Genomic DNA, 57,082 nt, shown 5'->3' on the forward strand with positions numbered 1-57,082 from the left:
CACGGATATTGAGCTTCGGCCGAACTTGCCCGCCGGGAAGAGCGTTACGCGCGACGCGCTGGGGAACTACATTGTCGATCTATCGGAGGTGCCTGCGCTGCCGGCAGAGCCGTGGGCTCCCCCCGCGAACACGTCGAGCTACGGCGTGGACTTCTTCTACACCTATACGCCCGATGTGAAGGATTACTGGCAGAAGCAGATGTCGTATTGGAATAGAGCGCTGAACAGCTACGTCGAGCCAACGCCGGCATTGAAGAATGCCGTGAAGGAAGCGGTGAGCGGTTCGGATTCGGCGGCGGATAAGGCGAAGAAGCTATATGCGCTGGTGCAGAAGATTGACAACCTGGATGGGAGTCCTGACGGGGCGCCGCTCTCCGGGAGCGAGTTCATCCCACGCGGGAAAGTAGAGACGATTCTTTTGAACAAGAAGGGCTCCAGCAATGAGATTACGTACCTCTATCTCGCGCTGGTGCGCGCGGCGGGAATTCAGGCGCATCCTGTGCGGATCGCAAGCCGCAGCGTGCGGGCGTTCTCCGCGCAGTACATGGACAACATTCAGCTCGATACGGCGTTGGTAGCGCTGAATATCGACGGCAAGGAGATTCTTGTCGATCCGGGAACCAAGATGGCTCCGTTTGGAATGCTGCACTGGGCACATGCGGGAGCCGGCGGGGTCAGACTCGACGCGGGTAATAAGGTCGAGACGTTTATCACGCCGTTGCAGAGGAATACAGACAACAGCACTCTTCATGTGGGGTCGCTGAACCTGTCGCCGCAGGGGGGAGTGTCGGGAACCTTGAAGATTGCTTTTATTGGTCAGCACGCGATTGAGCTGCGGCAGCTCGGCATGAAGTCAGGACCTGAGGCAGTGAAGCAGGAGCTGGACAAGATGATCGCGGCGCAAGTGCCCGCCAGTGTTCAGGCCAAGGTCGATCATGTTGCCTATCTGGACGATCCGGAGAAGCAGTTGCTGGCGATCATCAATGTCTCCGGTTCGCTTGCAAAGAGCGGCGATGGGCATCTCGCCGTGCCGCGGCTGCTGTTTGAGGCGCAGGAGAAGAATCCGTTTCCGCCAGACAAAGTTCGGGAGCTTCCCATCGACATGCGCTATCCCGCGCAGGAGCAGGAGCAGATCACTTACGTGCTGCCGCCCGGGTTCACGCTGAAGCAGAATGCGCAGGACGCAAACCTCCGCTGGGAAGAGAATGCAGCGTATCAACTTCGCACAAAAGTGGCCGGGGATTCGGTAACGCCGGCGCGAGTGCTGGCACGGGGGTTCACGTTGCTGGATGCTAAGGACTACGAGCAGGCGAGAGATTTTTACCAGAAGGTTGTGGCAGCGGATCAGCAGGAATTGGTGCTGACGGGGCCGGGATCGCCGAGCGGGCTCTAGCTCTTCACCATGGAAGAGAGACAACAGCGGGTCTGGCATTTACGTATCCCAAGTCTCCAGAGACAAGAGACCTGCGGCACCAGAAGTCTTTCAAGGCGATATTCCCCTACCATCATGCGAATGAAAGCGGCGCGATCGAGATGATCGCGCCGCCTGTGTTTGCCAGTCCGGATTGAGTTAGGTTTAGAAGAGGTTCCAGAGGGACTGGTTGTAGACCTCGTGGTGGAACTGCACTTCAGGAGCCTTGACGAAGGTACCAAGCTCGCGAGCGCAGCGGTTTGCGGCGGCCTGTTTCAGGTCGGCGAAACGGCCCTGCACATCGGAGCCGAGAATCTCGCCGATCCACTTTGACGACTTGAAGTCGTCGATCGCGGCCTGAATGTGGTCGGGCAGGTAGCGTTCAGCCTGGCGGAGGTTGTCGATCTTCGCCGTGGTGCCGTCAATCCCCGTTTTGAAGATGGAGTAGAGGGCGAGGTAGGGGTTAGCATCCGGGCCGACCGAGCGAACTTCCACACGCATTGATCGCGAGTTGCCGATGGGCACACGGACCATGGAGCCGCGATCGGTAGCCGAGGCCTTGATCTGGTTCGGCGCTTCGAAGTGCGGATCGAGACGGCGGTATGCGTTGACGCTCGAGTTCAAGATGAGGCAGATGTCGAGCGCATGGGTGAGAATGCGATCGATGAATTCCCAGCCGAAGCTCGAGAGCTTTTCCTGTCCCTTTTCATCCCAGAAGAGGTTGGTCTTGTCCTTCGAGATGGAGACGTTGGTGTGCATGCCGCTGCCGTTGACGCCGACAACGGGCTTGGGAAGGAAGCTGGCCGTATAGCCGTGATTATTGGCGATCTGGCGGCAGAGCAGCTTGTAGAGCTGGATCTGGTCAGCGGCCGCAACAACTTCGCCGTAGCCGTAGTTGATTTCGAACTGGCTGGGCGCTACTTCGGGGTGATCCTTCTCATTCTGGAAGCCCATCGCGCGCTGCACTTCAGCGGCGGTGTCGATGAACTGACGCAGAGGGTCGAGCGGCAGTGAGTGGTAGTAACCGCCGGTGTTGATGAACTCGAACTTGCCCGTCTCGTGGTATTTGCGCTCGGCGTCCTTGCCAGCGAACAGGAAGCCTTCGATTTCGTTGGCGGCGTTGAGCGTGTAGCCCTTTTCCTTGTAGAGCTTGTCAGCATAGGTCTTCAGGACGCCGCGGAGGTCGCCGGAGTAGGGCGTACCGTCCTTATCGATGACGGTGCCGAAGACGAGGCACTTGCCGTTGCCAAAGACGTCGGAAGGCACCCAGTAGAAGGCGCTCCAGTCGATGCCGAGGCGGAGGTCGCTCTCCTTCTGGGCCGTAAAGCCGCGAATGGAGGAGCCGTCGAAGGTTAGATTCTCGTAGGAGCCCAGGAGGAACTTCTTATCGTAATCGAGCAGGTGCAGACGGCCTTCGAGGTCGGTGAAGAGTACCGTGATGGCTTTGATCCGCTTCTCGTCCTTCAAATACTTCAACCGCTTGTCGCGGATTTCATCAATGGCTACACGGTTGAGCCGGTCAGCCTTGGCCTGCAGATTCAGTTCCTCAAGCTCTTCATAGGGGAGCGCGAGAAAATTGCGGTACTCAGTCGACATGGTTCTCCTTCCGGACAGGAAAATGGTTGTGAGGCATTCAGCATCAAGTCTAGGGTTCTCGACATAAGGAACCCGTGAAGATTTGGCCGGCGAGGGGGTCGGTCAACGATGGCGTGAGACCAAGACCATCAGCAACAGGATAACAACAGGAATGAGCGCAAGTGCTGCATAATAAGCCACCTGACGCGATGTGTGTGATTTTCTTTTGTTCCACTCCCGAGTTTCAAGCCGGTCTTCCACACCCACCTCATCAAGATGCTGCAAGTCATGTGCAAATTCGCGCGCGTGTGCGTAGCGATTTTGCGGATCGCGCTCCAGGGCACGGTAGAGAACTTCCTGCATCTGTGGCGAGATCCGGGGCTCTACAAGGGAGGGCGGAACGGGGTAGTTCAGCAGGCGATCGTTCATCACTTCCATGGGCGAGTTGCCGGAGAAGGGAAGGCGTCCAGTAAGCATTTCGTACAGGATGACGCCCATCGCGTAGATGTCGGAGCGTCCGTCGCCTCGCTTGCCTTTCACCTGCTCGGGAGAGATGTAGTCGGCCGTGCCGAGGGTCGCGGTGAAGTTGGCGTAGGTGAGGCGGCGTGCGGCGCCGTCTCCGGCGATGCCGAAGTCGATGAGCTTCACGTTATCGTTCTCGTCGATCATGATGTTTTCAGGCTTCAGATCGCGGTGAACTACGCCCTGCTCGTGAATGTACTCGAGCGCGTCCAGCACCTTGACGGAGATGTGGAGAGCCCGATCGTGGCCGATGCGGCCATGTGAGAGAATCTCGCGGAGCAGGCGGCCTTCGCACCACTCCATCACCATGTAAACGCGCGACCGCTTTTCGCCGCCGAAGACGCGCATGACCATCGGGTGGTTCAGTTTTTCGCCGATTGCGGCTTCGCGCTGAAACCGGTCGAAGAGGATGGGATCGGCTTCCATGTCGGGGTGGGGTATTTTGAGTGCGACGATGCGGTTATCGCGCACGTCGGTGGCGCGGAAGATAGAAGCCATGCCGCTGCGAGCGACTGGTTCCTCGATACGGTAGGAGTCGATTTGCGAGCCGGATTCGATGGTGTCGAGAAAGCCCATTAGGCGGGAAGTACTCCGAACAGTTTTATGCGAGGTTTCTTTTACTCTATCGAGGAATACAGGCGCAACCCTAAGGGATTTGTAAGGCTTTTGTCGGAGATTTCCTGCTAGGAAGGAAGACGGTAAGGGCGGCCGCGGTACATGCCTACCTGCTCGACCGAGCGGACTTTGATTACCATGGCCGTCGTGTTGTCGTTTCCGTCGTTGTCGACAGCGCGCGCGACCAGTTCGCTTGCCACTTCATCGATTGGCTTATTCTGCGAGACGATAGAGGCCATGGTGGACTCAGGCAATTCGTCGTGCACGCCGTCAGAGCAGAGGACGAGCACATCGCCGGGCTGAATGGTTAGCGCGGTCGTATCGGGAGAGACAAACATCTCCGGGCCCAGCGAACGGATGAGTACGTGCCGCGATTCTGACTGAGAGACTTCGGATTCAGTGATGAGTCCCATCTTACGCTGCTCGTTTACCCAGGTGTGGTCGTGGGTGATGAGCTTTGCGCGTCCGTGTCGGACGAGGTAGCATCGCGAGTCTCCGACGTGTGAGACGACTGCCTGATCGTGCCGCAGAGCGCATGCAACGACCGTCGTGGCCATCTTCTTGCCGCGGAATTCCGGAGCTAGAGTGCGATCGTGAACTGCGGAGTTGGCGTGCTGCACTAATCGAGGCAGAAGGCTGATGAGCATCGCGCCACCCTGCGACTTTTCAAACTCTTTGGTGAGCACTGAGACTGCGGTGGATGAAGCGACTTCGCCGAGATCGAGGCCGCCTACACCATCGGCTACAGCGAAGAGGTATCCGTGGGAACGGGCCTGGTGCCGGGAACTGGGGACAAACGAGCCGAGCGAATCTTCATTATTAGATCGGATTTTGCCGGGATCGCTCGCTTGACCAAATACGACGTCCAACATGGACCAGTGGCCTCAGAAGTCGGGGGATCGAATCTACAGATGTTTCTACTACAAAGGCACTGGGTGGTTCCGATTTCGCGGCTGATTCGCCGCGGAGCAGTTCCACCCAGTGTTGTGTTTCGCCCGGCTTAGACGAGTGCTTTCTAAGCCAATGTGCTCTTGCTCTCCAGCAGAACAGCCTTTCCTTTAGACTTTGAGCTCTTGAGGAAGTAGACCGCTCCGTAAAGGCCCCAGACTGCTGAGATTCCCAGCGCAGTCAGCGGTTCCATCTTGGTGCCCAGGTTGAAGAAGGGGCCGATCACGTAGAAGGCCATGCAGATCAGGTTTGCGATGAGCCCGAACCCAGGGATCAGCGTGTGGCGCACGAAGCTGTGATCGGGGCGCTTGTGGAACGCGACCATGCAGAGGAAGCAGCTGAGTGCGTAGAGGATGAAGGTGCCGAAGTTGGAGGTAAGCGTGATGGTGAGCAGGGAGTTCGGCATGGCCGCCAACTTGTCGTGTGTCGTGTAGCCGAAGCTCGAGAAGATGCCATGCGGCAGTGCTGCAATGGTTGCGTCGGTTGGAGCGCTGGCATCTGCGAATACGAAGGAGACCGCTACGCAGCCGAGCACGGCGGAGATGACCGCGAGGCTCCAGATGGCGCGGCGCGGGGTGAGCGACTCAGCGTGGAGCATGCCGAAGTGCTCAGGTGCTTCGTCGTCCTTGCCCATGGCGTATGTCACGCGGGCGCCGGTATTCATGCAGCTCAGCGTGGTTCCGATGAGCGCGAGGAACACCGTGAAGGCTTCGGCGAGCATGAAGTACTTGCCGTGGCCCTGGCCGAGCAGCGCATCGCCGACGATGATCATCATGTCGCCGACGGGAGCGGCGGAACCGGCGGCACTTGCCATGGTGTAACCGGAGTTGAGGAAGTAGTTTGCCGCAAAATACTCGATCAGATAACAGACCAGGCCCTGGATGAGCAGCGAGGCGATTACAGCGATAGGGATGTGTTTGGTTGGATTCTTTGCTTCGCCACCCATGGCCGTGACAGATTCGAATCCGACCAAGATCAGAATTGCGACGGTGGCCTGGATGAATACCCAGCTGAACTTGTGTACGCCTACGACAGACGCCGCGTTGGGGTGCGTGAGGATGGCGCCGTTGCTGTCAGTGGCGGGGTAGTCGATCGTGAAGGGAACTGCTTTGCCCGACTTGTCTACGAGCGGCTGAGGTATGCCGTTCGCGTCGCGAATGATGGAGCCGTCCTTGGGATTGGTCGCGAACTGGTAGGTGTAGGTGGCGAGGGATTGTCCGTCATAGTTGAAGGCCGGCGAACCTGCGGGGTGGTTGGAGCGGTATCCCAGAGCGAGAACGCTGAAGACCAGCAACGCGGAGATCTGCACGATGTTGATGGCCAAGTTGACGGCAGTGGAGGCGCCGGCGCCCTTCTGGGCGATCCAGGCGACGAAGAAGGAGAACACAATGGCAACAAGGCCCATGAAGACAGGGCCAGGATTGGAACCGCTGATGAAAGTCGGATAGAAGAACCCGACGACATAGCCGACAAAGATGCCGGTGGTTGCGACCATCACCCCCGGGTAGACCCAGTAGTAGAGGTGCGAGCCCCAGCCGACGATGAACTTCGCGACGCGGGCATACTTGAACGCCTTGTCTTTGGAAAGCAATGCCTGCTCTGCGTAGTAGTAGCTGGAGCCGGTACCCGGGTAAAGTTTCGAAATTTCAGCGTAGGATACTGCGGTGGCGAGGCAGAGCAGGAGGGCAGCGAAGATGCCCATCCACATGGCGGGTGCGGTTGAGGGCTGGCCTGCAACACCGGCCGTTGCCTGGATGAAGAAGGTGAGCCATAGGAAGGCGCCCGGAGCAATCAGCGCCATTGCGTTGCTGGTCAACCCGGTGAGTCCGAGTGTGGCCTGCATCTGAGGTGCTTTCTGTTCTGCCATTGTGATTCTCCTGGAATTTGAAATGCTTATGTCTGCACCCGCGGCTTGCATTGCGGGATATACGCGGCTCGCCCCATTCCTGTCCGGGGGGGTCTGTTCTGGTTTAGAGGAATGCTATGAAGCTGCCTATGAAGATGGAATGAAGAAACCAGGGAGGCGATGAAGATGGAATGAAGATCGCCTCGTTGATCGTGACCGCTCGAGGCGAACCTCAGCGCATTCCTGCGACAGCTCAACGGCTGCCGCAGGAAACGCATTGAAGTACCTACCTTGGTAGGGAGGAGGAACTACTTCTCGATGTTGTTGCCGAAGATGAAGCCGATTTCAGCAACGGCGCGGGCCTGGTTTGCGTTGGTTCCGTTCTTGCCGAAGGCATCCCCTGGGACATAGCTGCCCGTATGGGTCCAAGACAGGTCGCCGCGCACATACATGCCGCCCTTCTGGAAGGTCGGCGTAAGCGTTACGCTGGTGGCGTTGCTGCCTGGTCCGTAGAGGAGGTTGATGGCGCCCTCATCAGAGGAGCGGCCTGAGCTGGTGATGTACTCAACACGACCGGGGAGCGAGAGACCGTGCTTGAAGGCGTGGCTGACGAGCAAAGCTCCGCCATTCGTATTGGCACCCGTAAAGACGCCGACAGAAGGATTGGTCGGAACGTTGCTGTACTGATAGTAGGGCTGGATGATCCAGGCGCCCTTGCTGTAGGTGTAGATCAGGTTGTAGATCGAGCTGTTGTTCTGTACCGGAGTGGCGAAGGTCTGGTACGCCGTCTTGCCAGCATTGCCGCCGGCGACGAAGGCGAGGGTGTGCGGTCCCTTGACGTAGGTCAGCGATCCGCTCAGCCACGAGTAGCGATTGGAATAGAAGCCGTCGTTCCAGCTGAATGAAGCAGTGAGGTACTTGCCCAAGGTCTGATTGACTTGGATGCCGCGATTGATGGCGTTCTCCTGGTTCCAAAGCAGTCCGCGCTCAACGTTCATATTTTCGAAGGTGAAGGTGTACTCAGCTCCGATCAGCGTGGGCAGAGAACCGATCAGGAATTGCGTGGTCTTTCCAACAGGCAGCTTGAGGAATGCGACCGGAACCGGGCCGTAAGTGGCGCTCACGGTCTTATCGGCGGGGAGGAAGGGCGCGCCTAGAGAGGGAAGAGTGTAGGCGCCAACTTCGATAAAGTACTGGACCTTGCCGTCGGCCTTTTGGAGGAAAATCTGGCCGTTGCTCAAAGAGGCCTGTCCTGTGTCATCCCCGGGGATGTGATTGTCCTGATATCTGCCGACGCCGGTGACAATACCGTTGGCGGAGATCTTGCCGAACGGGCCGGCGTCGAAGTTCGCGGGGGGAAGCCAGGCGAGAGGGCCGGTGACTGCGGGAGTAGTGAGCGGAGCAGGTGCTGCTGCGGGAGCGGCGGCCTGATCAGCGGGGGCGGTCGTTGCCGGGGCTTGCGCAATGGCTGCAGTAGCGAGAGATAGAACTGCTGCGGCGAGGAGGGATACTTTCATAAGACTCGACCTCTTAGTTATCGACACGTTGCCTCCTGAAGGTGAGTTGCAGTGGTGACATAGATGAAGTGATCGGCAAGAAGTAGCGCCCGTGGTTAAGTCCTCGATGGTTGTCGATTTCCTGCGGCGGAATTGGCACAAATGCAAAAAGGCAATTCCCAGCCCTGAAGTCATGCGCCTCAGCGCTGCTTCTTTGTGATTGGCTCTTTCGCGGCTGCGGCTGACGTAAGTAACGCAAACGATGCATAAAGACCAGATGAGGATTGGAAAAAGATTTCCTAATGCTCGCGGAGCCCTGTGTTTTCAGGCTCTTTGCTGTGTCGGAGCCTTGCGCATGCGCGGGCGGTTTATAAGGACAAAATAAGGAACTGTTAAAATCTAGGTGTCTCCCGCGCACGAAACTCAACAGCAACTGCACGCGGGGTCTTTTCCAGGCTCCGCCGGGGTGCCGATAGCCGGGGAAAGAAGACACTCAGAGCAATCCGCTCAGCTCCACTTCAACTTTTTTGAGATGCTGCAACTCTGGACGTGTATCGGAAAGCCAGGATGAGCCAACGCATCGCAAGCGCCGGAAAGGAAACGAGAGAAATGTCGGGGAACGTCCTCCCACTCGGAACTGCCTTTGCTGAAAGGCGTCTGCGCGCCTCGGCGAGGCAGGCACTTCTGTTTGCGACAGAGTGTGCTCTGGGCGTTGTCTCGGTGGTGCTGGTCGGATTTCTGGCGCACTGGCTGCAGTGGCTCTTGCCTGTTGTTGTTCTTCTCTACTTGCTGATCGTCGTGCCCGTCGCGCTGTGGTGCGGGTTCTGGCAGGCTGCGGTTGTATCGCTATCGGCTGTCGCAGTGCAGAGCTACTTCACTGCGCGCATGGCGAGGACGAATCCGGCGGTAGACCCGGCTAATCCCATCGAACTGTTTGTGTTCATCTTGACCGCACTGGTGATCAGCAGGTTGTCGGCGCGGGTGACGGAACACGCGCGCTCGTCGGACTCATGGGGCGGGCAGATGCAGGATCTCTACGAGTTCACGCGGCGCACTCTCCAGATGAATCTTCACGTCGAGCCGGGGTTGCAACTCGCAGAACTGGTGCATGAAATTTTCGCTCTCGAGGCTGTCGTTATCTTCGATGCCGATCTGCACGAGACCTATCAAGCAGGCTACTGGAACGTCGATCCGCAGGAGCTTGCGCAGAGCGTCTATTACTTCGAAAGCTCCGATGATGATGCGGAGACGGGAATTGCCCGGCGCGTGCTGCGCCTTGGGAATGTTCCCATTGGATCGATTGTCTTGCGCGGAGAAACGAGCCCGCTGACAAACAACGCGATCGCATCACTGATCGCGGTGACGTTCGATCGCTATAGGGCCTTCGCGAACGAAAGCCGCATCGAGACGGAGCGGCAAACCGAGCAACTCCGATCTACGGTACTGGACGCGTTGGCACACGAGTACAAGACGCCGTTGACGGCGATACGGGCGGCATCTACGGGGCTTTCGGAGATGGGCAAGCTCTCGGCGGGGCAAGCGGATCTCGTTTCACTGATCAGCGAGCAGACCGACCTGCTGAGCGATCTCACAACGAAACTGCTGACGACTGCGCGGCTCGATGCCGATGAGGTGACGGTACATGCCGTGCCGATCGGAGTGGCTTCGCTGATCGATGAAGTCGTAGCCGGTATGAGCGAGCGCCTGGCGACGATGAAATTGACCATCGATGTGCCCGATGAAGGGCTAGTTCTGTGCTGCGATCGCCGACTGATGACGATGCTGCTGACGCAGTACATCGATAATGCGTGCAAGTACGCGATCTTCGGCACAACGATCACGATTCGCGCGGTGCAATCGAAGAACGAAGTGATCTTCTCGGTCCACAGCTTTGGGCCGGAGATCCCAATGGCCGATCGCGAGCGGATCTTCGACCGCTACTATCGATCAGCGAACACGTCAAATCGTGCTGCGGGCACGGGGATCGGACTTTCTGTTGCCAAGCGCGCGGCCACGATTCACAACGGATACGTCTGGGTGACAAGCGACCAGGACGAAGGAAACACATTTTTTGCGGCCATCCCGGCCCAGACACGAAAGAGGGAGTCGTAAATGAGTCAGTCCGCCATTCGCATTCTTGCAGTTGACGATGAGCCAGCGATCCGCCGCGCTCTGCGTGCCCCGCTTTTGGAATTGGGTTTTCAGTTCACGGAGGCTTCGCGCGGAGAAGAGGCGCTGCAGCTCCTGCACTCAGGGGCGTATGACGTGGTTCTGCTCGACATCAATATGCCCGGTATCGGCGGCATCGAGACGCTGCGGCGTATCCGCGCGTTTGCTCCGCGTCTTCCGGTGCTGATGCTCACCGTGCGCGACGGGGAGGAGGAGAAGGTCGAGGCTCTCGAGCTTGGTGCAGATGATTATGTGACCAAGCCTTTCAGCACGCGCGAGCTGATTGCTCGCATTCGGACGGCAGTGCGGCGTGTGCATGCGCCGGCGCGGGCCGAGGATGCTCCGATTGAGATTGGCGAGATCAAGCTGATTCCTTCGAAGCGAAGCGTGACCAAGCGTGGCCAGGCAGTTCATCTGACGCGGAAGGAATTCGACATCCTCTACTGCCTGATGAGCCGAGCGGGCAGGGTGATCTCGTATGCCAAGCTGCTGACGGCGGTGTGGGGAGCGGACTGCCGCGAAGAGGTCGAATATCTTCGGACGTTCGTCCGTCAGCTGCGGAAGAAAATCGAAGACGATCCCTCGAAGCCTGTGTACCTGTTGACGGATGTCTATGTGGGGTACCGCTTTGCCGACGCGCAGATGCTGCAGGAAAGCGGAGAAGCGGCTGCTGAGGTAAGTGAGGGCAGCGAAACGGCCGAAAACGTGGGGTAGGCTGGGCCTCTGTTTACGGCGACAGGCTGCGGGCGAGGCCGTATGATCCCTCGCCCCGGTTCGTCTCGCCGCAGCTCTTTTGGTATGTCATCTCCGCGGGTTTCGGTATTCGGGAAGTTCGCCTTTCGCCGGGCCAGCCGGGGGCTACTTGGGTGATTCCAGTCACTTTGCATGTTGTGCGGAGCCAATAGGATTGGCTTAGGCGCATTTGTGCGTGTGCGGGAGGAATTGGAATGAATCTGGGGTTCATCGAGAGCAAGACGTTCGAAGAGATCGCGATTGGCGATGCGGCGTCGACTGAGCATGTGTTGACGACTGATGATGCGATGGCTTTTGCTTCCATCTCCGGGTTCCATGCAGTGCTTAATTCAGACGAACAGACCCAGCGCGGGGGCGGGTTGCCTCCAACGGGTCCGAATATGTGGTGCGCGTCGCTGATCTCAGGCTTGTTCAGCATGAATACGCCGGGACCGGGCTGCACGCTGACCAATGTGTCGCTGTCGTTCAAGAACCGGATTCGCGTGGGCGATCGCATTCTGGTGAATGTGAAGGTGGTGGCGAAGGACGAGGCGACCAAAAAGATCATCTTCGATTGCGACGCGAAGAACGGCGCAGGAACGCCGATCTTTACCGGGACTGCCGATCTGCTGGCTCCTACCGAGAAGACGCGTTGGACAACGTTGCCTGTCCCCGAACTCATTGTGAACAACCAATACCGGCACTATCTCGGGTTGATCGAGCGGGCGAATCAGAAGCCGCCGGTAAGAACGGCGATTGTGTGGCCGTGCGATGAGGTTTCGCTGGGCGGCGCCTACCAGGCGTTCAAAGACAACCTCATTGCGCCGGTGCTTGTGGGACCCGAAAAGACGATTCGGCCCCTTGCGCAAAAGATGGAAATAGATCTGGGCAGCATCTGCGTTGAGAACATTGAGTCGAGCCGTATGGCTGCCTTACGTGGAGTGGAGCTTGCACGCAAGAACGAAGTGCAGATGCTGATGAAAGGCTCGCTGCACACCGACGAACTGATGGGCGCTGTGGTTTCACGCGATGGCGGAATGCGTATTGGCCGGCGCATCAGCCACGTGTTCGCGCTCGACGTGCCGTCGTATCACAAGACGCTGTTTGTCACGGACGCGGCCGTGAACATCCAACCGGACTTCGAGACGAAGATCGACATTCTGCAGAATGCGATCGATATGCTGCACGTCATCGACATTCCCGATCCGAAGGTTGCAATCCTTTCGGCCGTGGAGTCGGTGAACCCGGCGATTCCCTCAACGCTAGACGCCGCGGCGCTGTGCAAAATGGTGGACCGCGGGCAGATTACAGGAGCAACGGTGGATGGCCCGCTGGCGTTCGATAATGCGATTTCGAGCGATGCGGCTCGCATCAAGAAGATCAAGTCGGAAGTGGCTGGTGACGCGGATCTGCTCATGGTTCCGAATCTGGAGGCGGGGAACATCCTCTTCAAGGAACTGCAGTACCTGGCAGGCGCACTGGCAGCGGGCGTCGTCGTGGGCGCGAAGGTGCCTGTGGTGCTGACCAGCCGGGCAGATGGAGAACTCGCACGCATGGCGAGCTGCGCGCTGGGCGTGTTGTTGGCCAAGGCCGCGCCCGATCGAGCCTGATTCGAGCACGGGCATAACATTCGTCGCCAGCGGCGTGTTAGAACGGATTGGTGCCGAACCAATCGGATTTCACCCGCCGCTCTTTTTTAGGTAAAGCCGTTGCCGCAGGTGCTGCGAGCGCTGCCGGCGCGCTCCATGCTCAGCCGGCAAACTCTGCTGTCGGCGCTGCACGCGCGAGCGCTCTGATCGATATCCTTCGCATTCCTGATTACGCAACCGCGTATGACGGACCGACCGCGCCCATCAAGCTCTCGAAAGCTTTGGGCCATGGATGGCAAGCAGCAGGCATCGAAGTCGGCCTTGAGATCACGCGCGGGCAGATGGCGGTACTTGTCTCCAGTCCTGGCCATCAGCTGACCCACGTCCACCTTCGCTGGAAAGCAGATGTCCCTCAAGGAATCCGCTGTCTCGGAGACGCCTGGGAGCGGAGCTACGGAGATCTGGAATGGCGTGGCATTGTGCCGGAGCGCGTGATGCCCTGGTACTTCCTGACGTGGGATGGCTTGGCGTGCCATGGATACGGCCTAAGGACGGGAGCTGCGGCGCTTTGCTTCTGGCAGGTGGATGGGGAAGGCGTTTCGCTGTGGCTAAATGTGGCGAACGGCGGCGAGGGAGTGCAGTTGGGCAATCGGTTGTTACACGCAGCCGATATCGTGACGCGCGCCGGGCTGAGCGGTGAGAGTTCGCTCGATTCGGCCCGTGCTTTCTGCCGAATGATGTGCGACAAGCCGCGACTACCCTCGACGCCCATCTTCGGATCGAATGACTGGTACTACGCCTACGGAAAGAACTCCGCGACGGAGTCTTTGCGCGATGCGGAGCTGATGGCGGAGCTTTCGTCGGGACTGAGCGTACGCCCCTTCACAGTTATCGACGACGGCTGGCGAAATGCGTCGCGTTTCCCGGATATGCGAGCAGTGGCGGCCGGCATTCGGGAGCGAAAGGTTCGGCCGGGCATCTGGATTCGGCCGCTGATCGCGCCTGCGGAAACGCGGGCTGATCTGCTGTTGCCCGATCTGCGGTTTGAGTCGCGTAAGGAACGAGCTTCGGAACTGGCCTACGATCCCACGGTGCCGGAGGCGTTAGATCTGATTACGGCGAAGGCGAAGGAAGTTGTCGGTTTCGGCTTTGAACTGGTTAAGCATGACTACTCGACCTACGACCTGCTGGGAAGGTGGGGATCGGAGATGGGGGCGAGCCCGACGACTCCGGGGTGGCATCTGCACGATCGGACCCGAACGAATGCTGAGGTGATTCGCGATCTGTACCTGGCGCTGCGGAATGCGGTCGGCGAAAAGGTGCTGCTGCTGGGGTGCAACACCGTGGGACACCTGGGGGCCGGGATCTTCGAGTCGCAGCGCACGGGGGACGACACGAGCGGGCAGCACTGGGAGCGAACGCGGAAGATGGGAGTGAATACGCTTGCGCTCCGACTGCCGCAAGACCGCACGTTCTTTGCTCTCGATCCGGATTGCGTTGGGATTACGCCTGCGATCCCGTGGGAGCAGAACCGCCAATGGCTTGATGTGATTGAGCGCAGCGGTGCGGCGCTGTTCGTTTCGCCCGATCCGGCGGCGACGGGTCCTGAGCAGAAGAAGGCGATCGCAGAGGCTTTCCGAATCGCGGCTGGAGGGGCAGCCGGGCTGCATCCTGCTGACTGGTTTGACAGTGCCTGTCCCGAGCACTGGGCGAGTTCTGAGGGCGAGGTGCACTACCGGTGGAGCGGGGATCAAGGTGCGGATCCGTTTAGCAGCTAGTTTTATGCAGCCAACCAAACAGTGTGTACTACTACTGTTCTAATACAATGTAAGGCCAAGGAGGCAGCGATGAAGATCCTTCGTTCGGTCAGCCGCAGGGGATTCAGCGTAGGAACTGCAGGATGGTTCACGGTACTGCGGCCCAACACCTGGTTCCCTGCATCGCGGCTTCCGAAGAACTTTGCTGGTTCGGGAATGCGTCCGGAGCAGACGAAGTCCGGTGGTCGGCCGGCACCGTGGATGCCGACGAAGCAGCGTCCCGAGAGCCGCAACGGGATGCGGACGGTGTCGGCTGTATTCGGTGCAGTGGCGATCACATCGGTGATGCTGTGGTGGATCATGCATCCGTGAATTCGCTCGTCTTGAACTTATTCGAACTGCCGGCGATGGAGGCGAGACCCGCTCACCAATCCACTTAAGTAAGAGGTATGCAGGTTACCGAATGGCGATTGTCTGATTGTTGAGGCCCAGCTATAAGTCAGATAGCGATTTGTACTGCTGACAACCTCCATGACGAATCCCCCGAAGTTCTCTCATCGCCTCAATTCTGACGGTACGGTCGATTCCATCTGCCACCAGTGTTTCGCCACGGTTGCGAAAGAAATGCGCGAATCGGATCTCTGCAGCAAAGAGCGCCTTCACGCCTGCAATCCGGCAACGGTGGAGTGGTACCGCGGCATGGCCCAGAAACTCAGATTCGTTTAGACAGCTACATACTCTTCCGCCTGCCGGTACTTTGCCGAAAGTGAGCAGACGTGAACCCCTTCTGCAGGTTCTGAAGCATGGGGTTTCCGGCCCATTTTTGATGCCGAACTGCCGCCATAGAAACTTCAGGGGCAGTGAGGCAGTACCGCATGCGACTAATTTCGAAGCAGCCGGCTTCAGACGAAGCGCTCACCTCGGCTCTCTCAGTTGAGAAGGCTCGCAGCGCAAAATCTGTACTTGAATCAACCTGCGTTGCGGGTGTATACGGGTACTCCTAAATCAACTCTCGCAGTCTATTGCTCGATCGCCTACGGGTAACTTTCCGATTTGAGAGTTTCGCCGTTGTTGGTCCTGTGCTCTCATCTGGGGGCTACTTGGACTGCCCTGGTTCAGTCGATCACATCTCGGAATTATGAATACGAATGCTGGCAAGGAGGCAGGAGATGTCAACGCGACAAGTTTTTGACAAATGTGTACTTAGCAGGTTGATCGCACACAGCGCGGTGGAACTCATTGCGCTGCTTCTAGTTCTGATCGGAACAATCTCAAGGAGCGATGCGCAGGAGCTTACGCCGGAGCAACGGCGCGCTATGGCACACAAGATCGTTGCGGAATCCGCAGTGGTCAAACCGCATGAGCTGGTCGTGATCCAGGGTAACTCCGTCTTCGCGCCTCTCATGGAAGACATTGCGGTAGAAGCATCGAAAGCAGGCGGCTTTGCGGTGCTGATGCCAAACAGCGACTCACTTATCCGGTCGGTCCTGACGGAGGTTCCGGATGAGTATCTGGGCCAGCCGGACCCGACCATCAGCTGGATCAAGAATGTAGACGTGTATATCAATTTGCCTGGCATCTACGATGAGCCGAAGGTGATGGCCGACGTTCCGACCGCGAAGCAAGCAAAGCTCGCGTCAGCGAATCAGAACGAATACATGTCGGCTTTTCACAGTTCGAAGGCACGGTCGTTGTATATTGATGCGCCGGTTCCCAGCGCCGCTAGTTTGTACGGTTTCGATGTGCCGGCGTTCAGCGCGATGCAATGGCAGGCGATCAGCACCGGGGAATCCAACATTCAGCAGTCGGCCAAGAACATCGCAGATGCGCTAAGGTCAGCCAAATCCGTGCACGTGACGACCGCCGATGGAACCGACTTTATTCAAGCCGGGATCCACAAAGCCCTTTGTGACCGGAGGAGTTACTCATGGAGAGGCGGCGAAGTGGGAAGATCGCAGTGCAACGCTCCCGGCCGGCAATTTTGCAAGTGGTGTTGCACCCGGTACTTTTCAAGGTACGATCAACACACCTGAGGACTATTGTCCCGGACTCGTGAGGTTGAAGGCGGTGACCTATCAGTTCACAGCAGGGAAGATGACAGGCTTCAAGGCACGGGAGAACGAGAAATGCCTGCAGGACTTCTTTGCTGCATATTCGGGATCAAAAGACGTGGTGGCGTCCGTCCAGATCGGATTGAATCCTGCGCTGAAGACTCAGAGCAAGATTGCGCCGCCGAACACCGCGGGAATGTTCTGGGTTTCGTTGGGGCGGGACGACAGGTTTGGTGTAACCGGCACCACGATGAACTGGTCGATCCCTGTTTCAAATGCCACCGTCACTGTCGACGGGAAGAACATCGTAGAGAATGGCCGCTTGGTGCAATAGCTGACGTAGGAGCGGGGCCGGGAAGGCAAACAGCCGTGGTCGGTTTGCTTTCCCCCGGCCTAACAGTGATGTAAGTGATCGCGGGATACTACTTCTTCCCTCAATTAGAAGCCGAATGCTTTGCCGCTTCGAGAAATTAGACTGGTTCTACTGCTGATCGAAACCCTTCTCAGAGGTAGCCGCAATGCGTGCGGGAATAATCACTGTTGTTTTGGCACTAGCCATCTCCTCGTCACTGCGGTCTCAGTCTGTGCCTGCTGCGATCTACACAGACCCACCTGCGGATGCGGCGCATCCGGCGCGGATGGAGGTGCTGCACATACCGAGTCATGGCGTGCGTATCAATGGTGTACTGTACGCGCCTTCCGGTGCGCGACCTCATCCGACCATCGTGATTTGCCATGGGCTCCCGGGGAACGAAAAGAATCTCGACCTGGCGCAGGCTGTGCGGCGCGCTGGGTGGAATGCGGTGACATTCAACTATCGCGGATCGTGGGGAAGCCCCGGAGCCTTCCGGTTTGCGCAGAATCTGGAGGATGCTGATTCGGTTCTAGCCTTTTTGCGTGATCCGGCGAATGCGGCAAAGCTGGGCATCGATACGAAGAAGATCGTGCTCGCGGGCCACAGCATGGGCGGATGGGTTACGGTGCTGACCGCGGCACACGACCACGCTCTCTCTGGAGCGATTCTGATCAGCGCGGCGGATATGGGCGGGGCCGGTGAGATGCCGCATGACAAGCTGGTTGCGGAAATGGCCAGCGATATGGAGTCGCTTGCCGGCGTGACGGCCACGTCCATGACCGATGAACTCGTGCGTAATGGGAAGAAGTGGGAGTTCACGAATGCAGTGGATGGGCTGAAGAAACTGCCGCTGCTCGTGCTCTCGGCAAACGATGGTCTTGCGCCGCAGACGGATGCACTGGTTGCTGCGATTCGGGCTGCGGGCGGGCACAATGTCGAAGCTGTGCATCAGGCGACGGATCATTCGTGGTCTGACCACCGCATCTATTTGGAGGCTGCGGTAATCGATTGGCTGGGAAAGCTGAAGTAGTACGGATGGACGACAAGAACCTCGGTCCTGCTTCTAGGCTGTTCCAGGCGGAAGCACCCAGTACGGATCGCCAGCGGAGATGAACTCAATGGGAACCTCAGGAACGAGCGTTCTCAACCAGGCGGGCGCGTCCTGCTCGCCCCACTCCTCAAATCGTTCGTGGCTTATTGCGATGAGCCCTTTCGGGTGTGGCAGACCCAGACTGATACCGTCGCGGAGGTAAGGGAAGGCATCGCAATCCTGAGGTTCACTCATAAGGACGACGTCGCAAGTTTGCAGCGGCTTGAGGATTTCAACCAGCTTGTGCGCTCCCAGACCAACTCGCTTTACCGGCAGTTTAGGGTCTCCAATTACTCGCACTGCAGGTGAGCGAAGCGACTGCGCGATGTGACGCGCTACATCTTTGAGTGGAGTTTCCGGAATTGCATAAGCGATGGGGATCATCTGCCCCTGCACTGGAACGGTGTAGTTCTGCCACCCGAGCCGCGCGGTCAGGCCTGTCATGATCGGTTCAGGCCGAAGCATGTGCTGGTGATCGTGGAATCGCCAGACGACCAGCCGGTTCTGCTCGCAGAACCGGCGCTTGGCTACGAAAATTGGATCAGTTTCGAGCGAACCGGCAACCTCGAACGGCTTGTCATGCTTCATCGTTCCAACGTCGTCGAGGTGATCCCAGAACATCCGCTCGTGCGAGATGATGAGGTTCCGCTTTGCCGCGGCAGCTTTCTTCAGGACGTCGAATGTGGCCTGAAAGGTGAACACGATACCGCTGACCGGCGTGGCTGGATCTCCATACTTGAAACCGTCTGTCGGCTTCCAGGGGAAGTTCACGATCAGGTTATCCGCAGTCATCTTGTTCAGGATGCGTCGCACGACTTCTTCTGCGGTGACTTGGGCCGATGCCGATGCGAATACGCGAGGAAGCGCTCCGCTCAGGAATGTAGAGGCGCCGAGCCCCTTGCCAAACGTCCGGCGGGAGATCGTCATTTCGAACCCTCCGTTGAGGGAATCCAGCACAGTTCCGCGGGACGTGGCTGCACATCGATTGGCATGCCGGGCAACACGCCCCGGAGCCATTCCGCGACTTCTTCAACGCCGGGATAATCCGATACCTCATAGCCGATCTGCACGAGACTGATGCGGCGACCGGCGGTGATCGCATCGCGGATGTAGGTAGTGCAATGGTCGACCTCCGGTGTTCCTCCGGTAATGATGCAATCGACCGCAGGATCCTGGAGCGCGCGGCTCAAGACGAGCGTGGGATACGCGAAGCCATGAATCACCGCAACGCGAGACACAGGCTGGTTCGGATCACCGACAATTCGCAGGGCCTTTGCCTGCAGTCGCGCGGAAACCGACCGTGCGAGCTCGGAGAGAGTCGTGGCGGCAACGTTGCAATATGCCGAGGTCCACTGATCGCCGGCCTGCTGTGGTTCCGGCTGCCAACCGAGTTGTCGCGCCAGCGCGCTCGAAAACCACTTCGGTCTGGCGGTGTCCCAAAGGGATGCGAGGCGGATGATGAGCAGGTGATGATCTTCTATAAGCTGACGCTTGGCTTTCACTACAGGATCATCCGCCAGTGCATCCGCTAAGCCCACAGCCAAATATTCGCCGAAGAGGTAGAAGGGGTGATCGTTGCAGAGGATGCAGTTCTTTCCGGTGGCGATGGCATGGTGAATGGCGTATACCGAAGGCTCGCCGGTGACAAGAATGCCTGAGACGGTGTCGTCATCTCTGCCAGTGATGATGCCTTCGTACATGGCATCTCGATGCCGCTCGCCAAGGACAGCGTGGATCCTGTTCATCAGTTCCCAGCAGGTCATCGCGGGCAGCATCAGCTGATCTCCACTTGGTCTTAATTCGCCTCTACTCGTCGTAGTGCAGAAGGCTGAAGACGTCGTACTCATTGAAGCGTTCGCGGCCTTTGAGGAAGTCGAGCTCCACGGCGAAGGCGAGACCGGCGATCTCACCGCCGAGCTGCTTGACGAGCTTTACGGTCGCTTCCATGGTGCCGCCGGTGGCGAGCAGGTCATCGACGAGTACGACGCGCTGGCCAGGCTCGATCGCGTCCATGTGGATTTCGAGCGTGTCGGAGCCGTATTCGAGGTCGTAGGTCACGCGCGCAACCGGCGCGGGCAGCTTGCGAGGCTTGCGGACGGGTACGAATCCGGCGTTGAGGCGGTAGGCGAGCGCCGGGCCGAAGATGAATCCGCGGGCCTCGATGCCAAGTACGAGATCGATCTTCTTCTCGATGTAGTACGCGGCCAGTGCGTCGATCATTTTGGCAAAGCCGGTCTTGTCCTTGAGCAGAGTGGTGATGTCGTAGAAAAGGATACCGGGCTTAGGGAAATCGGGTACGGTGCGGACGAGGGCCTTCAACTCTTCGACATTGATCTGCTTTGCTTTAGGCATGAGTTGATTATAGTTGTCAGTGACCAGTGGTCAGTGATCAGAACTACCAGGCGCCTTCGATCTGGAATGAGCCTAGGTTCTTGCCTTCTTTTTCGTCGAGGTGGTGCTCGATGAGGCGGTCGACCCGGCTGCCGCGGGGGCCGCGACGAAGGCTCTGGCGAAGCTCGTCGAGATCATCCGCACTGCCGGCGGCGACTACTTCAACATCACCATCTTCGGTGTTGCGAACCCAGCCGCGCAGTTCTAGCTCGCTGGCTTCACGATGAACAAACCAGCGGAAGCCGACACCCTGTACGCGTCCTTGAACGAGGAAATGGAGCACCATAGAGACGACCTCAGTCTCTCAAGGGGCGGGTTGGGCATGCAACTGCCCCCGCGCTACACTGTAGCTACCAATGGTCTTTGTTCTCGATAACTACGACTCTTTCACGTACAACCTTGTTCAATACATCGGGGAATTGGGCGCGGAGGTCGAGGTGCGCCGCAATGACGAGGTGACCGTGGACGAGGTGGAAGCGATGAAGCCGGAGCGCATTCTGCTGTCACCAGGGCCGTGCACGCCGGGCGAGGCGGGCATCCTTGTGCCGCTGATTAAGAGAATGGCGGGGAAGGCTCCGATCCTCGGGGTCTGCCTTGGTCACCAAGCCATTGGGGAGGCGTTTGGGGGCGATGTGGTGCGCGCCCACAGCCTGATGCACGGCAAGACAAGTAAAGTGGACCACGATGGCAAGGGCGTGTTCGCTGGACTCCCCACGCCTCTGACCTGCACGCGCTATCATTCGCTGATTGTGGCGGAAGATTCGCTGCCGAAGGATCTGGAGATTACGGCGCGAACTCCGGAGGCGAACGGGGCGGGGAAGAAGGGCGCGACCGTGATCATGGGTGTACGGCATCGCAAGTTGCCGGTTGAAGGCGTGCAGTTCCATCCCGAGTCGGTGCTGACCGAAGGCGGGCACCAAATGATTCGCAACTTCCTGGAAATGTAGGCTCATGCAAGGTTCTCGGACGATGCTGAAATTCGGGTTTGGTCCGATCCTGGCCTGGACCGCTTTGTGTTTCCTCCTGGAGTGTTCAGCACAGGAACCGGCGCCGCAGGTTCAGCCGGCGCTTCAATCATCCGCTCCGGCCAATGCACCTAGCCCGGCGTCATCGCAGCAGGTTCCTGCGATTCCTCAGCAGAGCCAGGCGGGTCCGACACAGTCCGGTCCGATTGCGATTGTTCCACTCGACAGCAAAGATCCAGGCAGCGCCGCGATTGTCACCGGTGCGCTCCAGGTGGCGAACGGTCGCGCCATGATCGCCACGAACGGGGCCATCACGGCTGGCGCGAGCACAACGGAGGTGACGCTGCCGCATCGCGGAGTGCTGCGTGTTTGTTCGTCAACCACCGTGAAGCTGGCGTCCGATGCGAGCGTGCCGAAGGGCGAAGTGCCCGGGCTGATGATGGTGATGGATCACGGCGCGATGGAGGCAAGCTTCGCAACCGGGCGCAATTCCGATGTGCTGATGACGCCCGATTTTCGCATCCTGATCGGCGGGCCGGGCGCTGCGGACGTGAAAGTGCGGCTCGGGCAGCATGGCGATACATGCGTCGATAACGCGGGCGCGAATGCGCCCTACGTGCTGGTGACGAGCGTCTTTGATGGCGGTATCTATCGCGTGCAGGCTGGACAACGCGTCATGTTCCAGCACGGCAGCGTGTATTCGGTGGTGGATCAGGAGAAGGAATCCTGCGGATGCCCGACGGCTGCGAGGCCGAACAGCAACGATTTTCCTGAGACGCAGAGCGCGGGATTCACGCCACTGGCGCCGGTGGCTCCGGTTGGCGCGATTCCGCAGAATGCACCGACCGAAGCGACCGATACGTTCGTCCATAAGAGCGGCGAGCCGGCGCAGGAAACGGCAACAGTGGTGGCCAAGCACAATGAGCCTCTTCCCCCGAACACTCCCGTCGTGAAGCCACCGAAGCCGCACAAGGTGAAGGTCGACAAGGGGCCAGGCTTTATGAAGCGGATGGGGCACTTCTTCCGAAGGCTTTTTGGGGCCGAGTAGCCTCTTCTACTGATTTTTCTCCGCTGAATCGCTTCCGTAGATGACCTGTCCGTACTCGAGGATTGTGACGAGACAGACACCGCCGAAGATATTGCCGAGAACCGCCGGGCCGAACCAGTGGAAGTAGGCGACCCACGGGGCGTGATGAGTGAGAACGGTGGTAATGATCTCGCAGGAACTGGCGATGCAGTGGGCAAAGTCGCCGAGCCCGACGACGTAGGTCAGCATCCAGATCACCATGACAGATCCAGTGATGGAGTGTGAGGCGGAGACGAGCCAGGCAGCCAGCGCGATCATCCATCCAGCGATCACTCCCGACCAGAAGACGGTGGAAGCTGGGTGGGCGATCGCTTTGCCTCCGAGTTCAGACATGGTGCTTACGAACGTCGGCTCGATGGCCGATGTGTGCGTAGCCAACATGGCGAACGCAAACGCGCCGAGGACATTGGCGGGGAGAACGACAGCCCAGAGCCGCAACGTGTTCAGCAGTTGGCGTTTTTCCTTGAGGACCAATGCGACGGGATACAGAGTGTTCTCAGTAAACAACTGGGAGCGACCGATGATAACGGCGATAAAGCCGAGAGGATAGAACATGCGCGACAGAATTCGAGCATGTGGGGAGTCGTTGACGAGAGCAAAGCCAATCGCAGTGCCAAGGGCTGAAAGGCCCATGAACGCACCGGCTCCGAAGCCGGAAAGAGCGAGGGCGATACTGGGCCTTTGCAACTCCAGGCGGGCGTTCTCGGCAACCTGCTCGTAGATGTCTTCGGCGGAAGGGCGCTGAAGATCTTTCTGTTTCCCTTCACTGGAGGATTTAGGTTCTTCGATTTTGTTTGTATTGGTCTTTGGCATCCAGGATCTCAGGCGCGTACTAGCCGGAGTGCCCGGCAGCAGTTGCGCGTCCCTGGATAGATGCTGTTTCTCGTTCAGATGTGGCGAAGTTTAGGAGGTCTCAGGCAATCACTCGGAGGAACTGCCGGCTGCCTCGGGGACCCAGAGCGCGTGCTGGGAAGTTGCTTTTTCTGTCTTGAAAGCCGGGGTAAGAAGGTAGTGGAAGAACGAAGAGATTGCTACTGTGACTGCGGCGCTCGCAACTGCCAATGTCAACTGCAGGTCCGCGGTATGAGCGAAGTAGATGAAGGGAACCCGCACGATTCCGTTCACAAGGAAAATTCCAAGCGAGTAGGTCCCGATCTTTTCGAGCGTGTGAGATTGCCGGAGTAGCGGGCGGAACTTACTGTAGAGCCATAAGCTTGCGATAACTGCCGCCAGAGAACTGAAGTGCGCAAAGGCGAAATACTTGCCTCCAAGAATCAGGACTGCAAATGCAGGTAAGGCCATGTAGTACCGGATCCGGAAAGGGTAGCGGGCCGCGATGATTCCGAGACACAGCATGCGCATGCGGCCAATCGGAGTCATGGAAAGATTGATGGTCCAGTGGGCGAGGATCGGATTTGCCAGGTGAGTAACGTAGTAGCACGCGAATGACAAGACTACGAGTGAGGGCCAACCGAAACGTTGCGTCAACCTGCGCAAGGCCGGAAACAAGGCATAGGCCTGCATGATGAACGGGATAAACCACCAAGGGCCCACTGGCGGCAGACCAATACGCGGAGCTATAGTCGATACTCCCGCCAGCATGAGAATCAGGTGCGGCGCCGCATCCCTGATCACCCAAAGTGCTCCAACGTGTATTGCGGCTAGCGCGGCCCAAAAGGCAATCACCAGAAGGAACATCGGGTAGAGTTTCTTGACGCGGGACCACATGAAAGAGTGCCAGGATGAGGGGTCATCCCAGTGAGTTTTCGCTAGTCCGTACGCAGACAGGAAGATGAAGATCTGGACCCCGTAGTGTCCGTAAAAGGCAAACAGGGACTGGATTGTGAGGGAGGGGTGTACGACAGTCCGTAGAAATACCCCAAACCGTTCCGGCTTGAAATCAAACTCGTTTTCGCGCACGTTGACGGCAATGTGAAAGAAGTTATGGAAGACAATCGCAACGATGGCGAGGGCCTTCAGGATGGTTGTGTCTTTCTTGTCCAGAGTATCGAGGCGAAGCTGTGACGAAAACACGCCCCGTGCGTAGGACTGAATGCGAAGAAAGATCGACCTCGGATTCTCTTGCACTCACGACCGTCCTAGTTACTGTCTGTTGCACGACCGCGTATGGGGCTGCCGAGGCTCGACTAAGCACTTCGGATCTCGGTGGGGGCCCGCTTACGCGCATACTTGCTCTTCGGCCAAAAGGAGGATTTCGGCAGAAGCAAGTTGGGGTGCAATTTGTTGAAGAGTAGCAGCGATATTACCTAGGGGCAAGTCGCCGAGGTAATCAAGGTAATGTGTCCGGAACACCGCATGTAAAGAAAAGTGCGATCAGAGTTCACGGGCTCGTTCGATCGCTCGGATGACGGCTTGAGCCTTGTTAAGTGATTCCTGATGTTCGAGTTCCGGAACGGAGTCGGCCACAATGCCGGCGCCAGCCTGGACATAGCCCTTTCCGCCTGTCGTCAGTAGGGAGCGGATGGCTATGCAGGAATCGAGATTGCCGGAAAAATCAGCGTAGAGGACAGCACCTCCGTATGTTCCGCGGCGGGAGGGCTCCAGTTCTTCGATAATCTCCATGGCGCGGACCTTGGGCGCGCCGGAGAGCGTTCCGGCAGGGAAACAGGCCCGGAGGGCGTCGACGGCTGTCAGGTCAGGTCGCAGTTTGCCCTCGATGGTGCTGACAATATGCATCACGTGACTGTAGCGCTCGACAAACATGAGGCGGTCGACCTTGACCGAGCCAAACTCGCTTACGCGTCCTACGTCGTTGCGGCCGAGATCAACCAGCATTACGTGCTCGGCGCGCTCCTTCTCGTCATGCATCATCTCGTCTTCTAGGCGCTGGTCTTCCTCTTCGGTGTCTCCCCGCGGGCGGGTGCCGGCAATGGGACGGTACTCCACCTTGCGATCGTGGACGCGGACGAGCAGTTCAGGAGATGATCCCGCAAGTTCAATCGTCTGCGGCTCCTTCGCAGGTTTTCTGGCTGAACCAAGCGGCCCGTCAGGCGTGAACCGGAGGAAGTACATGTATGGGCTCGGATTTACCGTGCGCAGAGACCGGTAGATCTGGAACGGGTCCATGCCGGTGGAGAGATCGAGACGCTGAGACAAGACGGCCTGAAAGATGTCGCCCGCCGCAATGTACTGCTTCGCGCGCTCCACGGCTTTGCAGTAGTCCTTTTTGCTCGTACGGCGCTTCACCTCGACGGGCTTGCTGGGCCCGGCCAGAGGTATCTTTGGAAGCGGTCGGCTGAGGCGCTTCTCGAGAGCAGCCAGACGCTTCACTGCCTTGTTGTAAGCGGCATCGGCGGAGGACAGGGTGACATCGGCGGTTGCGACCATCCATATCTGCTTCCGCACATGGTCGAAGGCAAGAACCTCGTCGAAGAAGAGCAGGCAAGCATCGGGAACGCCGAGTTCATCTTTGGCGTGATAGGGAAGGTGCTCGATCTGGCGAACTGCGTCATAGGCGAAGAAGCCTACAGCGCCGGCCGTGAACGGGGGAAGACCCGCGATACGCGCCGGCTTGTGCCCGCTGAGCGCGTCCCGGAGAATGTGGAAGATGTCGCCGTCGATCAGAGTTGTGCCGCCAGCTTCAGTGATTTGGATCTGGCGACCACGAGCTACGATGCGCTTATATGGATTGAGTCCGATGAAGGTGTAGCGGCCCACCTGTTCGCCATTCTCCACGGATTCCAGCAGGAAGCATTCGCGCTCTTGCCAGGCCGCACGAAGGAAGGCCGATACGGGGGTTTCTAGATCGGCGGTAACGGTGTGGCAGACGGGAACCAGGGTGTGCTTCTTCGCGAGCGCGATGAAGTCCTTACGGCTGGGCTGAATTGCACTGGATGAGGGCTTCACAAATCCAGTTTAGCTGGTGTCTGGCGGCAGCTTAACTGACGGGAAGAGGTGGGAGCAGCTAGGAACGCAGGAGGACCGCTTTGAGAACGGTCCTCCGCGGTCCATCGGTGTGGTTTAGAAGTTTTTTCCGATAATGAGGTGAAGTACAGGTGCAGGTTGCGAGTAGAGGCTTGTCTTGACTTCGAAGAACGTGCCGCGGCGGTTTTCGAATCCCATCAGAATGTTGAAGCCCGTTTGGTAGTCGAAGTTGCCGAACGAGATGTTGCGCTCGCGGCTGCCTGAGGTGCTGAAGCCCTGGTGGATGAAGTTCAGTGCCGGACCAGCGCCTATGTAGGGGGACCATGCTCCTCTACGCGCATGCTGGAACCGGTACACGCCTTCCAGGTTCAACGCGACCATGTCGGTGATCTCGCCCCATTCGAAGTCCGCATTTGGACGGAAGTAGAAGTTCCGCGACATTACGGGGCCGATCTGCGAGTGCACACCGAACATGACGAGTTCGGGGTTCAGGCCCACTCCGGCGCGCGCACCCAGTCGCCACCGACGAGCTTCGCGGCGGATATCGTTCTCGACGTTCCGGACCTGCGGCGGCACTGGAGCGGCATTTCGATTGGGAGACGTGGATGTCGCGCTGCCGCTCGTTGAGCTCGAGGATCCGGAATTCTGCGCCTGATCGGTAACAGTGACGTTCGTTGCATGACGGGAGCCGGTATCGTCGCCCTGATCGGAGTCGACCCGCACCTGCGACCCGACCGTGAGAGCCCGCGGTTTGTTGGTGTCGCGGTCAAACGTGAATACATGAAATTGATTGTGGTCAGAGCGGACGACGAAACTGGTGCGGCTCGATGCAACGACCGTGCCCTCGACAGTTCCATTGTCCTGGGATTGTGAAGAAGCATTGGATTGCGATGACGAATTATCTTGCTGGGCTATGGCTGGCGTTGACAGCAGTGTTCCGATGAGGAGCGATGAGGAAAGTAGAAGAAGACTGCGCAGGGACATTCAGGGGAGTCCTTCGTGTGAGTAGTGTGCGGTGAAACCGTGGCTTCGATCCGTGTCAGATATGAAACCGATTGCGATCAGAAGATTGTCTTCGGCCCCAAGCAAGACGATGGCTCTGATGGACCTTGTTGCGGAGGGGTTGGATGAGGTGGAGTAATCGACGATCTACCTCTGAAACGCGTCACGCAGGCAGATTTCAGAAGAGTGAGAGCAGCAGAGTAGCTTTATGCTCCTCAGGTCAGCACCGGCGTTGAGTGCGCATAATCGAGAGTTGCTTGCGTGCTGCTTGTGAGCGACGCGCAGTTCAAACCGGCTTTATGTTGAGCACCTCAAAAATAAGTCGCATCCGAAGACAATCCGTTCGCAGGTCGAATTCGTACCTCCGATGAGCAAACAGCACGTTCCCCACTGTGCGCGCTCGAAAAAAGGAGGCCTTACACGTGAAAAAGCTCCCTAGGCTCTTCACGGAAAATCTCTCGCGGCGCGGGTTCCTCGCGGGAGCAGGTATGACGGCTGCTGCGGCAGCAGCCGTCGGTTGCGGCGGCAGCGCCGACTCGTCCACCGTTACCTCAATTCCAACACCCTCTATTACCGACGCGGACATACTGAATTTCGCGCTAAATCTCGAGTACCTCGAAGCGGAATTCTATTTGCGGGCAGTTACAGGCTCCGGCCTTTCAACTACGGATACCGGGTCCGGCGCAGGCGATGTGACCGGAGGAGCGGCCGTCTCCTTCAAAACACCAGCGATCCAGCAGTACGCACAGGAGATCGCCAATCATGAACAGGAGCACGTTCGTTTCTTGCGCAAGGCGCTTGGATCTGCTGCAGTCAGCCGTCCGTCGATTGACTTGACCAACAGCTTCAACGCAGCTGCGATGGCGGCCGGCATAGGATCGGCATTCAACCCCTTCGCGGACGAGAACAGTTTTCTTGTAGGCGCGTTCGTGTTTGAAGACGTCGGAGTCACTGCATACCACGGCGCGGCGGGGTTGCTGTCAGACAAGAACAATCTTGCAGCCGCAGCCGGCATCCTAGCGACCGAGGCGTACCACGCGGGAACCATTCGCACTCTGATCACTGAACTGGGTGATCCATACCTCACCTTCGCCAACAAGATTTCGGCACTGCGTGCCTCGGCTGGTGGCGGCGCGGAGACGACGCTGGACGGCTCACACATCGTTGCCGCCGATTCAAACTCTATTTCCTACGACCGAACGGCGGACCAGGTTCTCCACATTGTGTATCTGAACCCCGCATCCGGTTTCGTCAGCAAGGGCGGATTCTTCCCCAACGGCCTCAACGGCACCATCAAAGCTTCGGCTTCCTAAAAAGGAGGAAGGTTCATGGAACACTTCGACGAGAAAAAAACTGGAATCGAGGAGTCCGGGGTGAGCCGATCGCGCCGTTCCGCGTTCCTCTTTGGAAGCGCGGCTCTGGCTGGATTTGCTCTGGGGTCTCGGGCTTTGGCGCAATCAGCAGCTCCGACAGATACCGACATTCTCAACTTTGCATTGAACCTGGAGTTCCTTGAAGCCCAGTTCTACACGCTGGCGACCACGGGAATGACCTTGGATCAGGCGGGGATCTCGACCAAGGGTGGCGGGGGTTCGGCGGGCGGGACCGTAACTGCGAAGTCTGGCGCTAAGGTGCCCTTCACGACGCCTTCGCTGCAGCAGTTTGCAGCGGAGATTGCGATGGACGAGCAGAATCACGTGAAGTTTCTGCAGTCGGCGCTCGGCGCAAACGCGATCGCAATGCCGAACATCGATCTGATGAACAGCTTCAACGCGCTCGCAACGGCGGCGGGGTTAGGATCTACGTTTGATCCCTTCGCAAGCGAGACAAACTTCCTGCTGGGCGCTTTCATCTTCGAAGATGTGGGCGTGACAGCGTACCAGGGAGCAGCAGGACTCCTCAGCAGCAAGACGGTGCTCGATAAGGCTGTCGGCATCCATAACGTTGAGGCCTATCACGCCGCGGGCATCCGCACGCGCATCTTCCAGGCAGGTGCGGCGGCACAATCTGCTTCGCAGGCCATCGCGGCGACGCGCGCCAAGCTCGATGGCACGGGAAGTGACGATGTGGGGGTGAGCGTGAGCGGAGGTGCCTCCACTATTGTCGATTGCGACAGCAATGGAATGACCTACGCACGTAATGCGACGCAGGTGCTGAGTATTGTGTACGGTGGGGGATCCGCAGGAAAGGGTGGGGCCTTCTTCCCTTCGGCGTTGAACGGAACGATTAAGTAACAACACTGCGCCCGCTCGAGAAGTTGTGAAGTCTCGAGCGGGTGCTTCTTTTTACTGGTGGCACTCAGCGCAGCAAAAATGATAACGATGCGCCCAGGATCGATGTAAACACCCCTGCGGCAGCCATCGCCCACGAAGAGACGGCTGCTCGAAGCTCTGATTGGCGGATGAGGCTGGCGGTTCCGATGCCGTGCGAAGATGTCCCGATTGCCGCTCCTATCGCGCGATCGTTGCGAATTCGGGCGAGCTTCAAGAAATACGTCCCACAGGTTGCGCCGAGAACCCCGGTAAGGATGACCATGGCGATGGTGATCTGCGGAATGCCTCGCAGCTGGCGTGAAACCTCGATGGCGATCGGCGTAGTGACGGATTTGGGCACCGTCGACATGATGACGGGTAAGGGTGCGTGGAGCAGCCACGCTGTTACTCCAGCGGAGACCATTCCAGTGATAGAGCCCGCAAGCACAACAAGAGAAAGCCGGGGAAGCATTCCGCGAAGCGCCAATCCATTGCGATACATCGGCACTGCAAGAGCAACCGTCGCTGGCCCCAGCCACCACGTGAGAAGAGTTCCGCCACGGTTGTACTCGGCGTAAGGCACGCGCAAAAGCCAGAGCGCTGCCATGATCGGGATACACGCTCCGACAATCGGAGGAAAGGCGCGCCACTTGCGGTGTAGTTGCAGGGCGAGCGCGTAACAGGAAGTCGTCGCCATTACGCTCAGCAACGCAGGAATGAAAGAACGATTCACAATTGCCCTTCTGCGCCGGGCGCATCTTCAGGCGGACCCAGCAAACGCTGTCCGAGCAGTCCAGTTACAAGCAGGACCGCGACGAAGCTGACGACGAGGCTCAGGCAGATGGCGCCAAACTGACGCGAGAGCACTCCGCCCATATCCATCAATCCAACCGTGAGGGGAATGAAGAGCAAGACCATATGGCGCAGGAGAAATCCAGCGGCGCGATCCACCCATTCCAGCCTGATGATTCGGAGTTGCAAAGCTGCATAGAAGAGCAGCAGCCCCAAAACGCCGCCCGGTACCGGCACTCCGATCCGGTGAAGAAAATCGCCGAGCAGAAAGATGACGACGATGATGCCGACGCCGAGAGCGAAATCAAGCGAGGTCTTCAAAACGCATAATCATACTACTTGGATGATCGCGGTTTGAGGGGAACACTTGATGTGTCAGAGAATCATCGGCTGCAATCGCGAAACACACCTCTGGAGCTGAAAGGCGTGCGGGACCAAGAAGGTCTGAGACCTCTGGGCTGAGGGGTTTCCGGGAGGGTCTAGTGCAGCTTCTGCGCGCGGTAGTTCTGCAGCCACTCGACAAGTTCATCAGGGGGCAGCGCTCGGCTGAATAAATACCCCTGTACGCCATCGCATCCGCGCTCGCGGAGCATCCTGAGCTGCTCGTCGGTTTCGACACCTTCCGCGATGACTTCCATCTCGAGCTCGTGGCCCATCTCGATGATCTTTTCCACCATAACGAGATCGGCATGATTCGAATGCATGTGCATCACGAACGTTTTGTCGATTTTGAGCTCGATCGCTGGCACGTTCTGCAGCTGCTTCATCATGGAATAGCCAGTTCCGAAATCATCGATCGAAAGCTGGAAGTTGCGCATGCGCAGACGGGTCAGAACGTCGAGAGCGAGCGAGAACTCCATGAGGCCGGATTCGGTGATCTCCAGCACGATTCGCTCTGCAGGGAAGTCGTACTTGCGCGCTAGGTTCATGAAGATGTCGGGGAACTTGAGATCCCGCAGAGAGCTGACAGAGACGTTGATGGCAAGCCGCGGCAGGTGGCCGTTGATCCGGGAGAATTGCCGCACTTCATCAAGCGCGCGCTCGGCCGTGGCCCAGCAGAAGTTGTCCATGAGGCCGAGATTTTCGATGCGGGAGATGAAATTATCAGGGAAAACGAGGCCCAGCTGTGGATGGTTCCAGCGGGAGAGCGCTTCGACTCCAGTTACAACGCCTGTAGCGATATTGATCTGAGGCTGGTAGTAGAGAACGAACTCTTTGCGTTCGATCGCGCGGTAGAGATCCTCGTCGGGGATCTCGAGTTGCTCTTCTTTTTGGGGGCTGTCAGGTTTCTCGCCGGAAAAGTTCGCCGTGAGCATCTGCTGAAGCTGGGGAATGGGGAACGGCTTTTGGAGGTGACCAACCACCGTTAGCCCGAGAGATTGAGCCAGCTTTTTCGCGGTTTCGATGACCCGGATGTTGATGCCGCTCATCAGGATGATGCGAGCCTTGCACTGGCGCTCGCCCAGCAGGCGAAGGATCTCGATGCCGTCCATCTCCGGCATGACCAAGTCCAGAATGATGACCCCAGTTTCCGGACCGATGTGTCGGAAGAATTCGTCGGGTGTCCGGGTTACGGCGCACTGCAGCCCCATGGAGCCGGCCAGCCCGGAGACGATTTCGCCAACGACGCGGTCGTCGTCGATCAGCACGATCTTGTCAGTCGAGGACATCCGGTCTCCAGGAGAGTCGGGAAGGGCATCTTCCGCAGCGGTGGCGACGGAGCAAACTGGTCTGGAGACGTGCATGGGACTCAGGTTGAGTGTAGCCCAGCCTTTGTGTGAGCACGGTACCTTCCTCCAGCTGCTCGGTTACCAACGTTGTAGGGCAATAACCATCTTACCGTCAGCGGATTACATCGAAATATCTGTATGCGAGACAGATGTTCCGCTCGTACCCAGAGAATCACCCGGACCGGAATGGATGGAGATCTGGTCTGGGTCCTCGTCCCTTCGCAACCCACCTGACAGCCAGAACGGCACCATCGGGGGTTGAGCATTCCGGGCGAGTACCCGGGGTTCCCATCGTGGTTCGCTGCGGCTTGACGACCCTATGCTGTGAGCCTAGACTCACAAAGGTTTGGGCAGAGATCGGCAATTTCCTGCGCCCAGAGATCGCTGACTGAGGCGCCGAAGCCGCCCAAGAAGGTTGCGGTTTGCGTAACCGGGAATGGCCCGATGCGTCTATGAGATTGCAACGGGGAAAGAATTGGAGAGAGTATGGCACCAGCAACACCCACTATGTCGTTAGACCAGGAGATTAATCCCTGGGAGGCGCAAAGCGCGCGGTTTGATTTCGCAGCACGGAAGCTGAATCTGGATGACGGGCTCTGGAAGCTGCTGCGGACACCGACGCGCGAGATCATTGTTCACTTTCCAGTAGCAATGGATGATGGCCGGATCGAGATCTTTACCGGCTTCCGGGTGCAGCACAATATCGCACGCGGTCCCGCCAAGGGTGGCATCCGGTACGCGCCGGATGTGACTCTGGATGAGGTTCGCGCGCTGGCGGCGTGGATGACATGGAAGTGTGCCGTGGTGAACATTCCGTTCGGCGGCGCCAAGGGCGGAGTCATCTGCGACCCCAAAAAGATGAGCCAGGGCGAACTGGAGCGGCTGACCCGCAGGTATACGGCGGAGATCGTCGATTTTATCGGGCCCGAAAAGGATGTGCCTGCTCCCGATGTGAATACGAACGAGCAGACGATGGCGTGGATCATGGACACCTACTCCATGCACATGGGGCGCACCGTCACCAGCGTGGTCACGGGCAAGCCCCTGAACATCGGCGGATCGCGCGGCCGCACCGAGGCGACCGGCCGCGGCGTGATGATCGTTTGCGATGAAAGCCTGCGCTACCTCAACATGCCGGTAGACGGCTGCCGCGTGATCATCCAGGGCTTTGGCAATGTCGGATCAAATGCCGCCCGCCTGATGATGGAGCACGGATACAAGATCGTTGGAATCGCAGAGAAGGACGGCGGCCTGTCTAACCCGAACGGGATCGATATTCACTCGCTGATCGAATACAAGTATCGCAACAACACGCTGCTTGGGTTCCGCGGCGCAGAGGCGATGCCCAGCGAAGAGCTGATCGTCTCCGACTGCGAGATACTGATTCCTGCGGCGACAGAGAATGTGATCACCAGCCGCAATGCTGAGAAGATCAAGGCCAAGATTGTTGTCGAGGGCGCCAACGGTCCGACGACGGCTGTGGCGGACGAGATCCTCGCCGACAAGCGCGTGTTCGTCGTGCCGGACATTCTGGCCAACGCAGGCGGGGTGACGGCGAGCTACTTCGAATGGGTGCAGGATCGGCAGGGCTACTTCTGGAAAGAAGCCATCGTCAACGAGCAGCTCGAGCAGATATTGCACGACAGTTTCGACGATGTGGTGCGGTATGCCGAAGCGCACAACGTGAACAACCGCATCGCGGCTTACATGCTTGCGATCGACCGGGTTGCGTTCACCATCAAGCAGCGCGGAATTTACGCGTAGTGAATTGGCAGCGAAAGACGGGTCGCTTCGGCGGCCCGTTTTTATCTTTGCGAGTCCAGTCCACCCCACGAGAAGTGCGCGATGAATGAGGCATAGAATTGACGTCGATGGGCGAAGCGGACTTCGTAGCGTATGTCGGCATTCCTGACATCCACGATGGCACGATATTACGAGTCTCGATCAAGGGCAGTACGGCTGAAGTCGTGATTGAAGGCTACAGCGGGTGTGAGCATTCGATCGTGTTCCAAGGTATACGTAAAGTCGAAATGAAAGAGCCGGAAGGGATGCTGCTCTATTCGCTTTCTGAGATGCAAGCGGAGGCGCCCTTCAGGGAATTCGTCTTCACGAGCAATAACGAGGACGATGATAAGTACCTTAGCGTGACAGCGGTGGACTTTCGCATCCGCTCAAGTTAATTCAAGGTTTGGTCTACGAAACAGCGGCCCCGACGTAGTCGCAAATCAGCACCGTCAGGTCGTCGTCCTGGGATTTGGCCCAGCGCTGCACTGCGCTCAGAAGATGGTCAACGGCTCCGGAGGGCGTGAGATGCCGTGTATCTTTCAGCGCCGTTGAGAGCGATGCATCTCCGAACAACTGGCCTGCGTCGTTGCGTGCTTCCACGATGCCGTCGGTGTAGAGCAGGAGACGATCGCCTGGTTGAAGCGGTAAAGATTTGCTTTCGTAGGTTGCGTTCTCGATCGCAGCCAGCAGCAAACCGTTCTCCGCGACCTCTGTTACGTTTCCGTCGCGCAGCAGAAGCATGGCCGGATGCCCGGCGGCGGAGTAGTGCAGCGCTTTTGATTGCGCATCGAGGTACACGTATGCAGCCGTAACGTACTGGCCTTGCGTATTTCCGCACAGGGAGGAATTCATCCCGCGCAGCAGCGCAGCCGGATCAGAAGCGTGATCGCGCTGTGATGTGGCGGCCATTTTGACCATGGAGGCTATGAGCGCAGCCGGAACGCCGTGACCCGAGACGTCGGCAATCAGAAGCCCGGCCTGCTGATCGTCGGCAATGAGGAAGTCGTAGAGGTCTCCGGCGACTGAGGTCATGGGCACATACTTTGCGGCCACTCGGAATGATTGTGACGGCGGAAACGACGAAGGCAGAATCGAGAGCTGGATGCGGCGTGCCAGGTCGAGTTCCTGTTGGAGTTCGCTGTATTCGCGATCCCGTTGCAGCGTGCGACGAGCGGCGACATAGCCGAGGCAAGCGAGCAGCACGGCAAAACCGTACGGCTCCACCCGTGCGTAGTGGCTGAGGTTATCGATCAGCGCGAGAAGGATGAAGGTGAGAAGGCCGATACCGATAACCCTGGATTCGCGGTCGTGGATCATGCGGTGCGACCATCGGACGGCCATGACCGCAAGCGAAAAGATCACCACCGCGTTATTGATGTGGTGGAAGATGGGTCGCGGACCAACTACGAGGGCTGCGACGGCCAGTGCAATAAAGATGGAGAGGAAGACGAGAAGATTCTTGCTCAGCCGGCCCAGAAACCCGGCGTACTTGAAAAAGATCCATGCCGGCACAGGCACCAGGTAGTCCACCGCAGCCCGAATCCGGTGCACCGCCTCGCTGGGCGCTTCGGAGATGCCCAGCAACTCGGAATTCATCCAGAGTCGAATGCCATAGAGGTGCGCAAACCAGGCGAGCGAAAGAAGCAGCCCATCCGGCTTGCGGCGGATCACACACAGCCCGATGAGGATGATGGTGACCGTATTGAATGCCGCGCCAAGGAACAGAAAAGGTTCGTCGTGGTGAAACGCGCGGAGGACCGCTCCAGCCGTCAATTGTGTTTCGAGCACGAGCACTGCACAGATGGTAAACGACTGCCTGAACCTATACTGGCTGCCATGGCGAAGCGAAGCGCGGGTTTGCTGATGTTCAGGAAGAAGGGTGCAGAACTTGAGGTGTTTCTGGTGCATCCGGGAGGGCCGTTCTGGGCGGCGAAGGATGCGGGGGCGTGGACGGTGCCCAAGGGTGAGTATATAGAGGGAGAAAAACCGCTTGAGGCTGCGAAGCGGGAGTTCACGGAGGAGACCGGGTTTGCCGCGGAAGGTGAGTTCATCGACTTGGGCACCGTTCGGCAGACCAGCGGCAAGCTTGTGAATGCATGGGCGTTTGAGGGCGATTGCGATCCGGAGATGCTGGTGAGCAACTTGTGCGAGATTGAGTGGCCGCCGCGCTCGGGCAAGAAGAAGGAGATTCCAGAGGTGGACCGGGGGGCCTGGTTCACCCTGGGCCAGGCCCGGCAGAAGATTCTGAGCAGCCAAGTTGGATTTTTGGACGTGCTGGAGAAAAAGGTTCATTCCGGAGCAATCCGGGAATAGGGCGGGGATTCATGGATTGTTGGTTTGAGAGGCTATAGCAATGAGGGCTATAGTTGTAGTGATGCTGGTTCCCAGGCATCCCTGTGCGCGGTGGCGGTTACACTCGTGTCTGAGGCTGACCGAAGGAGCGCACGCCGAAGCATCCGAAAGACTTAGAGCAGAGACTTGAATCTCCCGAATTCCATTACGTTGAGTAGGATTGCGATGATCCCGCTCTTCCTGTGGATACTGTCGCCGCACTTTCCGTGGCGTCAGCCTTACGGCGAGGCTGAGGTCATGGCGGCCATTCTGTTCGTTCTGGCATCAATCACCGACGGGTTGGACGGTTACCTGGCGCGCAAACGGGCTCAGATCACGACCATGGGAATGCTGCTCGATCCCATCGCGGACAAGATCATGGTGACGGCTGCGCTGATCCAACTGGTGGCTTATGTGCCTCAGGTGGTCAAGGTCTGGATCGTGGTGGTGATCATCGCGCGGGAGTTCCTGATTTCGGGGTTGCGGTCGATTGCCTCCGCCGAAGGGTTCACCATTCAGGCCAGCGATCTGGGCAAGCTCAAGACCGTGGTCCAGATTGTCTCGGTAGTTTCGGCGATTCTGGCGCATCGGTGGTACCAGTGGCAGTTTGGCGTGGTGGTGATCCCGGTGGAGTGGATTGCCATCGCGGCGATCTACTTTACGGTGCTGGTGTCGACCATTTCGGCGGTCGACTACTTCATCGGGTTCTGGAAACAGATTGACGGCGCGTCCAAGAACCGCCGGCAAGGATATATCTTGTCGCGGCAGAAGGGCGTGAGCACAACGCGCTAGAGCACGTTGTGCAGTTTTCAGTTGTCAGTCTTCAGTTCTCAATTTCAAAACCGTGCAGCATCCTGGCTTTCGCCTTAGCCGGTTTTACCGCTGCGGTACCGATCAATTTCGAAGAGCTTCCTCTAGGGGCGACTCTTGAGGGCGGCGGGATCTAGCCGGCCGATGCGGCCTTTGGGGCCGACCACGTAGGGCAGCGAGAGGGCATTCCAGTTGCGGTCGGCGTCTGCGGGTTCGTGGAGCGCGGGATCGGGATGTACGGGATGCCAGTTGCGGCCGTCGTCAGTGGAGCTGTCGGTGCCGTTTGGACCAACAGTGATCCAGATCTTGGTGGCCGGATCGAAGGCTACGGAGGAGCGGTAACCGTGAGGTGGGGTGCTGGCGAGGCTCCAATGATCACCGTCTGTCGTGTAGACCGCGCTTTTTCCGATCCGATCTGGCTCCTTGTAGTTCCCACCAACTGCAATTCCAACAGAACCATCTCTGAACTTTATAGAGAAGATGCCCGCTGAGTTGATCTTCTCAAATCCGGCAATATCCGACACAGTAAGGCTCTGTCTCTCAGGTTCTCCGCCATTGAAGTGCTTGTAGTGGAAGATCCGCGGACCGGATGAGCCTCCGGTGGCGAACCAGACTTCTCGCGGTTCACCGTCTTTCTGACGGAAGGGACCGAGCGCAAGTGAGGAATTGCTTGCTGCAAACGCTCCTTCGCCCGGCTTGGCTTTCCAATCTGCGTCTTCGCCTTGTTCCAGGAAATTGTTCCAGTAGCTGGTCGACTCCGCAAAGTACAGAAATCCATCGACTGGGTCACCCGCAAGAAATCCATCAGCCGGTGTCCACATTTGGATCGCGTCCCAGAAGCCGTCCTTATCAGGGTTCTTGAAGAGCAGCTTCCAGGTATGACAGCCGTCGGTGGTTTTGTAGAGGCGAGACTGGTCGCCGGGGCCGGAGGACATGACGATGGCGGTGTTGGCGTCGAAGGCCTGGATGCCGCGGAAGTCGAGCTTCTCTGCGCCGGGCGGAATGGAGCATGTTTGCCAGACGTATCCGCCGTCTTCGGTGCGGAGGACGGTGCCGTTGGTTCCGCTTGCCCAGGCGACTCCGTTGCCGACGTTGTGGATTCCGCGCAGGTCGGCGTTGGTGTTGGACGTCTGCAATGTAAATTGCGCCGAGGCTGCGGAGGTGATGCTGAGGAGAGCGGCGAGGAGCGCGAGGCGCATGAGAGCTAGTTTAGCGGTTCAGAGAACAGAGAACAGCGCTCTGCTATTGAGGCTCGGGCTTGTGGCGCAGCTTACGGACAGCCTGCGGGAAGAACTCGCGAAATGTGTTCGACAGAGCACGGACTCCAAAGCCCTCGGCGGTGCGGAGGACGGCATGCTGCCAATCGGCTTCGCTTGGCGCTCGCCACGTGTTCGAAAGCGCATTGTTGCCAAAGGTGGCTGCGTAGCGCGCGTAGGCGAGGTGCCGCTCGCCGTCGGCTCCGTAGGCGCGGAACGTCAGGTCGACAACGTTCCTGACGCGCGAGCCAAACGGGGCGCGGTTGACGGAGAAGTAGCGAGGATCTTCTTTCCATGCGGCTCCAAGCGCGGCTTCCATGGCGTTGCCGGTGGAGATGCCGGTGAGGCGCATGCCATATCGCTTGCCGAAGCCTTCCCAGTGCGGTCCGTATTCAGACGGCGTGTCAACCGCGGTTCCAAGCGCGGACGAGAAGATGCCTCCGACGAGGCTGGTGCCGCCGATGGTCGACCGCACGAACCACTCGAGTCTCTCCTCCGACGTGATGGGATGGTAGTCGATCGGATAGCGGCTGGCGCGGTGCGTGCTGTCTTCTGTTAGAGACGGCTGAGCGGCAGCAAGGCACGCCAGCGACAAGAAGAGTGCCAGCGTGAGGATGAGTCGGCGCAATGAGCGATCGGTTGATAGTTGCAATGCTTTGGCGGTCTGCAGCGAAGGTCTTAGTCCTTACGCTTCGATGCGCGTTTTCGCGCTTTGGCCGCGGCGGGCGTGTTTTTGACGAACTGTTTCCCTCGGCGGGAACCTGCAGTCTTCTTGCGGTCGGTGGATTTGCGCTCGCTTGGTGAGAGTTCCTTCCATGCCTTATCGGGCAGATAGCGATGAGTGGTTTTGCCGCGTGTCGCTTTCTTGCCATCGGAGGTATGCCACCTTTCATCGCCCCAGGATTTCAGCGATCTCTGCGCTTTGCTGCGGCCATTCTTAAAACCGCCGCCTTCAGCTTTGTACTCATTGGTGACGAGCTGGGCTTTGCGGGCGCTCCATTGTCCGGGGCGACCACCTTTGCTGCCGGCGACTACCTTCTTCTTGATCCGTTCGCGCAGCTCGGGTTTCGTGTAGTTCGCGGAGCTGGAGCTTTTCTTCGCAGACTTCTTCGAGCTCTTCTTTGCCGGCTTCTTCGCGGCGGACTTCTTTGTGGCCAAGGTCGCTTCTCCTGTAGAGAAGAGAGATGCGTGGTACGGCTGTGGGGCAGGCTTCAGGATTCACTGGATCGAACCGGATCGCTCACTTTGTTGCGCAGGGTGAATTCAGACTCTTGGGGCTAGCGACGGCCGACTTTTTGCGGGATCGGCACCGCCGACGCTCAGCAGGAAAACAAGGAACTTAGCGCGGCCGGTCCGCGTAGTAGATGTCAAGGCTCAGTTCGGGATTCGAAGACGGCTTTCTCGAGCATGAGGGTTGGACGACGATGCAGAATTTCGGCGACACACTCCACGAGGTGTTTCGTGCCATCGCGGCGAACAAACTGCGGAGCTTCCTGACGATGTTCGGCATTGCCTGGGGCGTTGGATCGCTGCTGGTGCTCGTCGGCCTCGGCGAGGGATTTCGTTCAGGACAGCATCGCAATCTGGCACGGCTTGGCAATGATGTCGTGATGATGTTCAACGGGACGATTCCCGCGATCGCAAACCAGCACACGGGAATGCGTCCTTACCAGCTGACGGTTGGCGACCTGGAGGAGTTGAAGAAACTACCCGAGCTGCGCGGCATTACGGCTGAACTTACCCGGAACGATCTTTACGAGGTGAGTCCGTACAGCAATACTTCGAGCCATGTTGTGGGCGTGTATCCGAACTATCCGATTGTGCGCTTCATTCCGATGGCGCAGGGACGATTCATCGATGAAGCGGACGTGACGGAACGCAGGCACGTGGCAGTGCTGGGCTCGAAGGCAGCGACGCTGCTTTTCAATGGCCGGATGATGCTGGGCGAAACGATCACGATTAACGGCACGGCGTTCAAGATCGTCGGCGCGGTGGAGAAGATCGCCGTCGGCAATATGGACTACGACGATCAGAAGGTCTATCTGCCGATCTCGACGATGATGGAGTTGTTCCCGCTGAAGGGTGAAAACATCGCACAAGATGCGCTGGGCTCAATCCAATATCAACCCGTGAAGAAGGGCGATGCGACCGAGGCTGTGGCGGCAGTGCATCGGGTGATTGCGAAGCGGCATGGCTTCGACGTTGCGATGAAGGACGCATTCAACGAGTTCGACACCGTGAAGGAGATGAAGATGATCGGCGCCATCTTCACGGCGATGGACGTGTTTCTGGGCGGTGTGGGCGTTGTTACGCTCGGGCTTGGCGCGGTGGGCATCATCAACATCATGCTGGTGTCCGTGACGGAGCGGACCAGCGAGATCGGCCTGCGGAAAGCGCTCGGCGCGACCAAGAAGAGCATCCTGGGGCAGTTCTTCTGGGAGGGCTTGTTGCTTACGGGTGTGAGCGGCGGTCTGGGCATTGTGGGCTCCGCGGGGTTGATGAAGCTGCTTAATTTCATGCTGACCGGAAAGATGCCGGGTTGGGATCCGCCGCGGCTCGTGCCGTGGTCAGCGGCGCTTGCGATGATTTGCCTCATGCTCAGCGGGATCGCGGCCGGGCTTTATCCAGCGAGCAAGGCGGCGGCGCTGGATCCGGTGGAGGCGCTGAGAAGGGAATGAAAAGCAGCTTTCAGCCATCAGCTTTCAGCTCTCAGCGTTGGGTGTGCAATTGAGGGCCGGCGTGAAAAGGCGGCTGAAGGCTGATAGCTGACGGCTGAAAGCTGGGGTGACACATGCTGAGAGACATTTTCGGTCAGGCTTGGGAAGCGATGCTGTACAACCGGCGTCGCACGGCGATCACGATGATCGGGATGGCGTGGGGTATCGCCACGGTGGTGCTGCTGCTGGCGTATGGCGCGGGGTTCACGCGGGCGATTGAGGCGATCTTCGCGCAGTGGGGAACTAACATCATCGGCACATTTCCCGGGCGCACCAGCGAGCAGGCGGGCGGCGAGAAGTCGGGAGCGAAGGTGCGCTTCACCATTGACGACGTTGACCGGATCAGCGCGGCGGTTCCGGGCATCAACCATATTTCTCCCATCGCATTCAAAGACGTTGTGGTGCAGAACGATCTGCACTCGTACACGTGGACCATCAATGGCGTGCGGTCGGTTTTCCAGGACATCTGGAATTTGGATACGGACGCGGGCCGCTTCTTTAACGGGCAGGAAGAACAGCAGCGCGCGCACGTGTGCGTTATCGGCTCGGAGGCGAAGACGAAGCTCTTCTCCGGCGGATGGGCTATCGGCGAAACCATCCGGCTCAACGGAGTGCTCTTCACCATTGTGGGGGTGCTGAGCCCGAAGATGCAGGAGGGCGGCGACGGCAACGACCGCAACCGGCAGATTTACATTCCGTTCAGCACGATGAGCGACCTGACGGATACAAAATACCTGGGCGGAATCTGGTTCAACTACACGGGCAACTATCAGCTTGCCGAGCAGAATTTGCGAGCGACACTTGGTGCCGCACACAAGTTCAGGCCGACGGATCACAACGCAATCTACGTTGCCAATTTGATGACGCAACTGCACCAGTTCAGCATTCTGTCGCTGGCGCTGCAGGTGCTGCTGTCGCTGGTGGGCGCGCTGACGCTGGGCATCGCAGGCATCGGGCTGATGAACATCATGCTGGTAGCGGTGCAGCAGCGGACGCGCGAGATCGGCGTGGAGAAGGCGCTGGGCGCGCAGCGGCTTCACATTCTGACGCAGTTCCTTTCTGAGGCGATGGTGATCACGGGTGTTGGCGGATTGAGCGGTATCGGACTGGCGTACCTGATCTCTGTGCTGGTCGGGCGCATTCCGTTCTACAGCGAGATTGCGACCCATGCAGAGGACGCTGATATTCGACTGCTGATTTCACCGACGTCGGTGGTTGTGGCTACGGGAATTCTGATCGTGACGGGCCTGGTGAGCGGGATGATCCCGGCGATACGGGCAGCGAATCTCGATCCGATCGAGGCTTTGCGGTACGAGTAGGTTGGTTCGGTTCTTCGATTCATGTCGACGATCCCGCTCATCGCAACTGCGCGATGAACGGGGGACAGAACCGGTGGGTGTCCGATTTCGCACGGTGTGTACCCCCGCCCCCCTCCCTATATAGCTTGTAAACAAGTGCTTTGTTTTGTTCGGTCTGCAGCTCAGGGTTCGCTGCAAGTGTATCTCCGGATTGAAGTTAGCCGTAAGTGTATCTCTCCAAAGGTGTTGCAGAACCTGTCGTGTGCCGCCACGTCTCATCCAGCACTGACCAGCACCCTGGGCTGTGGATAGGTCTGAAGGAGGACATTGGCTGGCTGGCACCTTGATCTGATTATGCGCTTCGGACACATAATTCACTGCAAAATGCCAGCATGGCGTTTCTTGCGTGGAATGAATGGTATACGGATAAGCGCTTCTTCTCGCAGCTTGACCTCGCGAGATTTCATGCGAGTTCGGGAGTAAGCCGGTTCGTCTCAGGGCCCGACTTTGCGCAGCAGGGTTTGGAATCGCTCGTCGCCACGCACGAGTTGCCATCGTGGATCGACGGCGGCCCAGACCATCCAGTTGGTTCTCTCTTCCAAGCCGCGATCGAGGAGCTGCAGGGTTTGTTCCTTCTCGCCGAGGCCGCTGTGAACGAGGGCGATGGCATAAGAACTCACATATCGATGCGCGGATGTCGCGTTCAGGTCTGCGAGCGCCTGGCGAGCCTCGACCGACTTTCCCCAGCGGCCATACACCCATCCGGCTGCAGCAATTGCGACCGGCCATCCGGGCAGCGCCTTTTGCACCTGTTGAAACTCGCCGATTGCCTCCGGATACATGCCCTTCTCTTCGTAGGCCCGTCCGAGCCATAGATGGGCCAGGGGGAAACCGGGGTCCCTGGCGAGGGTTTCGCGCAGGCTTCTGATTGCGCCGTCGTAGTTGCCGGCATAGTAAAGCGAGAACCCTTCGTCAGTACTGATCGGCAGCGAAAGCGGATCCAACTCGCGCGCTTTTCTGATTTCGACGAGTGCATCGTTCCAGCGCTGCCGCGCGGTGAGGTAGACACCGTACCAGTCGTGGGCAAGGGCATAGTTCGGATTCAGCTCGATTGCTTTGCGGAACTCTGTTTCGGCAGCCTGCCAGTCGCGGGCGTAGTAGAGGTCGTAGTACGCAAGCGAGGCATGCGGTTCGGCGAGCGAGCTATCAAGCTCCAAGGCTTTCTGAGCCGCGAGGCGGGCGTTGGGGAATGTTTCTTCCGGCGAACGCGCATTGAGGTATCCGAGTGTCGTATGGCAATCGGCGAGAGCTGAATAGGCCTGGGCGAAGTTCGGGTCGATGCGGATAGCCGACTCAAAGTGCTGGATCGCCTCGAGGATAGCCGGCTCTCGTCTGAGATTCCATGCGTAGCGTCCGCGCAGATACTCTGCGTAGGCTTCCTGATTAAGAGGCCGGGGCTGCGCTGCCGCAGGGGTTTGCAGGGCGAGTTGAATGCGCAACTCACGTGCCACCGCGGCTGCAATGTCGGTTTGGACCGCGAGGATGTCGGAGACGTCGCGCTCGTACGAGTCGGCCCAGAGATGCTGATCAGTGGACGCGCGGATGAGTTGCGCTGTGATGCGGACCCGGTTGCCTGAGCGCGCTACGGCACCCTCTACGATGGCGTCGACGCCGAGTTCGCCGGCGATGTTCTTGAGGTTTCCCTTCGCATGCTTGTACTGCATGCTCGAGGTGCGGGAGATGACGCGGACTCCGCCCATCCTGGCCAGTTCGGTGACCAGTTCATCGGTGACTCCGTCGACGAAGTAATCCTGAGCCGGATCGGCCGAAAGGTTGTCGAATGGAAGCACCGCAATTGCCTTGATCGCAGGTGGGTGCAAGTCGCGCCGTGCATACCAGAGTGCGCCGAGAGCCGCTGCGACCGCAACCATAACCAGAGCTGCGGCGGCGACCCACTTTCGGATTCTGGGCGGAGTGGCAGGAAGAGTGGAGTCTGGCCGGGGATCAGGACTTGAGTTTGGGTGCGGAACTTCCTCTGGGGTCGCCACGGCGCCCGGTCGCGTGACCTCAACGGTGGGGATGAAGCGGTATCCTTTGCCGACGACGGTTTGGATGTACGCAGGATTTTCCGGTGTGTCGCGAAGGCACATCCGGATCTTGCGGATGGCGGTGTTGATGCCCTGGTCGGCATCGAGGTGGACGCCTTCTCCCCAGAGACGGCTCACCACCTCCTCCCTCGTCACGAGCTCGCCCTGTCGTGAGACGAGCAGGATGAGCAGCTCCATGGGCAGGCGTTCCAACCTGAGGGAGCGGCCGTTGCGACGAATCTCAAAGCGTCCGACGTCGAGTTCGATGTCGTTGAAGCGAAGAGTCGGACCGGGCATTGAGCTTTCTCCGCCGGGGGGTGACGGATATTAGAGCACGCTGAAGCTACTCATACAAATGAATTTGCCGGTACATCCAATGTTGATCCGGAATACAGGTCGGATCCATTGACCCGCGACGGGGCCTGCCTCAGCAATGGAGCCTGCGGTGAGAGGTGCACGACGCCGCAAGGAGGAACAACAATGATCTTGCGTACACTGTCTCCGCTTGCGCTCGCGGCGATGCTCACCTTGCCATCCGGTTTGGCAGCGGCTCAACAAGGCGACAGCCTTCAACACGTCACGTTCGATGAAGATGTGGTCTCGCTGGAATTCATCGGCAACGTGAACAACAGCGGCCCGAACTCGAGCCAGTTCGGCTACTTCAGCTTCGTTTCGCAACTGCCCGCGTTCAACGGAACTCCGGAGACTGCGGCGACGGCCAACTTCACTTTCTACACCGAAGCTGTTAACCAGCGGGTCACGAACAACGGAACTCTGCGCGTCGTGGATCGGGTTGGAACGACAACGGTGTACCTGACCACGGCTCCTGCCAGCTTCGCCGATCCGGAATCGTTCCGGTCGGGCACGCCGATACAGACGTCGACCCTGCGGCAGCAAGTGATTCTGGATACGACGACTGGGGAGTTCAGCGTGGTGAACATCAACACCGTCACGGATGTCGCTCCGTTTTACCTCGGAGGGCAACAATATCAACTTGGAAAGGCAGGGAATCGCTTTCGCACGCTTCTTCGCGGGAAGTCGAACGCTGCCGCGCCGCCGGGATTCTTTATGGCTGGATATGCAGTGGGGGTAGGCAAGAACTGAGCGGGTGAGTCAACTCATCGGCGATACGGGATCAGGTTTGGAGGCGATCTTCTTTCCTGGATCTGTATTGCCGATGGTTGAGCGAATTGCCTTACCGCGTTAGTGAATCGTCTTGGACTTGTGGTTCATGTAGTCCATGAGCAGGTACTCGCCGAGGGTGTCGGGAGTGGTGAAGTAGGCTTTGCCGCGGCACATCTCGGAGACCTTGTGGACGAACTGCACGAGGCCGTAGTCGGAGGCGAGCATGAAGGTGTTGATCATGATGTTGGAGCGCTTACAGCGCGCGACTTCTTCGAGGGTTTCGCTGACGACGAGGGGATCGAGGCCATAAGCATTTTTGTAGATGCGGCCGTCGGGGAGCGTGAGGGCCGACGGCTTGCCGTCGGTGATCATGACGATCTGCTTCATGTCTTTGCGTTGGCGTGCGAGGATGCGCTGCGCCATGCGGAGGCCTTCGCAGGTGTTGGTGTAATAGGGGCCGACCTTGACGCGAGCGAGCTGCGAGACGGGGAGCTCTTCGGCGGAGTCGTGGAAGAGGACCAGCGAGAGAGAGTCTCCCGGGTATTGGGTGCGGATCAGGTGGGAGAGCGCCATCGCGACTTTCTTTGCGGGCGTGAAGCGGTCTTCGCCGTAGAGGATCATGGAGTGCGAGCAGTCGAGCATGACGACGGTTGCGCAGGAGCTCTGGTACTCGCATTGGTGGACATGGAGGTCGTCGTACTCGAGGTTGAGCGGGAGACCGATGCCTTCGCGAGCGATGGCTGACTTCAGCGTGGTGACGGTGTCGAGGTTGAGGGTGTCACCGAATTCGTATTTCTGAGACGCGCCGTGCGCTTCGACTCCGGTGGCCCAGTGGCGGGTTTCGTGGCGTCCGAAGTTTGATTTTCCGAGAGAGCCGAGCAGGTCGCGGAGTGTTTTGTAGCCGAGGAAGTCGAGGCTCTTGTCGGTGACCTCGAAGCGGACCTCGCCCTGGACGTCGCCAGCCTGACCCATTGCGTCGGTGATCTGGCCCTTGGTTGGATCTTGCATGAAGGAGATGTAGTTCTCCTGCTGCATGCGCTGGATGAGCTTGTCGATCAGCTCGTCCATCTTGCCCTGCTGCATTGCCTGCTCGATTTGTTCGCGGATGGAGTCGTCGAACATGTCGCCGGATTCGAGGAGCTGACGGAGAGCTTCGCGAAGATTGTCTAGCGTGTGATCGAGGTCCTGGAAGCGGAGATAGGGGTCGCGAAAACCGGAGTCGAGGAGGTAGTCGGAGAGGGCCTTTAGGAGGTCTTCGATGTCCATCTCGGAGGCGAGATCGCCGTTGAATTTGGTGTAACGGACGCGCTTCATGGCACTACTCCTTCTTGTTCCTACCCTAACCGCGAAAAGCCGCGGTTAGAACGGGGTACCCAGGCTTGAATCGGACTACGTGCTTGATTCCCTGGTCCCCAAGAGCGAGGGACCGGGGGCACCCGCCACATTCTTGTTCCCACCCTAACCGCAAAAAGCGCGGTTAGGACGGGGCACCCGGACATTGTGGTCGATGACTAGTTGAGACCGCCGCCGCGGCCGGAGCGGCGGGAGCGCTGCCAGTCGTCGAACTCGACTTCGAGGTCGCGTTCCTTCTTGCGCGAGCCTTTCTCTGCTGCTGTAAAGCCGCGTTCTTCGCTGCGGCTCAGTTTGCGATGGGCGACGAGGCCTTCGAGGAGGAACTCGGCTGCGGCAACGGCGCGAGGCGCTTCGTCGGACACCTTCGTTTCGAGGGGAGAGAGTTTCTCGAAGAGACCTTGTATTTTCCGGAGATCTGCGAGAGCGGCTGAGCTCGGCTGGTTGTCATCGAGCTTGACTGTGCCCCCGAGGTTGAACCACTGCTCGATCTGCTGCGTGTTGGTCTCGCTGAAGTAGCGGTCGTAGATCTTGCCGACGGCGGTGGTGATGAGTTCGCGGACCACGGTGTCGGCGCCGCGCATCTCGCCTTCGTATTCGAGCTCGAGCTTGCCGGTAATGCCGGGGAGGGCCGCGTAGATGTCGCTGATGCGCGGGACTGCGGGCGATTCGTTGTTGACCAGGGCGCGGCGCTCGGCGTTGGAGATGACGAGCTCCATGGTGGAGATGGGGAGACGCTGGCTGACGCCGCTGCGCTTGTCGACACGCTTGTCTTCGCGTGCCGTAAAGGCGACTTGTTCGACGACGGCACGAACGTAGGGCGGAATTTCGATGGGAGCGGAGCCGCGCTCGGACCATGCTTCCTGCGCGGTGATGGTGATGCCTTCTTCGAGGCTTTCGGGATAATGGGTGCGGATTTCGGAGCCGATGCGGTCTTTGAGCGGAGTGACGATTTTGCCGCGGGCGGTATAGTCCTCGGGGTTGGCACTGAAGACGAGCGCGACATCGAGGGCGAGACGAACAGGGTAGCCCTTAATCTGCACGTCGCCTTCCTGCATGATGTTGAAGAGGGCGACCTGGATTTTGCCTGCGAGATCGGGGAGCTCGTTAATGGCGAAGATGCCGCGATTTGCGCGCGGGAGCAGGCCGTAGTGCATGGTGAGTTCGCTGGAGAGATCCTGACCTCCGCGGGCTGCTTTGATTGGATCGAGATCGCCGACGAGGTCGGCAACGGTGACGTCGGGCGTGGCGAGTTTTTCAACGTAGCGCGATTCGCGATCGAGCCATGCGATGGGCGTTTCGTCCTGACGTTCGGCGATGAGGTCGCGGCAGCGCTTGCAGAGCGGCTTGTAGGGGTTGTCGCGAATTTCGCAGCCGGCTACGTAGGGGAGGTGTTCGTCGAGCAGCGAAGTGAGCGCGCGCAGGATGCGGCTCTTGGCCTGTCCGCGGAGGCCGAGGAGGATGAAGTTCTGACGGGAGAGAATGGCGTTTACGATCTGCGGAACGACGGTATCTTCGAAGCCGACGATGCCGGGAAAGAGGGTTTCGTGGGAGCGGAGGCGGCGAATGAGGTTGGAGCGCAGTTCATCCTTGACGCTGCGCGTATTGAGGCATGCTTCTGCAAACTGTGTGCTTCTGCGCAGTTCCCCCAGCGTCTGGGGAAGAGGGTGAGCTGCTGACATGAGATTGGCTCCTGTTCCGGCCGACCAAACCGGTCTGTGTATAGTAGACGCGCACGGAGACGTTTCCGGCGCAGCGAAGATTACGCCGTTTTCACCATCTGAAGCAATTCATTGTGACGGATCACAGTCTGAAATACCAGTCGGGGAAAGTACTGGCGCGATCGGTCTCGGGTTGCGAGAAAAGCGCGAAATCAGTAGCCGTTTGCGACGAGCCAGTCTTCGGTGATCTCGAACTCGGGCTTTTTTGCTGACTGCATCTGCTGCCATGCGAGTTTGACGAGCACGTCGGCTTCGAGATTGACCGGAGTGCCGAGGGCGAGCGCGTGGAGGTTGGTGCGCCAGTAGGTGAGGGGAAGGATGGCGATGGAGATGGTGTCGGTGTCGACGGACGCGATGGTGAGGCTGATGCCTTCGATGGCGACGGAACCTTTGGGGACCATCCACTGACGGATGTTTTCGGGGACGCTGACTTTGAGTGTCCAGTCGGTCGTCTCGCGGTTGAAGTCGGGACTGGACGCGGGGATGACGGGATCGAGAGCAGTGAGAGTGCCGGTGCCGTCGACGTGCCCCTGGACGATGTGTCCGCCGAGGGGACTGCCGGCGGCTGTGGGGAGTTCGAGGTTGACCTTGGAGCCGGGTTTGAGGGAGCCGAGAGAGGTACGATCGAGCGTCTCCTGGGCGAGGTCGGCGTGGAAGAAGACGGGATCGATGTCGAGGGCAGTGAGACAGACGCCGGAGACTCCGAGGGAGTCGCCTTCGCGCAGGCGGCTCGCGATGCCGGGCGCTTCAACGGTGATGCGGCGAACGCCTCCGCGGTCGGCGAGAGAGACGAGCGTGCCGGTCTGCTCGATGATGCCGGTGAACATGGATAAATTGTAAGGGACTAGGGACTAGAGGACGAGGGGACGAGACTACACCTCTGAGGCTGCGGAGCCTGGAGGTGGGGCCCAGGCTCCGGGATGTGGCGTGAGTGATGGGTCAGGCAAAGGAGGCGAGCGCCTTCTTCTCGTCGTCGTAGACGTCGAAGACGGTGTAAAGCTTGGTGATCTGCATGAGGTCGTGGACGCGCTTGGTGAGGTTGAGGAGTTTCAACTCGCCGCCGCGGTTGCGAACGGAGGTGAAGGACCCGGTGAGTTCACCGAGACCGGCGCTGTCGATGTAGGTGACTTCAGCGAGGTTCAGGAGGATCTTCTTGAATCCGTTGTTGACTTGGTCGAGGACTTCCGTGCGGAGGGCGGCGCTGGCGTCGCCTAATGTGATTTGCCCGCTCAGATCTATGACGACGACTCCGCTGACCTGACGCGTACCCATTTTCAAGCTCATATTTGTTCTCCTTCTGGGGACGGAGACATATTACAGGGGAAGCAGGAGACCAGGTGACAAGGGGACGAGGGATTGAGGACAGAAGAGCTGGGATTGAGTTGTCGAGATGTTCAGAGGCAACTACGGGTTTCTCTGATCGCCCTCGCTTTGCGAGGGCTTCGGTCGAAGTGAAACAGCTCTGGTGGTGTGAGCCCGGGGCGAGCGGGTTCAGCGGTGAGCGGTGCTGTCGGTGATGGTGGATTTCGGGGTGGAGGTCTGGTTGAGTTCCAGGGCGGTGATGGCGGGGTCGAAGCCGGTCGGCTCCTGGTCAAGGCGAGCGCGGGTTTCAGGCGTGCCGGCGAAGAACGCTGCGAGGACGAAGCCGATGAGGGCTGCGCCGGCGGCGATACCGCGGAGGGCCCACTGGATCCAGGAGTCCTCGATCATGAAGCTCCAGGCGAGGAATGTGAAGGAGAACCAGAGGCCGAAGAATTCGGCGATGAGGGCGCGCGGTCCGTCGATGGCCGGATCCTTGTCGAGGCGCATCGCTGTTCCGATGATTGTTGCTACCGCGAACAACCCGGTGAGTAGCCCGATGCCAAAGAAGCTGAATACCTGCTGATACATGGCCCCTCGAAAACCCCCAACAGCCTACCGACAAGTTCGAGCTAGTTCACGGTATTTTAATGTTCGCAACGTTACTTGGACGACGTGAATAGGCCGGAAGGTTGCAGGAAAAGTTGTATGTGTGACGGACGGAATCCAGCAACATTCCAATTTATTTAGATGCAGAAATTTGCCAGGGATCGAGAAGGAGTGAGGTGAGTACAAGGTCTGTTTGGTGGGAAAGCAGTTCGAAATCTGGGACGAATATGGGTTCTGCGAGAGCCTGAAAGGCCGGAATAGAGCTGGAACCGAGGACCTGAGGGGAGATGAAAACCTGGAGGCGGTCGACGAGATTCTCGCTCAGTAAGGCGGCGTTTAGGTGGGAGCCGGTTTCGGTGAGGACGGTGAGGATGTTTTCGGAACCGAGGTGGTCAAGGACGGCGGTAAGGGAAACTCGGCCGGTGGAGGACGGAACGGGTTGGACGCGGACGCCTCGGCGGCGGAGTTCAGCAGCGCGCGTGACGTCGGGGCTGGCGGTGAAGATGAGGAGGTCGTCGTTGGCGCTGCGGACGATTTTCGAGTCGAGTGGAGTGCGGAGCGCCGAATCGAGGATGACGCGGAGAAGCGGGTGGCGACGGGGAAGCCCGCTGCGGTCGGTGAGGAGAGGGTCGTCGGCCAGGATGGTGCCGACTCCGGTGAGGACGGCGTCGGCTTGATGGCGTAGCTGCTGGACGGCGGCGCGGGATTCTTCGCTTGTGATCCAGAAGGGTTCGCCGGGAGTGCGGGCCTCGGGCGGCGGGGCGATGCGGCCGTCGAGGGACATGGCGATCTTCATCAGGACGAAGGGGCGCTTGTGCTGGATCCAGCGGGCGAAAGCTTCGTTGAGGCGGCGGGCTTCGGCTTGGCAGAGGCCGAGGGTGGTCTGAATGCCGGCGGCGGCGAGGGTTTGCATTCCGCGGCCTGCAACGGTGGGGTTGGGGTCGGATGTCGCGGCGACGACGCGGGAGATGCCGGCGGCAATGAGGGCCTGGGTGCAGGGGCCGGTGCGGCCGGTGTGATTGCAAGGCTCGAGGGTAACGTAGGCGGTGGATCCGCGGAGACGTGGCGCATTGTTTCCCACCCATTCGGCAAAACCAGCTGAATGGATGGGGCACCCGGCTGAGTCGGTGATTCCGGCGGCGTTTCTGATTGCGGCGATTTCGGCGTGGTCGAGGCGGTTGTATTCGTGCCAGCCTTCGCCGATGAGGTTGCCGTTGCTGTCGACGATGACGCAGCCGACGGCGGGGTTGGGGGATGCGAGGCCGATGCCGCGACGGGCGAGCGAAAGGGCGTGATGCATCCAGTGGAGGTCTTGCGTACTCGGGATCATGGGCTTGTTCCCTGGGTTATGTCGATTGGTGAGTCCAGAATTGAAAAAAGCAGATCCTTCGCTTACCACCCCTGGACTGAAGAAGACGTCCGGGGGCCCGTGCGCTCAGGATGACAGCTTTGTACTTCTCAACGGATTCACTACTAACCTAACAGCGCGTCGACGAAGGCTTCGGGGGAGAACTCGAGGAGGTCGCTCATTTTTTCGCCGACGCCTACGAAGCGGACGGGGAGGTTGAGTTCGCGGGCGATGGCGACGGCGATGCCGCCTTTGGCGGTGCCGTCGAGTTTGGTGAGGACGATGCCGGTGGCGCCAGCGGATTGGGTGAACTGGCGGGCTTGCTGGAGGCCGTTCTGGCCGGTGGTGGCGTCCATGACGAGGAGGACCTCGTGAGGGGCTCCGGGGACGAGCTTGGTGGCGGTGCGGCGCATCTTGTCGAGCTCGTCCATCAGGCCGGATTTGGTGTGGAGGCGACCGGCGGTGTCGACGATGAGCTCGTCGATGTTGCGGGCCTTCGCGGCAGAGGCTGCGTCGTAGAGTACGGCGGCGGGATCTCCGCCCTGACGAGTCTTGATCATTTCGACGCCGCTGCGGCCGGCCCAGACTTCGAGCTGTTCGATGGCGGCGGCGCGGAAGGTGTCGGCAGCGCAGAGGAGGACCGACTTGCCCTGGCCGCGGTACCAGGAGGCGAGCTTGCCGCTGGTGGTGGTTTTGCCGGTGCCGTTGACGCCGACCAGGAAGGTGACTTTAGGCGGCGTGGATGGAGTGACGACAGGGCGGATGGGACCGCGAAGAACATCGACCAACTGAAGCTTGAGGAGATCGCCGAGTTCCTCGCCGCCGGAGATGGCCTGCTTGCGGGCGCGATCGCGGAGAGCGTCGATGATTTCGGTGGTGGTCTGAACACCGATGTCGCTCATGATGAGCGCGGTTTCAAGATCTTCAAGGGAGGATTCGTCGACTTCGCGGGTGAGGGCGACGATGTCGTTGATGCGTGAGGAGAAATTATCGCGCGTACGCGTGACGGCTTCGCGCATGCGGGAGAAGAAGCCCTGGCCTGAGGGCGTGGAGCTGTCGTCGGAGAGGCCAGACTCTTTGGCGCGTTCGGCGGCTTCGTCTGCGGCGCGGGATTCCTGGGCTTTCTTTTTGTCTTCTTCGTCGTAGCCGGTAAATAACGTGATCATCGCGGTATGGGTCCTGTATTAGTATTTCAGTAAGTTTTGGCTATCGCTGACCGCGTTTGCGAAGGCGGGCGTTTCGGATCTCTTCCATGCGCTGGGCCAACTGCTTCTCGCGGCCTTCCTGCGTGGGGTGGTAGTAGCTTCGTCCCCGCAATGAATCCGGCAGGCATTCCATATCGGCTACCCGGTCGTCTTCGTCGTGCGCATAACGATAGCCTTTGGAGTACCCCAGCTCTTTCATCAGTTTCGTGGGTGCGTTGCGCAGGTGCAGCGGTACGGGCTCCTGTCGAGTCTGCTCGACTTCCTGCTGGACCGCGCCGTAGGCGGTGTAGACGGCGTTCGATTTGGGCGCGAGGCAGAGGTAGACGACAGCTTCAGCCAGAGCGAGATCTCCTTCCGGCGATCCGAGGAAGTCGATGGCTTCTTTCGCCGAAAGGCAGAGGTTCAATGCTTCGGGCGCGGCGAGGCCGATGTCTTCTACGGCCATGCGCACGACGCGTCGAGCGAGGTAGAGAGGATCTTCGCCGGCGGCAAACATCCGGGCGAGCCAGTAGAGAGCGGCGTCGGGGTCTGAATTGCGTACGCTCTTGTGCAGAGCGGAGATGAGGTTGTAGTGCTCCTCGCCTGACTTGTCGTACATGAGTACGCGCTGCTGAACGGCTTCCTTGGCCACTTCCTTGTCGATGTGCTTCGAGCCTTCAGAGGCGAGTTGAGCGGCGACTTCAAGGGTGTTGTAAGCGCTGCGGCAGTCCCCGCTCGAGTAGGAGGCCATCAGTTCGAGGGCGTCGGTGTCGGCTGTGAGCTGCATCGGGCCTAATCCGCGTTCGTTATCCTCAAGGGCTCTGCGCAGAAGGCCGGCGATGCGCTCTTCGCTCAGTGGCTGCAGGACGTAGACGCGGCAGCGCGAGAGCAGCGCGGAGATGATTTCGAAGGAGGGGTTTTCGGTTGTGGCGCCGATGAGGCGGATGGTGCCGCGCTCGACGTAAGGCAGGAACGCGTCCTGCTGCGCCTTGTTGAAGCGATGGATCTCGTCGACGAAGAGGATGGTGCGCGAGTGCATCTCCGCGGCCTGTGCGGCGGCGGCCATCACCTGTTTGATTTCCTTGATTCCGCTGAGCACGGCCGAGAACTCGACGAAGCTGGCCTTGGTGGTCTCCGCGATGATTTTGGCGAGGGTGGTTTTGCCGACGCCGGGCGGTCCCCAGAAGATCATGGAGCCAGGGTCATCGCGGTCGATCTGGACGCGGAGGGGTTTGCCGGGGCCGAGCAGGTGCTCCTGACCGACGTAGTCTTCGAGCGTGCGCGGGCGCATGCGCTCGGCAAGAGGGGCGCCGGAGGCTGCGTGCAGGGGGCTTGGGGACAGGCCGGCCGGAGACTCAGGTACGCCGTCGAAGAGGCTCATCGGGAATCTCCGGCACCGGATCTTCGAGGGCGAGCCGGTTCGCTCTGCTTGGATGATCCCCGCTGGCGTGAGGCTTCGTAGAGGAGCACGCTGGCAGCCACCGCCGCATTGAGGCTTTCGACCGGACCGGGACAGGGAATCGTAAGAGCGCCGTCGGTGTGCGCCGCGAGTTCATCGGGGACTCCGTTGCCTTCGTTGCCGATGACGAGCGCGACAGGACCAGTGAGGCTGGCCAGAGTCGCTGGCTGAGCTCCCTCGACTGCGGTCGTGAATATAGGGATCGCTGCCTGGTGCAGCTGATCGAGTGCTTCTGTCTCGGATGACTGCAGGAGCGGCACGCGGAAGATGCTTCCGGCCGACGCCCGCACGGCTTTGGAGTTCCAGGGGTTCACAGTGCCTGGGAGGCAGATCACTCCAGTGGCCTGGAAGGCTTCGGCCGATCGCACGATCGTGCCGAGGTTGCCGGGATCCTGGATGCCGGCGAGAAGGATGATGAGCGCTTCGGATCCGGGGCGATGGAGCAGGTCATTCCATTTCCATTCAGGGGGCTCGACCAATGCGGCCAACGACTGCGGCGACTCTGTGATCAGGGCGGATCGCAGAGAGTCACCGAGCGCGAGGAAGACGTCGACGTGGGCCATATTCTGCTGGGATGCGATGTCGTCGGCGATTCTCTGGCTGGCGGCAAAGACAGCATCCACTCGCAGGCCCGAACTGATCGCCTCGAAGACGAGGTTGGGCCCCTCGATTCCCACCAGGCCGCGCTCGTTCCTGCCGGGATGCGTTAACGCTTTCCGCAATTCCTTCAACCGCGCGTTCTGCTTACTCTGTACAATGCGTATAGGCATCTGTAGCGACAAGACTTCTGCTATCTGCCGATTCTATGCTGTTCCACCCGGATCGAGCCGAATCGACAACTGCAGGCGGTTGCGCCGCGGCTGGTGCTATGGTAGCTTCCGTCATTGTGACTGCATCGTTCTCCGAATGCTGGAGGGCGGGCAGGCAGGGCGAACAGTCGATGAACTGGAACGCGGTTCACGGCTACGAGGCTGACGTAACCGAGGTAGACCTTCTTGTCCGCGGAAATCTTGCGCGTCCATCCCGACGAGCCCCAAACAGATCGAATCGACTACATTGTCTCGTGCCTGCGGCAGGGCGATGTTGTAGCGCTGCCCACCGACACTTTCTATGGGCTTGCCGTCGACCCAGTGAATCTGCACGCGGTCGAGAACATTTACCGGATCAAGAGCCGGCAAAAACAGAAGCCGCTGTCGCTGCTTATCGCGTCTCTGGCGCAAGCGTATGAACTGGCGCGCGACAGCGATCCGATGCTGGACAAGCTGGCGGACAGGTTCTGGCCGGGGCCGCTGACCATTATTGTTCGCGCGGGCACGAAGCTTCCGCTGCGCTCAACGGCGAATACGGGGAACGTTGCGCTCCGAATTCCGGATGCCGCGATTCCTCGCGCTGTGGTGGAGCGGTTTGGCCTGCCGATTACGGCGACGGCTGCGAACCTGCAGGGCGCGTCGGAGTGCACGCACGCAGCGTGTGTTCGCGACCAGATCGGCGATCGCATTCCGCTGATCGTGGATGGCGGTCCGACGGGGCGCTCGCTGCCGACGACGATTGTCGATCTCTCGCTGGGCGGCGGCCGCTGGGAGATCCTGCGTGAAGGCGCTATCCCGACACACGAAATTGTCATGGTGCTGCAGCGGTAGGGTCTGATGAGCCTGCAGGGAGCGCCCGCAGCAGTGGAGACTCGAACAAGCAGGCCATTCCTTCGCTGGACTCTCATCGCGCTGGCGATCGTCGCGCTGGCCGTTCTGATCTGGATCCGCTGGGTGTACGGGCAGATCGAGTGGTACGCGAGTCGCGATATGGCAGTGCCGTCGGACGCTATCGCGGTGTTCGGCGCGGCTGAATACGATGGGCGGCCTTCGCCGGTGTTCCGTGCGCGGCTGGATCATGCGGAGTCGCTGTATAACCGCGGCATCGCGCCGCTAATTGTGACCCTGGGCGGTGACGGAGGCGATCACTTCTCCGAAGGGCGGGTGGGAGAGGAGTACCTCGTTGGCGCGGGGGTTCCGGATTCCGACATTATTGCGGAGACGGAGAGCACGAGCACCGACGAATCTGTGCGCCGGCTCGAGGTGATTGCTCGCACCAATGACCTGCAGCGCATCGTGGTGGTCAGCGACGCGACGCATCTGTTTCGTATCCACCAGATCTGCGCGGCGCATGGGCTCAACGTGCTGACGTCGCCGAGACCGCGCGTGCCGATTGAAGGGCCTTCAGGAGAGCGCGAGCGGATTCAGCACGAGATTCTGAGCTATACGTTGTGGCGGCTGCACCTGGACTAAGACGGTCGTGCGAGCGGAAGCTCTAATCATCAGAGAAGTGCTTGTGCCTAGAAGGTGATTTCCTTGATGAGGGTTTGGGAGCGCGCGCGAGCAGGGAACTCCTTCTCGAGGAATTCATCGCTCCAGTAGCCCGACATTCCCCCGTTCCCGATGCTAAGCGT

General features: G+C 59.1%; 53 protein-coding genes (2 of these 53 cut by a window edge). 22 read left to right on the forward strand and 31 right to left on the reverse strand.

All coding sequences use genetic code 11. The features are described 5' to 3' along the window. On the forward strand, positions 1-1,393 hold the 3' portion of the coding sequence (locus DHV10_RS20885) for a DUF3857 and transglutaminase domain-containing protein (protein WP_162601723.1). 668 nt of this gene lie to the left of the window's left edge; the window shows 1,393 of its 2,061 coding nt (coding positions 669-2,061); its start codon lies beyond the left edge, outside the window; it ends in the stop codon at positions 1,391-1,393. 183 nt (positions 1,394-1,576) lie between these two features. Here DHV10_RS20885 and DHV10_RS20890 read toward each other — a convergent pair whose 3' ends face one another. From DHV10_RS20890 to DHV10_RS20910, 5 genes are all read right to left on the reverse strand, one after another. Next, positions 1,577-3,007, reverse strand: coding sequence for a glutamine synthetase family protein (locus tag DHV10_RS20890; RefSeq protein ID WP_109488361.1), 1,431 nt, complete (start codon positions 3,005-3,007; stop codon positions 1,577-1,579). Between the two features lie 102 nt (positions 3,008-3,109). Then, positions 3,110-4,084, reverse strand: a complete 975-nt coding sequence (locus DHV10_RS20895) for a serine/threonine protein kinase (RefSeq protein ID WP_109488362.1) — start codon at positions 4,082-4,084, stop codon at positions 3,110-3,112. A gap of 107 nt (positions 4,085-4,191) precedes the next feature. Beyond that, positions 4,192-4,995, reverse strand: a complete 804-nt coding sequence (locus DHV10_RS20900; RefSeq protein ID WP_109488363.1) for a PP2C family protein-serine/threonine phosphatase — start codon at positions 4,993-4,995, stop codon at positions 4,192-4,194. Positions 4,996-5,138: 143 nt separating this feature from the next. Beyond that, positions 5,139-6,938, reverse strand: coding sequence for an APC family permease (locus tag DHV10_RS20905; protein WP_162601724.1), 1,800 nt, complete (start codon positions 6,936-6,938; stop codon positions 5,139-5,141). A 287-nt stretch (positions 6,939-7,225) separates the two neighbouring features. Beyond that, positions 7,226-8,434 carry an outer membrane beta-barrel protein gene (locus tag DHV10_RS20910; RefSeq protein ID WP_109488365.1) on the reverse strand — a complete coding sequence of 403 codons (1,209 nt, stop codon included), beginning with the start codon at positions 8,432-8,434 and terminating at the stop codon, positions 7,226-7,228. A gap of 546 nt (positions 8,435-8,980) precedes the next feature. Between DHV10_RS20910 and DHV10_RS20915 the strand changes: the two genes are divergently transcribed. The 8 genes from DHV10_RS20915 (at position 8,981) to DHV10_RS20955 (ending at position 18,096) form a co-directional block, all read left to right on the forward strand. Then, complete coding sequence (locus DHV10_RS20915) at positions 8,981-10,525, forward strand: sensor histidine kinase (protein ID WP_109488366.1); 1,545 nt, start codon at positions 8,981-8,983, stop codon at positions 10,523-10,525. Further along, positions 10,526-11,296, forward strand: coding sequence for a response regulator transcription factor (locus DHV10_RS20920; protein ID WP_109488367.1), 771 nt, complete (start codon positions 10,526-10,528; stop codon positions 11,294-11,296). Positions 11,297-11,529: 233 nt separating this feature from the next. Next, positions 11,530-12,924, forward strand: coding sequence for a bifunctional enoyl-CoA hydratase/phosphate acetyltransferase (locus tag DHV10_RS20925; RefSeq protein ID WP_109488368.1), 1,395 nt, complete (start codon positions 11,530-11,532; stop codon positions 12,922-12,924). Between the two features lie 50 nt (positions 12,925-12,974). Continuing rightward, positions 12,975-14,681 (forward strand): alpha-amylase family protein, encoded by a 1,707-nt coding sequence (locus tag DHV10_RS20930; protein ID WP_162601725.1) that lies wholly within the window; start codon positions 12,975-12,977, stop codon positions 14,679-14,681. A 69-nt stretch (positions 14,682-14,750) separates the two neighbouring features. Further along, positions 14,751-15,032: a hypothetical protein gene (locus tag DHV10_RS20935; RefSeq protein ID WP_109488370.1), complete on the forward strand. Its 282-nt coding sequence runs from the start codon at positions 14,751-14,753 to the stop codon at positions 15,030-15,032. Between the two features lie 797 nt (positions 15,033-15,829). Continuing rightward, positions 15,830-16,693, forward strand: coding sequence for a M29 family metallopeptidase (locus DHV10_RS20945; RefSeq protein WP_162601726.1), 864 nt, complete (start codon positions 15,830-15,832; stop codon positions 16,691-16,693). A gap of 61 nt (positions 16,694-16,754) precedes the next feature. Further along, complete coding sequence (locus DHV10_RS20950) at positions 16,755-17,045, forward strand: hypothetical protein (protein WP_162601727.1); 291 nt, start codon at positions 16,755-16,757, stop codon at positions 17,043-17,045. Between the two features lie 184 nt (positions 17,046-17,229). After that, complete coding sequence (locus tag DHV10_RS20955) at positions 17,230-18,096, forward strand: alpha/beta hydrolase family protein (RefSeq protein ID WP_109488374.1); 867 nt, start codon at positions 17,230-17,232, stop codon at positions 18,094-18,096. Positions 18,097-18,129: 33 nt separating this feature from the next. On the opposite strand, the gene DHV10_RS20960 is transcribed toward DHV10_RS20955, so the two are convergent. Genes DHV10_RS20960 through DHV10_RS20975 form a run of 4 tightly spaced genes read right to left on the reverse strand, consistent with a single transcriptional unit; the run spans position 18,130 to position 20,833 of the window. Beyond that, entirely contained in the window at positions 18,130-19,083 is a 954-nt protein-coding gene (locus DHV10_RS20960) for a Nif3-like dinuclear metal center hexameric protein (protein WP_162601728.1), read from the reverse strand. Then, on the reverse strand, positions 19,080-19,931 hold the full coding sequence (locus DHV10_RS20965) for a Nif3-like dinuclear metal center hexameric protein (protein ID WP_162601729.1): 852 nt from the start codon (positions 19,929-19,931) through the stop codon (positions 19,080-19,082). The genes DHV10_RS20960 and DHV10_RS20965 overlap by 4 nt, the downstream gene beginning before the upstream one ends. A 31-nt stretch (positions 19,932-19,962) precedes the next feature. Then, on the reverse strand, positions 19,963-20,508 hold the full coding sequence (locus tag DHV10_RS20970; protein WP_109488377.1) for an adenine phosphoribosyltransferase: 546 nt from the start codon (positions 20,506-20,508) through the stop codon (positions 19,963-19,965). Positions 20,509-20,551: 43 nt separating this feature from the next. Further along, positions 20,552-20,833, reverse strand: a complete 282-nt coding sequence (locus DHV10_RS20975; protein WP_109488378.1) for an acylphosphatase — start codon at positions 20,831-20,833, stop codon at positions 20,552-20,554. 70 nt (positions 20,834-20,903) lie between these two features. On the opposite strand from DHV10_RS20975, the gene DHV10_RS20980 reads away from it, so the two are divergent. After that, complete coding sequence (locus DHV10_RS20980; RefSeq protein WP_109488379.1) at positions 20,904-21,494, forward strand: anthranilate synthase component II; 591 nt, start codon at positions 20,904-20,906, stop codon at positions 21,492-21,494. A 4-nt stretch (positions 21,495-21,498) separates the two neighbouring features. Next, a complete protein-coding gene (locus DHV10_RS20985) occupies positions 21,499-22,560 on the forward strand; it encodes a hypothetical protein (RefSeq protein WP_109488380.1) in 1,062 nt (353 codons plus the stop codon). Between the two features lie 6 nt (positions 22,561-22,566). Here DHV10_RS20985 and DHV10_RS20990 read toward each other — a convergent pair whose 3' ends face one another. The 4 genes from DHV10_RS20990 to DHV10_RS21005 all read right to left on the reverse strand — a co-directional run bounded on the left by DHV10_RS20990 (position 22,567) and on the right by DHV10_RS21005 (position 27,468). After that, positions 22,567-23,412 carry a formate/nitrite transporter family protein gene (locus tag DHV10_RS20990; RefSeq protein WP_109488381.1) on the reverse strand — a complete coding sequence of 282 codons (846 nt, stop codon included), beginning with the start codon at positions 23,410-23,412 and terminating at the stop codon, positions 22,567-22,569. A 108-nt stretch (positions 23,413-23,520) separates the two neighbouring features. Beyond that, positions 23,521-24,687 carry an acyltransferase family protein gene (locus DHV10_RS20995; protein ID WP_109488382.1) on the reverse strand — a complete coding sequence of 389 codons (1,167 nt, stop codon included), beginning with the start codon at positions 24,685-24,687 and terminating at the stop codon, positions 23,521-23,523. Positions 24,688-24,933: 246 nt separating this feature from the next. Next, positions 24,934-26,466 (reverse strand): anthranilate synthase component I, encoded by a 1,533-nt coding sequence (gene trpE, locus DHV10_RS21000; protein ID WP_239461966.1) that lies wholly within the window; start codon positions 26,464-26,466, stop codon positions 24,934-24,936. A 114-nt stretch (positions 26,467-26,580) separates the two neighbouring features. Next, complete coding sequence (locus DHV10_RS21005) at positions 26,581-27,468, reverse strand: hypothetical protein (protein ID WP_109488383.1); 888 nt, start codon at positions 27,466-27,468, stop codon at positions 26,581-26,583. 440 nt (positions 27,469-27,908) lie between these two features. Between DHV10_RS21005 and DHV10_RS21010 the strand changes: the two genes are divergently transcribed. Further along, positions 27,909-28,799, forward strand: coding sequence for a ferritin-like domain-containing protein (locus DHV10_RS21010; protein WP_162601730.1), 891 nt, complete (start codon positions 27,909-27,911; stop codon positions 28,797-28,799). 15 nt (positions 28,800-28,814) lie between these two features. Then, on the forward strand, positions 28,815-29,720 hold the full coding sequence (locus DHV10_RS21015; protein WP_109488385.1) for a ferritin-like domain-containing protein: 906 nt from the start codon (positions 28,815-28,817) through the stop codon (positions 29,718-29,720). 64 nt (positions 29,721-29,784) lie between these two features. Here the strand turns inward: DHV10_RS21015 and DHV10_RS21020 are convergent, their stop codons facing one another. The 3 genes from DHV10_RS21020 to DHV10_RS21030 all read right to left on the reverse strand — a co-directional run bounded on the left by DHV10_RS21020 (position 29,785) and on the right by DHV10_RS21030 (position 32,200). Continuing rightward, positions 29,785-30,471 carry an LrgB family protein gene (locus tag DHV10_RS21020; protein ID WP_109488386.1) on the reverse strand — a complete coding sequence of 229 codons (687 nt, stop codon included), beginning with the start codon at positions 30,469-30,471 and terminating at the stop codon, positions 29,785-29,787. Next, positions 30,468-30,851, reverse strand: coding sequence for a CidA/LrgA family protein (locus tag DHV10_RS21025; RefSeq protein WP_109488387.1), 384 nt, complete (start codon positions 30,849-30,851; stop codon positions 30,468-30,470). The genes DHV10_RS21020 and DHV10_RS21025 overlap by 4 nt, the downstream gene beginning before the upstream one ends. A 158-nt stretch (positions 30,852-31,009) precedes the next feature. Then, on the reverse strand, positions 31,010-32,200 hold the full coding sequence (locus tag DHV10_RS21030; RefSeq protein WP_162601731.1) for an EAL domain-containing protein: 1,191 nt from the start codon (positions 32,198-32,200) through the stop codon (positions 31,010-31,012). Positions 32,201-32,746: 546 nt separating this feature from the next. Here DHV10_RS21030 and DHV10_RS21035 point away from each other — a divergent pair. Both DHV10_RS21035 and DHV10_RS21040 read left to right on the forward strand, forming a co-directional pair. Beyond that, complete coding sequence (locus DHV10_RS21035; RefSeq protein WP_109488389.1) at positions 32,747-34,024, forward strand: Glu/Leu/Phe/Val family dehydrogenase; 1,278 nt, start codon at positions 32,747-32,749, stop codon at positions 34,022-34,024. A 98-nt stretch (positions 34,025-34,122) separates the two neighbouring features. Next, on the forward strand, positions 34,123-34,440 hold the full coding sequence (locus DHV10_RS21040; RefSeq protein ID WP_162601732.1) for a hypothetical protein: 318 nt from the start codon (positions 34,123-34,125) through the stop codon (positions 34,438-34,440). Between the two features lie 13 nt (positions 34,441-34,453). Here DHV10_RS21040 and DHV10_RS21045 read toward each other — a convergent pair whose 3' ends face one another. Beyond that, entirely contained in the window at positions 34,454-35,833 is a 1,380-nt protein-coding gene (locus DHV10_RS21045) for a PP2C family protein-serine/threonine phosphatase (RefSeq protein ID WP_239461967.1), read from the reverse strand. A gap of 48 nt (positions 35,834-35,881) precedes the next feature. Between DHV10_RS21045 and DHV10_RS21050 the strand changes: the two genes are divergently transcribed. Both DHV10_RS21050 and pgsA read left to right on the forward strand, forming a co-directional pair. Continuing rightward, the gene (locus tag DHV10_RS21050; RefSeq protein WP_109488392.1) at positions 35,882-36,358 is read left to right on the forward strand and encodes an NUDIX hydrolase; all 477 of its coding nucleotides are present in this window, start codon (positions 35,882-35,884) and stop codon (positions 36,356-36,358) included. A 165-nt stretch (positions 36,359-36,523) separates the two neighbouring features. Continuing rightward, positions 36,524-37,168 (forward strand): CDP-diacylglycerol--glycerol-3-phosphate 3-phosphatidyltransferase, encoded by a 645-nt coding sequence (gene pgsA, locus DHV10_RS21055; RefSeq protein ID WP_109488393.1) that lies wholly within the window; start codon positions 36,524-36,526, stop codon positions 37,166-37,168. A gap of 122 nt (positions 37,169-37,290) precedes the next feature. Here pgsA and DHV10_RS21060 read toward each other — a convergent pair whose 3' ends face one another. Genes DHV10_RS21060 through DHV10_RS21070 form a run of 3 tightly spaced genes read right to left on the reverse strand, consistent with a single transcriptional unit; the run spans position 37,291 to position 39,600 of the window. Continuing rightward, the gene (locus DHV10_RS21060) at positions 37,291-38,385 is read right to left on the reverse strand and encodes a beta propeller repeat protein (RefSeq protein WP_109488394.1); all 1,095 of its coding nucleotides are present in this window, start codon (positions 38,383-38,385) and stop codon (positions 37,291-37,293) included. Between the two features lie 43 nt (positions 38,386-38,428). Further along, entirely contained in the window at positions 38,429-39,070 is a 642-nt protein-coding gene (locus DHV10_RS21065; protein ID WP_109488395.1) for a hypothetical protein, read from the reverse strand. Between the two features lie 50 nt (positions 39,071-39,120). Continuing rightward, positions 39,121-39,600 (reverse strand): hypothetical protein, encoded by a 480-nt coding sequence (locus DHV10_RS21070; protein WP_109488396.1) that lies wholly within the window; start codon positions 39,598-39,600, stop codon positions 39,121-39,123. Positions 39,601-39,806: 206 nt separating this feature from the next. Between DHV10_RS21070 and DHV10_RS21075 the strand changes: the two genes are divergently transcribed. Both DHV10_RS21075 and DHV10_RS21080 read left to right on the forward strand, forming a co-directional pair. Beyond that, complete coding sequence (locus tag DHV10_RS21075) at positions 39,807-41,120, forward strand: ABC transporter permease (RefSeq protein ID WP_239461968.1); 1,314 nt, start codon at positions 39,807-39,809, stop codon at positions 41,118-41,120. 113 nt (positions 41,121-41,233) lie between these two features. Continuing rightward, the gene (locus DHV10_RS21080) at positions 41,234-42,478 is read left to right on the forward strand and encodes an ABC transporter permease (protein ID WP_109488397.1); all 1,245 of its coding nucleotides are present in this window, start codon (positions 41,234-41,236) and stop codon (positions 42,476-42,478) included. Between the two features lie 473 nt (positions 42,479-42,951). Here the strand turns inward: DHV10_RS21080 and DHV10_RS21085 are convergent, their stop codons facing one another. After that, positions 42,952-44,841, reverse strand: coding sequence for a tetratricopeptide repeat protein (locus tag DHV10_RS21085; RefSeq protein ID WP_109488398.1), 1,890 nt, complete (start codon positions 44,839-44,841; stop codon positions 42,952-42,954). 183 nt (positions 44,842-45,024) lie between these two features. Between DHV10_RS21085 and DHV10_RS21090 the strand changes: the two genes are divergently transcribed. Further along, a complete protein-coding gene (locus tag DHV10_RS21090) occupies positions 45,025-45,648 on the forward strand; it encodes a hypothetical protein (RefSeq protein ID WP_109488399.1) in 624 nt (207 codons plus the stop codon). Positions 45,649-45,747: 99 nt separating this feature from the next. Here the strand turns inward: DHV10_RS21090 and DHV10_RS21095 are convergent, their stop codons facing one another. The 9 genes from DHV10_RS21095 to DHV10_RS21135 all read right to left on the reverse strand — a co-directional run bounded on the left by DHV10_RS21095 (position 45,748) and on the right by DHV10_RS21135 (position 55,409). Then, positions 45,748-46,983, reverse strand: coding sequence for a vWA domain-containing protein (locus DHV10_RS21095; RefSeq protein WP_109488400.1), 1,236 nt, complete (start codon positions 46,981-46,983; stop codon positions 45,748-45,750). A 197-nt stretch (positions 46,984-47,180) separates the two neighbouring features. Continuing rightward, positions 47,181-48,701, reverse strand: coding sequence for a magnesium chelatase ATPase subunit I (locus DHV10_RS21100; protein WP_109488401.1), 1,521 nt, complete (start codon positions 48,699-48,701; stop codon positions 47,181-47,183). 191 nt (positions 48,702-48,892) lie between these two features. Further along, the gene (locus DHV10_RS21105) at positions 48,893-49,567 is read right to left on the reverse strand and encodes a riboflavin synthase (protein WP_109488402.1); all 675 of its coding nucleotides are present in this window, start codon (positions 49,565-49,567) and stop codon (positions 48,893-48,895) included. A gap of 112 nt (positions 49,568-49,679) precedes the next feature. Next, the gene (locus tag DHV10_RS21110) at positions 49,680-50,024 is read right to left on the reverse strand and encodes an STAS domain-containing protein (protein ID WP_109488403.1); all 345 of its coding nucleotides are present in this window, start codon (positions 50,022-50,024) and stop codon (positions 49,680-49,682) included. Positions 50,025-50,231: 207 nt separating this feature from the next. Then, a complete protein-coding gene (locus DHV10_RS21115) occupies positions 50,232-50,630 on the reverse strand; it encodes a hypothetical protein (protein ID WP_109488404.1) in 399 nt (132 codons plus the stop codon). 151 nt (positions 50,631-50,781) lie between these two features. After that, a complete protein-coding gene (gene ribD / locus DHV10_RS21120; RefSeq protein ID WP_109488405.1) occupies positions 50,782-51,978 on the reverse strand; it encodes a bifunctional diaminohydroxyphosphoribosylaminopyrimidine deaminase/5-amino-6-(5-phosphoribosylamino)uracil reductase RibD in 1,197 nt (398 codons plus the stop codon). Between the two features lie 143 nt (positions 51,979-52,121). Next, positions 52,122-53,162, reverse strand: a complete 1,041-nt coding sequence (gene ftsY, locus DHV10_RS21125) for a signal recognition particle-docking protein FtsY (RefSeq protein ID WP_109488406.1) — start codon at positions 53,160-53,162, stop codon at positions 52,122-52,124. 40 nt (positions 53,163-53,202) lie between these two features. Continuing rightward, complete coding sequence (locus tag DHV10_RS21130) at positions 53,203-54,561, reverse strand: replication-associated recombination protein A (protein WP_109488407.1); 1,359 nt, start codon at positions 54,559-54,561, stop codon at positions 53,203-53,205. After that, positions 54,558-55,409: a TrmH family RNA methyltransferase gene (locus DHV10_RS21135; RefSeq protein ID WP_109488408.1), complete on the reverse strand. Its 852-nt coding sequence runs from the start codon at positions 55,407-55,409 to the stop codon at positions 54,558-54,560. The genes DHV10_RS21130 and DHV10_RS21135 overlap by 4 nt, the downstream gene beginning before the upstream one ends. Before the next feature lie 225 nt (positions 55,410-55,634). Here DHV10_RS21135 and DHV10_RS21140 point away from each other — a divergent pair, with 225 nt between their 5' ends. Both DHV10_RS21140 and DHV10_RS21145 read left to right on the forward strand, forming a co-directional pair. Then, positions 55,635-56,279 carry an L-threonylcarbamoyladenylate synthase gene (locus DHV10_RS21140; protein ID WP_109488409.1) on the forward strand — a complete coding sequence of 215 codons (645 nt, stop codon included), beginning with the start codon at positions 55,635-55,637 and terminating at the stop codon, positions 56,277-56,279. Positions 56,280-56,285: 6 nt separating this feature from the next. Further along, positions 56,286-56,921 (forward strand): YdcF family protein, encoded by a 636-nt coding sequence (locus DHV10_RS21145; RefSeq protein ID WP_109488410.1) that lies wholly within the window; start codon positions 56,286-56,288, stop codon positions 56,919-56,921. A gap of 47 nt (positions 56,922-56,968) precedes the next feature. Here DHV10_RS21145 and DHV10_RS21150 read toward each other — a convergent pair whose 3' ends face one another. Next, on the reverse strand, positions 56,969-57,082 hold the 3' end of the coding sequence (locus tag DHV10_RS21150) for a hypothetical protein (protein WP_109488411.1). It continues 645 nt past the right edge of the window; only the last 114 of its 759 coding nucleotides appear in the window; the start codon falls outside the window, past its right edge; its stop codon occupies positions 56,969-56,971.

It is taken from the genome of Occallatibacter savannae (assembly GCF_003131205.1).
In the GTDB taxonomy this organism is placed as follows: domain Bacteria; phylum Acidobacteriota; class Terriglobia; order Terriglobales; family Acidobacteriaceae; genus Telmatobacter; species Telmatobacter savannae.

What these genes read in the sequence shown, in the direction of transcription:
- DHV10_RS21005 (WP_109488383.1), bottom strand. Translation starts at nt 27,468, where the DNA reads ATGTCCCTGCGCAGTCTTCTTCTACTTTCCTCATCGCTCCTCATCGGA.
- DHV10_RS21085 (WP_109488398.1), bottom strand. Translation starts at nt 44,841, where the DNA reads ATGCCCGGTCCGACTCTTCGCTTCAACGACATCGAACTCGACGTCGGA.
- DHV10_RS20935 (WP_109488370.1), top strand. Translation starts at nt 14,751, where the DNA reads ATGAAGATCCTTCGTTCGGTCAGCCGCAGGGGATTCAGCGTAGGAACT.
- DHV10_RS21115 (WP_109488404.1), bottom strand. Translation starts at nt 50,630, where the DNA reads ATGTATCAGCAGGTATTCAGCTTCTTTGGCATCGGGCTACTCACCGGG.
- DHV10_RS20915 (WP_109488366.1), top strand. Translation starts at nt 8,981, where the DNA reads ATGAGCCAACGCATCGCAAGCGCCGGAAAGGAAACGAGAGAAATGTCG.
- DHV10_RS21035 (WP_109488389.1), top strand. Translation starts at nt 32,747, where the DNA reads ATGGCACCAGCAACACCCACTATGTCGTTAGACCAGGAGATTAATCCC.
- DHV10_RS21135 (WP_109488408.1), bottom strand. Translation starts at nt 55,409, where the DNA reads ATGCCTATACGCATTGTACAGAGTAAGCAGAACGCGCGGTTGAAGGAA.
- DHV10_RS21105 (WP_109488402.1), bottom strand. Translation starts at nt 49,567, where the DNA reads ATGTTCACCGGCATCATCGAGCAGACCGGCACGCTCGTCTCTCTCGCC.
- DHV10_RS21075 (WP_239461968.1), top strand. Translation starts at nt 39,807, where the DNA reads ATGTCAAGGCTCAGTTCGGGATTCGAAGACGGCTTTCTCGAGCATGAG.
- DHV10_RS20985 (WP_109488380.1), top strand. Translation starts at nt 21,499, where the DNA reads ATGCAAGGTTCTCGGACGATGCTGAAATTCGGGTTTGGTCCGATCCTG.
- DHV10_RS21110 (WP_109488403.1), bottom strand. Translation starts at nt 50,024, where the DNA reads ATGAGCTTGAAAATGGGTACGCGTCAGGTCAGCGGAGTCGTCGTCATA.
- ribD (WP_109488405.1), bottom strand. Translation starts at nt 51,978, where the DNA reads ATGATCCCGAGTACGCAAGACCTCCACTGGATGCATCACGCCCTTTCG.
- DHV10_RS20990 (WP_109488381.1), bottom strand. Translation starts at nt 23,412, where the DNA reads ATGCCAAAGACCAATACAAACAAAATCGAAGAACCTAAATCCTCCAGT.
- DHV10_RS20975 (WP_109488378.1), bottom strand. Translation starts at nt 20,833, where the DNA reads ATGGTGCTCCATTTCCTCGTTCAAGGACGCGTACAGGGTGTCGGCTTC.
- DHV10_RS20910 (WP_109488365.1), bottom strand. Translation starts at nt 8,434, where the DNA reads ATGAAAGTATCCCTCCTCGCCGCAGCAGTTCTATCTCTCGCTACTGCA.
- ftsY (WP_109488406.1), bottom strand. Translation starts at nt 53,162, where the DNA reads ATGATCACGTTATTTACCGGCTACGACGAAGAAGACAAAAAGAAAGCC.
- DHV10_RS21145 (WP_109488410.1), top strand. Translation starts at nt 56,286, where the DNA reads ATGAGCCTGCAGGGAGCGCCCGCAGCAGTGGAGACTCGAACAAGCAGG.
- DHV10_RS21050 (WP_109488392.1), top strand. Translation starts at nt 35,882, where the DNA reads ATGGCGAAGCGAAGCGCGGGTTTGCTGATGTTCAGGAAGAAGGGTGCA.
- DHV10_RS20965 (WP_162601729.1), bottom strand. Translation starts at nt 19,931, where the DNA reads ATGCTGCCCGCGATGACCTGCTGGGAACTGATGAACAGGATCCACGCT.
- DHV10_RS21090 (WP_109488399.1), top strand. Translation starts at nt 45,025, where the DNA reads ATGATCTTGCGTACACTGTCTCCGCTTGCGCTCGCGGCGATGCTCACC.
- DHV10_RS20950 (WP_162601727.1), top strand. Translation starts at nt 16,755, where the DNA reads ATGACAGGCTTCAAGGCACGGGAGAACGAGAAATGCCTGCAGGACTTC.
- DHV10_RS20960 (WP_162601728.1), bottom strand. Translation starts at nt 19,083, where the DNA reads ATGACGATCTCCCGCCGGACGTTTGGCAAGGGGCTCGGCGCCTCTACA.
- DHV10_RS20890 (WP_109488361.1), bottom strand. Translation starts at nt 3,007, where the DNA reads ATGTCGACTGAGTACCGCAATTTTCTCGCGCTCCCCTATGAAGAGCTT.
- DHV10_RS20900 (WP_109488363.1), bottom strand. Translation starts at nt 4,995, where the DNA reads ATGTTGGACGTCGTATTTGGTCAAGCGAGCGATCCCGGCAAAATCCGA.
- DHV10_RS21080 (WP_109488397.1), top strand. Translation starts at nt 41,234, where the DNA reads ATGCTGAGAGACATTTTCGGTCAGGCTTGGGAAGCGATGCTGTACAAC.
- DHV10_RS20925 (WP_109488368.1), top strand. Translation starts at nt 11,530, where the DNA reads ATGAATCTGGGGTTCATCGAGAGCAAGACGTTCGAAGAGATCGCGATT.
- DHV10_RS21130 (WP_109488407.1), bottom strand. Translation starts at nt 54,561, where the DNA reads ATGAGCCTCTTCGACGGCGTACCTGAGTCTCCGGCCGGCCTGTCCCCA.
- DHV10_RS20955 (WP_109488374.1), top strand. Translation starts at nt 17,230, where the DNA reads ATGCGTGCGGGAATAATCACTGTTGTTTTGGCACTAGCCATCTCCTCG.
- DHV10_RS20945 (WP_162601726.1), top strand. Translation starts at nt 15,830, where the DNA reads ATGTCAACGCGACAAGTTTTTGACAAATGTGTACTTAGCAGGTTGATC.
- DHV10_RS21060 (WP_109488394.1), bottom strand. Translation starts at nt 38,385, where the DNA reads ATGCGCCTCGCGCTCCTCGCCGCTCTCCTCAGCATCACCTCCGCAGCC.
- DHV10_RS21100 (WP_109488401.1), bottom strand. Translation starts at nt 48,701, where the DNA reads ATGTCAGCAGCTCACCCTCTTCCCCAGACGCTGGGGGAACTGCGCAGA.
- DHV10_RS20970 (WP_109488377.1), bottom strand. Translation starts at nt 20,508, where the DNA reads ATGCCTAAAGCAAAGCAGATCAATGTCGAAGAGTTGAAGGCCCTCGTC.
- DHV10_RS20980 (WP_109488379.1), top strand. Translation starts at nt 20,904, where the DNA reads ATGGTCTTTGTTCTCGATAACTACGACTCTTTCACGTACAACCTTGTT.
- DHV10_RS21030 (WP_162601731.1), bottom strand. Translation starts at nt 32,200, where the DNA reads ATGTCCTCGACTGACAAGATCGTGCTGATCGACGACGACCGCGTCGTT.
- DHV10_RS21015 (WP_109488385.1), top strand. Translation starts at nt 28,815, where the DNA reads ATGGAACACTTCGACGAGAAAAAAACTGGAATCGAGGAGTCCGGGGTG.
- DHV10_RS20905 (WP_162601724.1), bottom strand. Translation starts at nt 6,938, where the DNA reads ATGGCAGAACAGAAAGCACCTCAGATGCAGGCCACACTCGGACTCACC.
- DHV10_RS20895 (WP_109488362.1), bottom strand. Translation starts at nt 4,084, where the DNA reads ATGGGCTTTCTCGACACCATCGAATCCGGCTCGCAAATCGACTCCTAC.
- DHV10_RS20920 (WP_109488367.1), top strand. Translation starts at nt 10,526, where the DNA reads ATGAGTCAGTCCGCCATTCGCATTCTTGCAGTTGACGATGAGCCAGCG.
- DHV10_RS21095 (WP_109488400.1), bottom strand. Translation starts at nt 46,983, where the DNA reads ATGAAGCGCGTCCGTTACACCAAATTCAACGGCGATCTCGCCTCCGAG.